Consider the following 56497-nt stretch of genomic DNA (forward strand, 5'->3'; position numbering starts at 1 on the left):
TAGGCCGCGATTCGAGGTGATTGAACTCGGCTTCGATCACAAGATGAAGGAAATTACAGGCGTCGGGCAACAGCAAAACAGGAGGCCCGGTGAACAGCATCGTGCCCGCGAGCGCCATAATGGCGCAAACGGCGCATCGGTCGCGGTCCTGATCGTCACCTGTCGGTCCAGCCGGACTCGTGACGAGCGTTTTGGCGGAATTGGTTAGAGCTGCATGTTGCGAGTCTACGGTCGCGCCGGGTGGGGCAGCGACCGGGTCGCTGGCTGGCACGGATGCGCTGGTTTGCACCGAGATGGTCGGTGCGGCGGCAGCCCCGTGATGATGCCCGAACGACAGAACAAACTGGATCGCAAGCGCGAACAGCGCGAGCCGCGATCCGTGTTTGATGTTCGACCGGAACCACTTCATTGCAACATGTCCACGCCTTCGCGGTATCTCAGACGTTACAATATAACATCCGGGTTCCGGCCGGATGTCAACGGCGACCTACTGAGACGGCCCAACGATGTGGTCGCCAATGCGAAACTGTGTGGTTTGTGCAACGGATCACAGGAGTGGATTGGAGGTCAGCGTCCTTCCCGAAGCCAGGTTGCGGCAAAGGCGCCGAGCAGCAACAGCAGGCCGATCACTCCGGCGAACACAGGCAGCACGCCGACGCCGCGGACCACGCTGGCGTCACGAATCCGCACGCCCAACCAGCCCTCGCCGCGAAACACGCTTGAGGCGCGCACCGGAACGATGCGCGGAATGTCGATGCTCGAGCCGTCCGCGATCCGCCGGGCGTCGCCACCGCTGGCTTGCGCGAGCGGTTTAATCTCGTCCACGGTTGACGTAACCGCCGAGAATTCCTTCGGATTGGCCGGGCCGACATTGACCAGAGCTTTCAGCGTGCCGTCGGTCGCCTGCCATAATCCGAGTTCGTCCGCCATCAATCCCGTTTCCCACAAGCCGGGTTCGGCGGCCTTCAGCAACAGTTCGCGAGTCTTGCCGGAGGGCGAGGTCACGGTGACCGGAGTGACGGTGTCGGCCATGGTCTGGCGCTGCACGACGAGATCCTTGCCGTGAACTTTAAGTTGCAGCGTCTCTTCCTCGAGTTCGGGCTGCTTCATCAGCCAGTGCGACATCCGCCGGAGCAGATCGAGATGCGGGCCGCCGCCCTCATAGCCCCGTGCCCACAGCCAGATATGATCCGACAAGAGCAGAGCCACCCGGCCTTCGTCATACCGCGACAGCAATAGTAAGGGCTGGCCGTCGGCACCGGTCATAACTGGCGGCACCGAAACGTTGCGGGTGTCGACTTCGCGGAAAAATCGGCTCCAATGCGGCGGATCACTCGCGGAGCCTTCGAGCCCCCGGGTGACAGGATGACGCTTGCCGGCGTCGCTCAGCCGAGCATGGAACGGCTTTTCAGTGACGCCGACCGGTTCGGCGGGCAGCACGGTGTCCAGCGGCGTCCGCCAGATGCTGGTGGTCGAGGCATAGTCGGGGCCGGCCGAAACCAGCACCGCGCCCCCCGCGCGCACGTAACGCGCGATGTTGTCGAAATAGGCGGTCGGCAGCACGCCCTGGCGCGCGTAGCGGTCGAAGATGATGAGCTGAAATTCGTTGATCTTCTCCTGAAACAGCTCGCGCGTCGGAAAGGCAATCAGGGACAGTTCGTGGATGGGCGTCCCGTCCTGCTTCTCGGGCGGACGCAAAATCGTGAAGTGAACCAGATCGACGCTGGGGTCCGACTTCAAGAGGTTGCGCCATGTGCGTTCGCCCGAATGCGGCTCGCCCGATACCAGCAGCACTCGCAGCTTGTCGCGGACGCCGTCGATCGGCACCACGGCGCGATTGTTAACCGGCGTCAGTTCGTCCGTTAGCGGCGAGACTTCGATCTCGACGATGTTCTGCCCGGCATGTTTGATGTCGACATCGACGTTGACGGTTTCCCCGCTCAGAACGGTACGCTCGCTGATGACTTCGCCGTCGCGGCGCACCACTGCTTTCGCGCGCTCGCCGCTGACGCCCTGGTCGTCGAGTCGATAGGTGACGGTCTGAGTCTGTCCGACAATGCCGAAACGCGGCGCGGCAACGATCGCGACGCGGCGGTCGCGTTCGTCCGTGTGGCCGGTGATCAGGGCATGGACCGGCGCCTTAAATCCCAGGGCAGAGACGTTGCCCGGAATGTCGTGAACGCGCCCGTCGGTGATCAGGAAGGCGCCGGCGACGCGGTCGGTGGGCACATCTGACAGGGTCGAGGAAAGTGCCGAGAACAGCTTGGTGCCGTCGGTCTCGCCGTCCGCCTGGCCTGCATCGACGACGCGGACTTCAAGCCCCTTGATCTGCTTGAGGCGATCGACCAGCGCTTCGCGCGCCTTCGCAGCCTGATCGGTGCGGTCGCCGAAATTCTGGCTCGGGCTTTTGTCGACGATGACGGCGGCCACCGAGGACAGCGGTTCGCGCTCCTCCCGAGTGAATGACGGATTGGCGAGCGCGAGCAGGATCAGCGCCAGCGCCGCCACCCGTACCGCCGCGCCGCGCGCGCGGCCAACCAGGAGCAGCACTGTGATCACGACAATCGCGGCGGAGGCGCTCCACAGCACGATCATGGGAACAAGGGGGGTGAAGGCGATGCCGTACTGCATGCTGCGGTCCTATTGCCCCAGCCGTTCGATTAGCGCGGGAGCATGAACCTGATCGGCCTTGTAGTTGCCGGTCAGCGTATACATCACGATGTTGACCCCGGCACGGAACGCGAATTCGCGCTGACGCGGCTCGCCCGGCGAGAGCGGCAGCATCGGTTGGCCGTCGGGACGCATGGCCCAGGCGCCCGCGAGATCGTTCGAGGTGATGATGATCGGCGAAACGCCGTCGCCGCCGCGTGCCGGCCGTGAGCCCGCTTCGTCATCCTCATTGCGCGGCAGGGCCTCGACCCAGGTCTGGCCGGTGGTGAAGCGGCCTGGAAAATCGTGCAGAAGATAGAACGTCTTGGCCAGCACATGCTCGTGCGGCACCGGCTCGAGCTCGGGGATGTCGAGCGACGTCAGGATGACGCGCAGTTGTTGCATCCCAGGCGTTCGGGATTCGCCATCCGGCCCCGGCAGCGCATCGATCGCGTCTCGGGTGTCGAATAGAATGGTGCCGCCCTGCTTCATGTAGGCGTCGATCTTATCGAGAGCGTTTTGCGGCGGCTTCGGCGCGCCCGGCACGATGGGCCAGTATATCAGCGGGAAGAATGCCAGTTCGTCGCGCGCCGGATCGACGCCGACCGGATCGCCGGCTTCAAGCGCTGTGCGTTGCGCCAGAAACAATGTAAGCCCGCTCATCCCGGCCTTGACGATGGAGTCGACCTCCGGGTTGCCGGTCACGACATAGGCGAGCCGGGTCTGGGAGGTGGCCTTCGTGGCAAACTCATCGCTGGCGCTGTCGGCGCGTGAAAGTGAAGGCGCCATCGCCATCGTCGTCAGAGCAAGCGCGACGACCCGCGCCGCTTGAGCCGCGCGGCGACGCAGCAGCATGGCCATGCCGCCGCCAAGCAGCGCCACGATGACGGCGTCGGCCAGAAACAGCGCGAGCGCCGAGGACAGCAGGATACCTCGCAGATCATGCGGTTCGGTGTTGGTGAAACTCGCCCGTCGCGCCGTCAGGTTCGAAGTGTCGAGCGGCACGATCCGGTCGGTTGCCGCCAGCGTGTTGACAGCAATCGGCCCGTCGGCGGGGCCGTAGAACCCCGGTGGATGCTCAATGGTGCCGCGGCCGCGATAGTCGGCCCGCAAGGGTTTGACGGAAGCGGGCGGGGGTCCGAACGTGCCGAAACCGTCGAGCGTCCGCAGCGGCGCGACGGTTTCCGCCTTGGCATCAGCGTTTGCGGTTCTGCCTGTGTTTGCGGTGTAGCCGGAAACATCCACGATACGCCGCAGCATCTCGACGAAAGTGCCGGACATCGGCAGATCGGACCAGCGCATGTCGGCGCTGATGTGGAATAGCGCCAGCAGGCCTTTGCCGCGGCGCTCGCCGGTCACCAGCGGCGTTCCGTCGACGAGGGAGGCCCAGCTCTTGGCCGCCAGCGTCGCATCCGGTTCGGCGAGCACCTGCCGGTTGACGGTTACGTCATTCGGCACCGGAAGCGCCGCGAACGGTCCGTCCGCGGCGAAGGCGGCGAGATGCTGCGGGTTTTCCCAGGTCATGCTGCCACCGAGGCTGCGGCCGCCGTGCCGCAATTTTACGGGGACCAGATCGTCGTCTGCCTGCGCCAGGCGCGGCCCCGCGAACCGCACCAGCACGCCGCCATGTTTGATCCAATCGTCGATCCGATGGCGCAGTTCCAGGGACAGCGCTCCAACGTCGGCCATTACGATCATTGACAGCTTCTGATCCAGAAATTGGGTGATGATCTGCTGCGGGGCTCCTTTGTCGCCGAGCCGGACATCGGCGAACGGCGCCAGCGCGCGGCTCAGGTAGAAAGTCGATGCAAGCAACGGCTGCGCCCTCTCGGTGCTCGATCCGCTGACCACGCCGATGGCGCGTCGGCGCCAGCGCTTGTCGAGCAATTGCACCGCGCCCGCTGATCGCTCCCCCGCGATCTCCAGCCGGGCGATATCGTTGCGCAACTCCAGCGGCAGGTCGAACGCAGCTTCCGTTTCGCGATCCTGAGGCGCAAACGCATATTGCGTCTCGCCGATCGGCGCCCCTTTCTGGTCGAGCGCACGGACAACCCCGGCGGCCGGGCCGTTCGCGTTAGCGCGCAGCACCTTCACGGTCATCCGGGCCGCGGCATTTTCCGCCGCGGTCAGCGCACGGGCGGGCAGCGTGCCGCCTTCGACGATGGTGAGGGAACGGTCGCCGATCACCTCGCGAAGTCCGTCGACGAATTCCGTCCCACGCCCGCTGTCGATGCCATCGGTCAGCCACGCGATATCGCTGTCACCCGTCGCGTTCAGGAAGCGTTTAAGCGCCGGCAGCGTTTCAACGCGGTCGACCGCGAACGGCTTCGGAGCAAGCTGCCGCAGCGTGACGCGCGCGGTTCCGGCAGGCGTCAGCGTGATGCCTTGCGCCGGGTCCGATAAGGGCACGATAGCAACGCCCCGCCGGTTGCTGTCGGCCTCAGTGATCAGTTGATCCGCCGCCTTGATCCGCATCTCCCAGCTCGATGCGGCGCTCCAGCCGTCGTCGAGCAGGATCGTCAACGGCCCGGTGCTGCGGGCCGGTCCGTTGTTGGGATTCCACACCGGGCTAGCGGCTGCGAAAATCACCAGCGCCGCCGCCGCAAGCCGCAATGCCGTCAGCCACCACGGCGTGCGCGAAGGCGTTTCTTCCTTCGGTGCGATATCGAACAGCAGTCGTGTCGGCGGAAAATCGATGCGCCGCGGGCGCGGCGGCATCACACGAAGCAGCCACCATAGAAGCGGCAGGCTGAGCAGGCCGAGCAGCATCAGCGGTTGCAGGAATGACAGCGGAAGCGCCGACATCATGCGGTGGGCCCCGCTTTGGCCGCGATGACGCCGCTTCCCCTACTCGCCATCATGCCGCCGTGGAGGAACAACAGCAGGTCCGCGGCGGACCGGTCGGTGGTGTGGGTAGAGAACAGCCAGTCGAGCGCTCTGGTTTCCGCGCGGATCTGGTCGCGATGCAGCGCCACGCGCGCGACGTAGTCTCTAGCCCATCGTTCGGCGCGGCCCGCAGTGATGGCCCGCCCATCCTCGGGTTCGACGAATTCGACGCGCCCCGAATAGGGGAATGTCTCCTCGGCGGGGTCGACGACCTGTAGCAGCGTGCCGTGCGCCCCGGAAGCCGACAATCCGGCCAGCATGGTCCGGATATCGGCGATCGGTGACCAGAAGTCCGACAGCACCACGATCTCCGACCGGGCCGATGGCACGAACGACGGCGGCAGACTGGCGCGCGCGAGATCGTCATGGAGCATCGCCTGGGCTATTCGGTCGATGACGTTGCGGTTCGCGGTCGGATTTATCAGCCCGGGAACGCCGACGCGTTCACCGCCGGCCACCAGCAATTCAGCCAGTGCGAAGGTGACGATCAAAGCGCGCTCGAGCTTGCTGTCGCGCGCATTTCGAGAGGCAAAGGCCATCGACGCCGAACGATCGGGCCACACCCACACGGTGTGCGCGGCCTCCCACTCGTGCTCGCGGACGTAGAGATGATCATCGCGCGCGGAGCGACGCCAGTCGACGTTCTGCGACGGCTCGCCAGAGACGAAACGGCGGTATTGCCAGAAGCTTTCACCCGAACCGGCGCGGCGGCGGCCGTGCAGGCCGTGAATCACATTGGCGGCGATGCGACGGGCTTCCAACACGAGACGCGGCAGCGACGCCGCCAGCGTGCGGCTTTCACCATCGGCACGTCTGACTGCTTCGATTTCCTGCCTGACGTGCCCGGCTGCTGCGACCATCAACCGATCCGCGTTTTAAGTTGTTTAATGACATCGGAAATCGTGCGACCTTCGGCACGGGCCGTGAAGGTCAGCGCCATGCGATGCTTGAGCACCGGCTCGGCGAGGTCGAGCACGTCGTCAATCGACGGCGCAAGACGTCCGTCGAGCAGCGCGCGGGCGCGCACGGCCAGCATCAGCGACTGGCTGGCGCGCGGCCCCGGTCCCCACGCGATCAGTTTTCCGATTTCGCCGCTCTCCGGTCCGGGGCGCGCCGAGCGCACCAGCGACAGGATGGCTTCGACCACGCTGTCGCCGACCGGCAGCCGCCGCACCAGCCGTTGCGCTGTGAGCAGGACATCGGCGTTCATCGCGGCTTTCGCCAGGGCCTCCTCGGCGCCGGTGGTCTCGAACAGGATGCGGCGTTCCGCGTCGCGATCCGGATAGTCGACATCGATCTCCATCAGGAAGCGGTCGAGTTGCGCTTCCGGCAGCGGATAGGTGCCTTCCTGCTCCAGCGGATTCTGCGTCGCCAGCACATGAAAGGGTTTGGGCAGGTCGTGGCGCACGCCGGCGACGGTGATGTGCTGCTCCTGCATGGCCTGCAACAGCGCTGATTGCGTGCGCGGGCTGGCGCGGTTGATTTCGTCCGCCATCAAAAGCTGTGCGAATACCGGTCCGGCAATGAAGCGGAACGAACGCTTGCCGATGCTGCTTTCGTCCAGCACCTCGGCGCCGAGGATGTCCGACGGCATCAGGTCCGGCGTGAACTGGACGCGATTGGCGTCGAGTCCGAGCGTCACGCCGAGCGTCTCCACGAGCTTGGTCTTGGCAAGGCCGGGAACGCCGATCAGAAGCGCATGCCCCCCGGAGAGGATGGTCACCAGCGTGTTTTCGATCACCCGGTCCTGACCGAAGATGACGGTGGAAATCGCATCCCGCGCCGCGCGAATTTGCCCGGCGACTTGCTCGGCCGAACGGACGATCACGTCTTCGAGTTTCTCGACACTCTTGTCCGAGTCCATAGCCATCCGTCACTCCTTGCGCGAGGCTACGCAATTTGCGTCGTCGCGCCATGAACTGTTAAACATACGCAAACGGCATGTATTCATTGAACTAAACTATTCCCACAATATCTGGTCTCTCGAGCTATGAGCGGCATCACGAAGCGGCGAATAATCGCGTCGATTTCGGTGCCCGATCCGCGCCCAGTGCCTCGATTCCGAAGTTCGTATGTTCTTGCAGCGACATCTAATCCGAACTTCGGAATCAAAGGGGCACTAGCAACCTTATGATTCTAGTGCGGTTTGGGTTCAGAAGTTCGCTCGACGGACTTGCCGGGAGAATGAAGCGAACTTCTGAACCACCACACGAGTGGTCCGATTCTAACGTTCGCATCCCGTTTCAGCAGGTGTTTTTGCGAACGTTAGAATCGCAGGACCACTAGCAACTATAGGTTTCTAGTGGAGTTTTGGATTTGACATTCGCATTTCGGTGCCCGCGGCAGATGGGTGGCGAATGTCAAATCCGCTCCACTAGTGGGTTGATGTTCCCCTTTGTGGCAGAAGAGGCGACCAGCGTCGGGGTAAACCATGGCGAAGCAAGGGCGGCCCGCTACTCGGACACTGGATGGCCTGACGGCCTCAGCGCGCGATGCCGCGGGCTCGCCCGGCAGTGGATTGCCGCCAGTCCATCTGTGGAATCCGCCGTTTTGCGGCGATCTGGACATGCGAATCGGCGGCGACGGCACATGGTATTACACGGGAACGCCAATCGGCCGGCCTGCGCTGGTGCGTCTGTTCTCCACGATCTTGAAACACGAGGATGGCAAATACTTTTTGGTGACTCCGGTAGAGAAAGTGGGCATCAGCGTCGATGACGCACCGTTTCTGGCCGTCGAAATGATCGGGAATCGGGACGAAAATGGTCGCCTGCTGAGATTCCGTACCAATGTCGGCGATTGGGTGCCATGCAATTTTGAGCACCGGCTGCGCTTCGAGTGCTCGGAGGGCGGCGGATTGAAGCCTTATCTGCACGTTCGGGCCGGTCTCTGGGCCAAAGTGACAAGGGCGTTGTATTACGATCTTGTTGACATGGGTGAGCAACGGATGGTCGATGGTCAAATGATGTTCGGGGTCGAATCGGGCGGTGAGTTCTTCGCGATGGCGGATGCGGAGCAGGTGAGGGACGCAGGTTGAACGTTCCGATGATGAAGACAGGCGTCGCGTTCCCCGATGTCGGCACTGAGGCGTTTTTCGACCGCGCACGGGCACGGTTGCGTTTCGATATCCCGCCGGGGCTGACAGACGCCGGCATCGTTCCTTTGACCGGTGACCATGACAATGATGCCGTGCTCCGGACGATCGCTCAGGAAAAGCCGATCCGGCCGGCGGCGGTGCTGATCCCGGTGGTCGCGCGCGAGCAGCCGACCGTGCTGCTGACGCAGCGCGCGGCTCATCTTAGCGAGCACGCTGGCCAGATCGCGTTTCCCGGCGGCAAGATCGACGCGACCGATGCCTCGCCGGTCGATGCGGCGCTGCGCGAGGCGTGGGAAGAAATCGGACTGACCCGCGACTTTGTGGAGCCGATTGGATATCTTGATCTTTACGGCACGAGTTTCGGGTTCCGTATCCTGCCGACGGTGGCGCGCGTGAAACCCGGATTTGATCTTCGCATCAATACGGATGAAGTGGCCGACGCATTCGAGGTGCCGCTGTCGTTTCTGATGAACCCTGTCAATCACAAACTCGGCCGGAAGCAATTCCGCGGCACAACGCGCTCGTTCTACGAGATGCCGTTCGCCGAACGAAATATCTGGGGCGCAACTGCCGGGATCCTGCGCGTACTGTACGAGCGAGTCTATCTGAAATGATCCGTCCAGTTTTAATGGAACTCGGAATCTTCCTGATTCCGTTCGCGATCTACGCGGCATATCTAATCGCCCACCGTGTGGACTTCATGATCGCCGCCTCATGGCCGCCGCACATCGTCGTGAGGCTCTCGCTAGCGGCGCTGGCGCTGGTTGTCGTCAGCTTCGTTCTGTTGGCGAATTTCTCGGGCTCGCCGCCGGATTCGACCTATGTTCCGGCGCATCTTGAGAACGGCAAACTTGTGCCCGGAGTCGAGAGGTGAACCCGGCCCGCTCGCTATGCGATGCGGGCTGGCTGAAATCAGGTCCGGCGGTACGCGTTCTGGCGCTGCTCAGTGGAAACGGCGAGGAAGCGCGGATCGTCGGCGGCGCGGTTCGCAACGCCTTGTTGGGTCTGCCCGTGGGCGAGATCGACGTGGCCACCACGGCGCTGCCCGAAGAAGTCATGCGCCGCGCGGCCGCGGCTCGCATCAAGAGTATTCCGACCGGCGTTGAGCATGGCACCGTCACGCTGGTGGTCGAGGGCCGGCCGTTCGAAGTCACGACGCTGCGTGAGGATATTGAAACCTTCGGTCGCAAGGCCAGGGTTGCATTCGGCCGGGATTGGGCGCGCGATGCCGAACGCCGCGATTTTACCATCAACGGTCTGTCCGTCGAGAGCGATGGCACAGTGCACGATCATGTCGGCGGACTCGACGACATCGCCGCTAAGCGGGTGCGCTTTATCGGCGATCCGGATCGGCGTATCGCGGAGGATTACCTGCGTATACTCCGCTTTTTCCGGATCCATGCCGCCTATGGTGGAGGCGGACCCGACCGGGACGGCTATCTGGCCTGCATCCGCGGCCGCGCCGGACTTGCCACGCTGTCGGCCGAACGCATGCGGGCGGAGATACTGAAGCTGCTGGTCGCGGAGGGCGCCGTGGAGGCGCTGGTGGCGATGGAGGACGGCGGCTTGCTGCTGACCATTCTCGGCGGCGTGGCGTATCGCGGTCCGCTCGCGGCGATGATCGTGGCAGAGCGTGCGCTGGAACTTGCGCCGGATCCGATCCGCCGGCTCGCGGCGCTTGCGGTATCGGTTACCGAAGACGCGCGGCGGGTTGCGCAGCGATTGCGGCTCTCCAATGCCGAGGCGAAACAACTGGATTCGATGGGCCATCGCTGGTGGCGGCTGGGCAGCATGGACGAAGCAACCGCGCGGCGGCGAATCTACCGGCTTGGGGCGCCGCGCTTCCGCGACCGGCTGATGCAGGCCTGGTCGCGGGCTGGCCTCGGCGCCGATCCGGCGCCGTGGCTAAACGTCGCAACCCTGCCGCAGCGCTGGCAGCCGCCGGCCTTCCCTTTGAAGGCCGAGGATTTCGTGGGACGCGGAATCGCGGAAGGTCCGGCGCTCGGACACGTTCTCGCGATCGCGGAAGATGCCTGGCTTGCAGAGGATTTCCCGCTCGACTCCGCGCGACTTTCGGCGATTGCCGATCAGACCGTCGCGCGGTTCACGCGCGATCACCGGCTGTGAGGGCGGCAATATTCCGCCAGAGCGGGATGGGGAAAAGTGGATAGCGGTTTTCCGCCCGCATCCGGCTTCTCGTTCGTGATTTTGAATTGGTTCGGTCCAACCGGATCTAAGGCCATTTCACCTCGGGAGGCATCGACGAGAGGATCGACTCGACGTTGCCTCCGGTCTTCAGCCCGAAAATGGTGCCGCGGTCGTAGAGAAGATTGAATTCAGCATAACGTCCGCGTCGGATCAACTGTTCCTCGCGATCGGCCGCGGTCCACGGCGTGCCGAAGTTGCGACGCACGATCTCGGGATAGACCTTGAGCAGCGCTCGCCCAACATCCTGCGTGAAGGCGAGGTCGGCATCCCAGTCGCCGCTGTCATGCCAATCATAGAAGATGCCGCCGATCCCGCGGGATTCCTTGCGGTGCGGTAGATAGAAATACTCATCGCACCAGGTCTTGTATTTGTCGTATGCGGCGATGTCGGCATGGGCGTCGCAGGCGGACTTCATCGCCGCGTGAAACGCGAGGCTGTCGGCATCCTCCTGCGTGCGCCGCCGCATCAGCACCGGCGTCAGGTCGCCGCCGCCGCCGAACCATGCTTTCGTGGTCACCACGAAGCGCGTGTTCATGTGAACGGCGGGAATATGCGGATTGCGCATGTGGGCGATCAACGAGATGCCCGACGCCCAGAATTTGGGGTCGGCCTCGGCCCCCGGAATCTGCGCACGAAACTCCGGCGCGAATTCGCCATGCACGGTCGAGCAGTGCACGCCGACCTTCTCGAATAGCCGCCCGTGCATCATCGACATGACGCCGCCGCCCCCGGGTTGGCCGGTGTGGTCGGTACGCTCCCACGGCGTGCGGACGAAACGTCCCACGTTACTGGGATAGAGCGAAGCGGGCGCGTCGTCTTCCAGCTTTTCAAAAGCCGAGCAGATATTGTCGCGCAACTGCTCAAACCAAGATCGCGCGCGGGCCTTGCGGGTCTCGAGCAGGGAGGCGTCCATCGGATATTCCTTGAGAGACTCTGTCATTGCGAGGAGCTTAAGCAACGAAGCAATCTAATTTCGCTGGTTTTAATTCTGGATTGCTTCGCTGCGCTCGAAATGACAAGTGAGGGTTTCAACTTTCGGGTCCGAAATAGGTGCAGCTTTCGCCGCAACTATCGCGATGTACGCTGACGCGTGTCACGTATCCTGCGTGCTGGACATGATCCCAGATGAAACGCGCCAGATTTTCCAGCGTCGGCGGACCGAGTCCTTCGACGTTGTTGAGGAGCTTATGATCGAGCTTGCTCTGGACCTCGCCCATACCGCGCTCGAGCAGGCCGAGATCGAGCACCATTCCGCTCGCGGAATCAGGCTTGCCGCGGACGCTCACCTCGGCGCGGAACGAATGGCCGTGGATTTCCATGCTCGCGGTGCCCAATGTTGTTCCCGGCAGCGAATGCGCGGCCTCGAAGCGGAATGATTTCGTCAACTCCCACATTCCTGAAAACTGCCTCTCATCCAAGTTTGCTCCGCCGGGCGCGATCCTTCAGTCCATCCGTTTTCGACGTGGATGGGCGGCCTGCAACGAACGCATTTATTCATTCTGTTAGGGATTCATCTACCTTATTCCGATCGTCTTGTGTGTCTGCAAGCTGAGCCGCCACTGCGGATGCCGCAGACAATAGTCGATGGCGCGCACCGTGTTGTCTGCCACATCCGGCCCATCCATCGGCTGCAAAGAAAACCGTTCGAAGGTGAGATCCTTGAAATCCTCGGGCCGGATATTGGTTTGTGGATAGACGAGCTTGAGTTCGTGCCCCTTGGTGACCAGCAAAACGGCGCCGGCCTTGGGGCTGACGCACAGCCAGTCGATGCCGTCGGGCGGCGCGATGGTGCCGTTGGTCTCGATTCCGATTTCGAAGCCGCGGGCGTGCAGCGCATCGACGAATGCCTTGTCAACCTGCAACAGCGGCTCGCCTCCGGTCAACACGGTGTAGCGATGGGCGGCCAGTCCGATCCATTGCGCGGCAATGGTTTCCGCCAGCGCATCAGCAGTATCGTAGCGGCCGCCTAGCGTTCCGTCGGTGCCCACAAAATCAGTGTCGCAAAACCGGCAGGTGGCCGACGCGCGGTCTTTTTCGCGGCCGCTCCAAAGGTTGCAGCCAGAGAAGCGACAGAATACCGCAGCCCTGCCGGCATGAGCACCTTCGCCCTGCAGCGTCAGAAAAATCTCCTTAACCGCGTAACTCACGAAGACCTTCCCGTTACGGCCGACCTCGTCTGCCGCAAGGCCTCGCCCACTGCCATAGCCGCCGCCATGGCGACGTTCAGCGAGCGCAGGCCGGGCCTGACCGGTATTACCAGGGTTGCATCCGCGGCCGCCGCAACAGCATCCGGAACCCCGGCGCTCTCACGTCCAAATAGCAAGATATCTGTATCGGCAAAGCGATGGTCCAGATAGGGGCGTGCACCCTTGGTCGTAAATAACACCAACCGGCCGCCGTCTTCGGCGCGCCATTGATTGAATTTTGGCCATGAATCGTGGCGCACAATGGTGACCTCGTCGAGGTAGTCCATGCCCGCACGACGGAAATGCCGGTCCGAGACCGGAAACCCGGCCGGTTCGATGATATGGGCTTCGACGTTGAGGCACGCACACAGACGGAGAATTGTCCCGGTGTTCTGCGGTATATCAGGTTGGAAGAGCGCGACCCGCATGAGCTCAATGCTTTCCGAGATGGCTTCGTGGCTATGGGCGGATTTGTGCACTGCACGAGTGACGGATAGCGCACTTGCGCTGATCCGGCGAGGGTGCCAATAAAACGGCCGCTCGAAAGACGTATCTCGCCTGGGAGTGGGGTACACCAATAGCAACAAGACGGGCAGCGGATAAGAAAGGGTTGAAATCGTGACGACATCGTCTTCGGCAGGACAAAGCCGCCGTGATTTCCTTTTCGTAGCAACCGGCGCCGTCGCCGCCGTCGGCGCGGCGGCCGTCGCCTGGCCGCTAGTGGCCCAACTTAACCCGGATGCGTCTACGGTCGCCGCCGGCGCCCCCATCGAGGTCGATCTCGCTCCGATCGCCGATGGGCAAGACATCAAGGTGTTCTGGCGCGGCAAGCCGATCTACATCATGCACCGCACCAAGAAACAGATCGAGGAAGCCCGCGACGTCAATGTCGCGAGCCTGCCTGATCCGCAGCCGGATTCCGCGCGCGTCAAGGAAGGCCATGACCAGTGGCTCGTCGTAATCGGCATCTGCACCCATCTCGGCTGCATTCCGATTGCGCATGAAGGGAACTACGACGGATTTTTCTGCCCGTGCCATGGTTCGCAGTACGATTCCTCAGGCCGTATCCGCCAGGGGCCGGCGCCGCTCAATCTTGCCATTCCGCCTTACGCCTTTATTTCCGACAGCAAGATCAAGATCGGATAAGGCCGAAAAGCCCCGAACCGAACGCGTCGCTTCATTCTTCAGGATCGCATCATGAGCGGACCATCCAGCTTCCAGCCGCAAAATTCCGTCCTCAAGTGGATCGAGCGGCGTTTGCCGATCTTCGGCCTCGTCCATTCCTCGTTCGTCGCCTATCCGACGCCGCGCAACCTGAACTACTGGTGGACGTTCGGCGGCATCCTCTCGTTCATGCTCGGGGTGCAGATCATCACCGGCGTCATCCTGGCGATGCACTATACGCCGCACGCCGACCTCGCTTTTAACTCGGTCGAAGCCATTGTGCGCGATGTCGACTACGGCTGGCTGCTGCGTTACCTTCATTCGAACGGCGCCTCGATGTTCTTCATCGCCGTTTATATTCACATGCTTCGCGGTCTGTATTACGGCTCCTACAAAGAACCGCGCGAGATCCTCTGGATCCTCGGCGTCATCATCTACCTCCTGATGATGGCGACCGGCTTCATGGGCTACGTGCTGCCGTGGGGCCAGATGAGCTTCTGGGGCGCGACCGTCATTACCAATCTATTTTCCGCCATTCCCTATTTCGGCGAAAGCATCGTGACGCTGCTATGGGGCGGCTACTCGGTCGGTAATCCGACGCTGAACCGCTTTTTCTCGCTGCACTACCTCCTGCCTTTCGTGATTGCCGGGGTGGTCGTGCTGCACGTCTGGGCGCTGCACGTCGCCGGTCAGAACAATCCGGCCGGGGTCGAGCCCAAGACCGCGAAGGATACGGTGCCGTTTACGCCTTACGCGACCATCAAGGACGGGTTCGGTCTTTCCTGCTTTATCCTGTTCTACTGCTGGTTCATCTTCTACATCCCGAATTATCTCGGCGATCCAGACAACTACATCCCGGCCAACCCGGGCGTGACGCCCGCGCATATCGTGCCGGAATGGTACTATCTGCCGTTCTACGCGATCCTGCGCTCGATCCCGAACAAGCTCGCAGGCGTGGTGGCGATGTTCAGCGCTATCCTGATCCTGGCCTTCCTGCCCTGGCTCGATTCCGCCAAAACCCGCTCGGTGCGTTATCGCCCTCTCGCCAAGCAGTTTTTCTGGATCTTCGTTGGTGTTTGTCTCGGCCTTGGTTATCTGGGCGCGAAGCCGCCGGAAGGCGTCTACGTCGTTGCCGGACGTATCCTTACGGTGTGCTATTTCGCTTATTTCCTGATCGTGCTGCCGATCCTGAGCCGTATCGAGAAGCCGCGAACTGTACCCAATTCGATCGCCGATGACGTGCTGGGAAAGAAAAAAGTCGTGGCTTCGGCCTTGGCGGTGTTCGGCGCTGTCGGGCTGCTGGCGCTGGATAGCGGCTCGAAGGTGAGGGCGGCCGACCATGGCTCGACTCCGCCGTCGTTGAGCTGGTCGTTCGCTGGCCCATTTGGAAAATTCGACCAAGGCCAGTTGCAGCGCGGCTACAAGGTCTACAAGGAAGTCTGCTCGGCCTGCCACTCCATGAATCTCGTGCACTATCGTAACCTGACGGACCCGGGCGGTCCGGGCTTCTCTGTTGCCCAGGCCGAGGCGCTGGCCTCCGAAATCAAGGTGAAGGACGGCCCCAACGATGCCGGCGACATGTTCGAGCGGCCAGGCCGGGTCGCCGACAAATTTCCGTCGCCGTTTCCCAATGAGAACGCCGCTCGCGCAGCCAATGGCGGCGCGGCTCCGCCCGATCTTTCCCTGATGGCCAAGGCGCGCGGCTATGAACGCGGCTTTCCTCAGTTCATCTTCGATGCCTTCACGCAGTTTCAGGAAAAAGGCCCGAACTATATCCATGCCATCCTGACCGGTTTCGAGGATAGCCCGCCGGAAGGGTTCACGATGCCGGAAGGGTCGACTTACAATAAGTACTTCCCCGGTCATGCTATGAAGATGCCGAACCCGCTGGCGGACGATCAGGTCACCTATGACGACGGGACGCCGCAGAAGGTCGATCAGTATGCGAAGGACGTGTCCGCTTTTCTGATGTGGGCCGCCGAGCCGAAGCTCGAGGAGCGCAAGCGGATCGGGTTTCAGGTCATGATTTTCATGGTCATCCTTGCCGGGCTGCTCTATTTCACCAAGAAGGCGGTCTGGGCCGACGCGCATTGAATGACGCGCAGACTCTTCGCATCAAAAAGGCTCCCTCGCGGGAGCCTTTTTGAGTTGATGCCGATGCAGGCGACGGCGGGACATTAAACGTTTGTATCGTCTCAGCGCTTGAACAGACCCATCACCGCCGATTTCGCCAGTGTGTTGAAATGAAGCTGGAAACCGATTACCGCCGCTGATGTGTCGGCATTGGCGTTGATGTTGCCTCCGACCGCGTACACGGTGAAGAAATAGCGATGCGGATGATCGCCTTCAGGGGGGCAAGGGCCGCCGTAACCGGCTGTGCCGAAATCGGTGCGGGTCTGTAGCGCGCCATTGGGAAGCTTGCCGCTCCCGGGATTGCCGGCGTCGAGCACAAGCTCCGTCACCGAGGCCGGAATATTGATGACGACCCAATGCCAGAAGCCACTGCCGGTCGGCGCATCCGGATCAAAGCAGGTTACGACGAAGCTCTTCGTGCCTGCCGGCGCGCCGCTCCAGCGCAAGTGCGGTGATCGGTTGCCGCCCGCGCAGCCGAAACCGAAATCCGCCGACAGGATATGATCCTTGTCGAGGTAGTCGCCATCCTTGAAACTATTGCTCACGACTTTGAACGTCATGATGTTCTCCCGGTGTCGAGTCAGGTCAATCTAGCGCGCGTTGTTGGGGGCGCAACCGCCATGGCGGCGGAGCTGATCGCGGCAATGCGGTCCGAGTCCGGCCGTGAACGCTCTTGACATCGCACCACCGGAATGATGATTTCGTGGCATGAATCCTGCCATCCGCCCGTTCCGTCTCTGGTGGGCCACCTTCTGAAGGTGGCCGGTGCGATTTTGCTTCAATTCTAATCGTCGAAGGCCGTCATGCAGAGCGACGGCCTTTTTTGTTTGTCCTGTGTGGCGCACTCTCCGCAAGTCTCGTAAGAGGACTGCATGAACAGGACCGTCTTTTCCCTCCCCGCGCAAAGCGAGTACCTGACCGCCGGCGGTCTCTCGATCAGCCGTTCGATCGAACACTTTACCGGCGGCAGCAGGCTCGACGACCTGATAGGTCTGCTCGACAGCCGTCGCGGCGTAGTGCTGTCGTCCGGTACGACGGTGCCGGGCCGTTATGAGAGTTTCGACCTTGGCTTTGCCGATCCGCCGCTCAAGATCGAAACCACGGGATTCAATTTTGTCATCGAAGCCACCAATGTTCGCGGCGAGGTGCTGATCGCTTTCCTTGGTGAAACCCTGAGCGTACCCTGTGCGGTCGTCACCGAAAAAACTGCCTGCCGGATCGCTGGCCATATTGTGCGCGGCGATGCTCCGGTGGAGGAAGATCAACGCACCCGGCGCGCAAGCGTGATGTCGCTGGTGCGGGCGCTGGTGGCGGCTTTCGCGTCGACGGCAGATCCCATGCTCGGGCTGTACGGCGCGTTCGCCTATGACCTCGTGTTCCAGATGGAAGATCTGGTGCAGAAACGCGAGCGTGAAGGCGATCAGCGCGACATCGTGCTATTTATCCCGGACCGCCTGCTCGCTTATGATCGCGCCACCGGCCGCGGCGTCGTACTGTCCTACGATTTCGCATGGAAGGGCCGCTCCACCGAAAAGCACCCGCACGATACGCCTGACAGCGTTTATGCGAAAACACCGCGCCAGGGTTTTACCGATCACGCCCCGGGTGAATATCAGGCCACGGTGGAAACCGCGCGCGCCGCGTTTGCGCGTGGCGACCTGTTCGAGGCGGTGCCCGGACAGTTGTTCGCCGAACCCTGCGAGCGCTCACCGGCCGAAGTGTTTCAGCGGCTGTGCCGGATCAATCCGTCGCCCTATGGCGGGTTGGTCAACCTCGGAGACGGCGAGTTTCTAGTCTCTGCCTCGCCGGAAATGTTCGTGCGCAGCGACGGTCGCCGCATCGAGACCTGCCCGATTTCCGGGACCATCGCGCGCGGCGCCGATGCCATCGGCGATGCCGAGCAGATCCGCGAGTTGCTCAACTCGGAGAAGGACGAGTTCGAGCTCAACATGTGCACCGACGTCGATCGCAACGACAAGGCGCGCATCTGCATGCCGGGAACGATCAAGGTGCTCGCGCGCCGCCAGATCGAGACCTATTCAAAGCTGTTTCATACTGTCGATCATGTCGAAGGCATTTTGCGGCCTGGCTTCGATGCGCTCGATGGGTTCCTCACCCACGCATGGGCGGTGACAGTGACGGGCGCGCCGAAGAAGTGGGCGATCCAGTTCGTTGAGGACAACGAACGCTCGCCGCGGCGCTGGTACGCCGGCGCATTCGGTGTCGTCGGCTTCGATGGCTCGATCAACACCGGCCTGACCATCCGCACCATCCGCATGAAAGACGGCCTCGCGGAAGTGCGCGTCGGCGCGACCTGCTTGTTCGACAGCAAGCCGGAACTTGAAGACCGCGAGTGCCATACCAAAGCCGCGGCGCTGTTCCAGGCGCTACGCGGCGACGCGCCAAAGTCGCTTTCGGCGGTGGCGCCGGACGCAACCGGCTCCGGAAAACGCGTGTTGCTGATCGACCATGACGACAGTTTCGTACACATGCTGGCGGATTACTTCCGGCAGGTCGGCGCGCGCGTCAGCGTCGTGCGCTATGTCCACGCGCAGGATATGCTCGACAAGCAAAGCTATGACCTGCTGGTACTGTCGCCCGGACCTGGTCGTCCTGAGGATTTCGGCATGGCCCGAACCATCGGCACGGCGCTAGAGAAGAACCTGCCGGTGTTCGGCGTCTGTCTTGGCTTGCAGGGGATTGGTGAATATTTTGGCGGCCGTCTCGGCCAGCTGGCGCAGCCGGCGCATGGGAGACCATCGCGCGTGCAGAGTCGTGGCGGACGGCTGATGTGCAACCTGCCAAATGAGATCGTGATCGGCCGCTATCATTCGCTCTATGTCGAGCGCGATGGCATGCCCGACGTGCTGGAGGTGACGGCGAGCACCGACGACGGGGTGCCGATGGCGATCGAGCACAAATCGCTACCGGTGGGCGGCGTGCAATTCCATCCCGAATCGCTGATGTCGCTTGGCGGCGAGGTCGGCTTGCGGATCGTGGAGAACGCGTTCCGGATGGGGAGGGCGCGAAGCGCAACGACGTGAAAGAGCCTCATGCGCGGGCTTGACCCCTGCAACCGTGATCCTCAAAAGGATGGATTGCCGGATCATAGGCGAGCGAAGCGCCGCCGTTCTTCGAACGGCTATGCTCGGCAATGACGAAGGCAAAGCGCCGCTCCAAATTTGTTCTCCGAAAGAGATTCGATGACCTTCGAAGATGACTTGCAGGCCTCCGTCCGCACCATTCCGAATTACCCCAAGCCAGGGGTCATGTTTCGGGACATCACCACGCTTCTCGGCGACGCACGCGCGTTCCGTCGCGCCGTCGATCAGCTCGTGCATCCGTGGGCCGGCTCGAAGATCGACAAGGTCGCCGGCATCGAGGCACGGGGCTTTATCCTCGGTGGCGCGGTGGCGCATCAGGTGTCCGCAGGCTTTGTGCCGATCCGCAAGAAGGGCAAGCTGCCGCACCAGACCGTACGCATGGCCTATACGCTTGAATACGGCACGGACGAAATGGAAATGCACGTCGACGCCATCGCCAGGGGCGAGCGCGTCATTTTGGTGGATGATCTGATCGCCACCGGCGGCACAGCCGAGGGCGCGGTGAAGCTGTTGCGCCAGATCGGCGCTGACGTCGTGGCGGCCTGCTTCATCATCGATCTGCCGGATCTCGGCGGCGCGGCCAAGCTACGCGCGATGGATGTCCCCGTGCGGACGCTGATGGCGTTCGGCGGACATTGAACTCAGCGAACGCAATGAATCGCTCACCGCTGTTGCGACAGTTGCCGTTCGATCTCACGAAGGCTGGAATAGTTGCAGCGGATCCACTGGTGCAGCTCGGTTGAAGAATCCGTCTCCGTTTGCAGATATTCGGTGAACGAGAAGGTCAGCCGTTCGATGTAGGTCGTGAGAAACGGAGGAAGCGCTGCGATGCGCATCACCCAATTCTGCATGAACGTTTCGGGCAGTTTTCCGCGCAGAACGAACTCATTATCGACCGTCACGATGGCGTTGTACGGTAGCGTTGCCCGCAGTGTCTGGTAGCCGCGCGCGGAAACACGGTCGCTGTCGGCGATGAACAGCACAACTGGCGTCACCCCGCTCCGCGCAGATTCCTTGACGAAGCCGATTTCCTCGATCATCCCGAAGAATTCGTCGAAGGAGGGGTAACCGAGGTCGACGACCTTGGCGAGACCGTCATTGACGATCAACTGGTCCATCAGCGCCATCTTGCCAAACATATCGTCGATCTCCGCGGTCTCCGTGAGACGCGGCAGATAGTCGACCAGAGACGTCTCCTTCAGGTTGACGTCAAAGGCGAGGACATCGCCCCGCTGCAAACGAAGAAATTCGCTGAGCTGCCGCGCGATCAGCGTCTTGCCGACCTGCGGACGTGGCGAACAGACAATGTAGACAGGAGTGCGAGGCATAGGAGCTACATCGGAGCGACGATCCCGATCTAGCAGGACGCCGACAAACTCTCCACCGACATTCTTGATGAGCCACTATCAACTGATAGGTTCCGGAATGACGGAAAATCAGTTACTTGTTCGATGCGCGGGAAGCGCTCTTCTCCTTTGAGGCGACAATGTCAGTGAGCTTGATGCGGTCGTATTCGCTCCACACATTGGCGAGCCAGTGGCGAACATAGCCGCGCAAAACGAACGAGTAGTTCGCGGCTTCGTTCTTCGGTCCCTTATTGGCCACGAACCTGAGGAAGGGCACCGATGACACCTCGACCTGCTCGTACGCCATCTCGTTGAGCTTCGGGATGGTGATTTCGGTCGCATCCTTGATCTTGCGGAAGTAGGCGTTGTAGGTCGCCTGGTCCCACTCGAAGAAGCTCGTGTTGTTGATGAAGTTCTTCACCAGAAAATATTTTGCGCCGGACATGAATCTGGCAGTTTCCGCGATCTCATCCAGGGAGGCGATGGAGGGGCCAAGAATGTGGAATACCGCGAAGGTAATCTGCCCCGTTTTCGCCGCGTCGAGAAAACCGATGTCGCGAAGCGAGGCCAGAGCCGAAGACATGAGTCCGGCACGGACGTCAATCACGGTGACGCTAGCCTTGGCCGTGTTGAGCGTATCGAAGATCTTCATCTGATCTGCGGTCGACGTCATGTCGACGATCTCAGTGACATCTGGATGAAAACGCCTCAGCGTGCCACGAGGCGATTCTGTGTCGAAGGCTCTGGTCGGTAGGTTGTTGGCGCTGAAATAGTCGAGAATGGTGCGGGAAACGGTCGTTTTGCCGACGCCGCCTTTGTCCGCGCCAACCACAATCACTGCCGGCTTCGCCATGAGACCCCTTTGAGCAAGCTGAAATCGGCGACCGCGTATGGTCGCGCGCCCGGGCTGTCCCCCCAGTCGTTGCTTGGAGCGGGACCATGGCAGAAACGAGGGAGAATTCAATTCGATATGTCAAATCTGGCAAAATTCGTTGAGCCGTTGAGCATTCGTGGCGGCTATATTTGCGTTTTCGAGCGAAGTGGATACCGGTTCGCGTGGAGAAAACGCGTCAAATCAAAATCATAGAGCTATGCGTCTGATTTTATCAGACGAGGAAAGCGCGGAGCGTGCCTGCAAGCCGGAAACGGTCCTGGAATCGGCAAAGATAAAGATCAGGAGCGATGGCTCCAGGGGCCGGGAACGGGCGGCGTCGCGGCGTCCGGCGGCGCCGGATTGCTCCAAGGTCCCGGCGGAAGCTCGGGCAATTTCTGATCGGTCGCGGCGCGCTCGGTATCCAACCGCATCGGTCCGGGATCGTGGCCGCCGGCATATGTCACCAGCGCGCGCACCCGCGTTTCGATGGAAGGATGGGTGGCAAAAAGGTCGGCGAAACCTTGACGCGGATTGTCGACACACATTTCCATCACGGCCGAGGTTGCGCCCGGTAGTTCGCCACGGTTCTCGATCTTGCGCAACGCCGAGATCATGGCGTCGGGATCCTTGGTCAGTTCAACCGAGCCCGCGTCAGCCATCAGTTCGCGCGAGCGTGACAGTGCCATCCGTATCGCTTGCGACAAAAACCAGGAGAGCGCGATCAGCACCATCGCCAGGATCACGGCGATGACGGCGCCGCCGCCCTTGCTGTCGCCGCTGCGGGAGGAGGATGAGCGCGACGAGCCGCCGCCGATCCGCACGCCACTGTTGAAGAAGATGCGGAAGCACAATTCCGCGACGAAGCCGACCACGCCCGCGATGATGACAGCGACCACCATCAACTGAACGTCGCCGTTGCGGATGTGGGTCAGTTCGTGACCGAGCACCGCTTCCATCTCCCGATCGTTAAGCTGGTTCATCAGGCCGGTGGTGACGGTGATCGCATATTGACGGCGATTGAGGCCGGTAGCGAAAGCGTTGATCGCGTCGGTATCGATCACCTTCAGCTTCGGCATCGGGATGCCGCGCGAGATGCAAAGGTTTTCCAGCAAGTTGTAGAGCTGCGGCTGCTCCTTGCGGGTGACATCATGGCCACCGGTGACCGCATCGATGATCGATTGATGGAAGAAATAGGCGATCACGATCCACAGCGCTGAACCTGCTGTTGCCCAGGGGAGGGCGGCGATCAGGTCATGCCAGGCGATCGTGATGTAGAACGCCGCCGGGTAGTCTGCGCCGCGCCGAAACACCTCGGCAATCAGCGCGCCGGCGAACACCATCACATAAATCAGGACGAACAGCCCGGCGAGCAAGAACATCGAACGAATCTTGTTCGACGCGATGTGGGTGTAGAGACCGTAGGCTGCCATTAGGCGAATCCGTTTGCAGCGCTTGTCGCGCAGACGATCCGTTTCCTTCCCTCAGGTGGCAGTGGGTGAAGGACGGAGAGGGGGATGCAACAAAATCGGAAAGGGATCGAGCCAACGACAAGATCGATCTCGGTGACTGGATAGCCGTCTCCACCTCCGAAGAACGGAAAGAGGAGTCCGTTCTGCCCGCTTCGATCCATGGCAAAAGCCTCAGAATTTCACCTGAGGCGTCTGTTCTACGGTCGCGCGGTTGGCACCGAGATCAAAAAACTCCTTGTGCGTGAAGCCGAACGTGCTCGCGAACAACGCTGCCGGCAGTTGCTGGATAGCGGTGTTGTATTCCTGAACAGCGTTGTTGAAGAAACGACGGCTTGCGGCGACCTTATTTTCGATGTCGGACAGTTCGCCGGCAAGCTGTTGGAAATTGGCATTGGCCTTGAGATCCGGATAAGCCTCCGACAACGCGATGAGCCGGCCAAGCGCGCCGCTCAACTGGTTTTCGGCGGCGCCGACCTGCGCCGGCCCCTGCGCCGACATCGCGACGTTGCGAGCCTTGATGACGTCATCCAGTGTCCCGCGCTCATGCGTAGCATAGCCCTTCACGGTTTCGACAAGGTTCGGGATCAGGTCGTGACGCTGCTTGAGCTGCACATCGATGTCGGCGAAAGCCTGGCCGACGCGCTGGCTGAGTGCGACCAGTCGGTTATAGGCGACAAGCGCAAACACAGCGACGGCGACGATGACGCCGAGAACAATCAAGCCGGTCGACATGAGAAAAGCTCCTGATGAGAGGACGCGAACGCGGTCACCGTAGACGATATTCCGCGCGAACGGCAGGTTCCGCCGGGAGACGGCGTCCTTTGGTCGGTAAAACTCTTAGAAAAGTTCAAGTTGTCCGGTATTTTGTTCTGTGTGAAGCAGATGTAGGGTGTGGATGTGGTGGATCAGGACGACGAGCGCATGATCGTGGACGAGCAATCTTTTGGCGCTGGCGTGGCCAGTGCCGTCGATCCGCGCACCAGCACGTCGCGAATGATGCGCGGCATTTTTCTGGTGCTGGGTATCTGTTTCGTCGCGCTCGGCTTTATCGGTGCGTTCCTGCCGGTGCTGCCGACGACGCCGTTTCTGATTTTGGCTGCCGCCTGTTTCGCCCGTTCCTCGCCCCGGCTTGAAAACTGGCTGTTGCAGCACCCACGTTTTGGCTCGCTGCTGCGTGGCTGGCGCGAGCGCGGCGCGATCCCCGTAAAGGCCAAGCTGATGGCGCTGGGCGGCATGGCGATCGGCTTTGCGGGATTCTGGTTTGGTAGTCATCCCGGCCCTTGGCTCACGGCGGCGGTGGTACTTCTGATGCTGACCGGGCTGGCTTACGTCTTTACGCGGCCGTCCTAGTTTTCAAAAAATTAAGTCTCGATCAGGTTGACGGCGTCGCCCCAGCCGACCCGGCGCACACGGGAATAGCTGGCCTTGTCACGACGGGGAAATGTCGCGACGCCGGCGCTCCCATCGGGCCGACACAGCTTGATCCGCATTGCGGCCTTGGTGACCAGCGGTGGCGCTAGCACCCGTGCCGGACGTTGTCGGGCGGGCGTTCGGGCCAACGCGACATAGCTGAATTTTTCGTCCTCGAAAGGAAGCTCCACGCCCTTGATCTGCTTATGCGCGCGGGACCGCGGCAGCCGCTGCACGAAATGGCACCAGTCCGGCACAGCTTTTTGTTTTGATGCATTGTCTTCACGCGAAATGCCTGCCTCGCTTGACAACAACATGAGCGGACATTCGCCATCATGCGGGCAGGGGGCGATGACATGCGCGCCGCGCGCGACCAGCCTGCGTCGCAGATCGAGGATTCGCCGGTAGCCGGCAGGCGTGCCGGGTTCGACGACCAGTAGCGTGTCGCGCGTCGCCGCCCACATCAAATCCGCGAGCGCGGCTTGCCGATCGGCGCTGAGTTCGCCGATGACATAGCTCGCGAGCACAAGATCGGCGCTCTCGGCTGCATTGTGAAGCCCAGCTGACGCGTCGTGTTGCACATAGCTGAGGCCGTTCAGTCGCACCTCATCGGCAGCGAGGTCCAGTGCGAGCGAACGCAGCGCCGGATTGGCGTCGATCGCCGAGAATGCGTCGAGGGATTCGAACGCCTGCGCAGCGGCCCAGGTCGCCGTTCCGGGTCCGGCTCCGACATCGAGCAGGCTGATCGGTATGAACTGTGGACGTATCTCGCGAAGCGCATTGAGGCTGGCTACCACGGCCGCATAGGTCGCAGGCATCCGCGCCAGCGCATAGGCTAGTGCGTCAGTTTCGTCTCGGATCGTGCTTGAACCGCCACCGCTCCGATACGTTTGCGATATCGCGGCCGCGCGAGCTGCGGCATCGCTGCGGGTCAGGCCCTGCGCTTTCCGCTGTAAGGCAGCCTTCAGTTCGGCAGGAAGATCGGGCGGGATCATGGCGGTCTTTGTTCCTTCTCCCGCGACGGGAGAAGGAAGAGGTCACGCGACGTGCTGGTCGAGAATTTTCACCGCGTTTTCGAGATCGACCGACACCAGTTGCGAGACGCCACGCTCGGCCATGGTGACGCCGAACAGCCTGTTCATCCGCGCCATGGTGATCGGATTGTGGGTGATGATGATGAAGCGCGTCTCCGTGGATGACGTCATCTCGTGCAGGAGATTGCAGAACCGTTCGACGTTGTGGTCGTCGAGCGGCGCGTCGACTTCGTCCAGCACACAGATCGGCGACGGATTGGTGAGGAACACTGCGAAGATCAGCGCCAGTGCTGTCAGCGCCTGTTCGCCGCCCGAGAGCAGCGACAACGTCTGCGGCTTCTTGCCCGGCGGCTTGGCGATGATCTCAAGGCCGGCTTCCAGCGGATCGTCGCTCTCGATCAGATGCAGTGCCGCCTCGCCGCCGCCGAACAGATCGGTGAACAGCCGCTTGAAATGGGTGTTGACGGTCTCGAACGAGGTCAGAAGCCGCTCCCGCGCCTCGCGGTTGAGGCTCTGGATGCCGGTGCGCAGCTTCTTGATGGCCTCGACGAGGTCGTCGCGCTCGGTGGCGAGCGAGGTATGCTGGGTTTCGACCTCGCGCAATTCCTCCTCGGCGCGCAAGTTGACAGCGCCGAGACGGTCGCGGTCGCGGCGCAGCTTTTCGAGATCCGCCTCGATCTCCGGCAGCGGCGGCAGGTCGACGCCGGACTGAATTTCGGCCAGTGAAGCCACCGCGTCGGGTTCGACCTCGAGCATGTCGCGGATTTCGCGTTCGGTATCTTCGAGCCGCCGCTTGCTTCCGTCCATCCGCTCTTCGGCGCGTGCCGTAGCCTCGCGCGCGCTTGACAGCGACTCAAGCGAGATTTTCGCGGCACGGTCGGTCTCTGCCATCACGGCTTCGGCGGCGGCGAGGGTATCGGCCGCGTCGCGGCGATCCTTTTGGGCGTGCTCGATCTCGCTGATGATTGCACTACGCTTTTCTGCAAACAGCGCAGGCGCGTTGTCGAGATCCGCGCGCTCGGCTCTGACCTCGGTCACGCGCGCTTCGATGGTCGCGATCTGCGAAGCCGCGCTTTGCTTACGGGTTTGCCATTCGTTACGTTCCGCCGATATCGCCTGCAGGCGGCGATCCGCGAGTTCGGCTTCGCGTGCGAGCGCTTGCGCCTCGGCGCGCACTTGCGCGGCGGCTCGCCGATGGCCGTCGATTTCTGTCCGTACCTCGCCGAGTTTGGTCTCGGTGTCGAGGCTCGGCGGCAATTCTCCGAGTGCGGCGGTCGCGGCTTCATGAGCGGCGGCGGCCTCAAGGCGATCGTTGGTCAGGCGGCTGTGGGCTTCGGTCAGCGCCGAGCGGCGCGCCGCGTGGCGATTGATCTCGCGCTCGGCACTTGCATGACGTTCGCGCGTGGCATCGACCTCGCGCTGTGCCGCGCGCCAGGCATTACGCGCCTCGCTCTCGGCCGACGCGGCGGCGGTGACGGCCTGGCTTGCTGTGGCGACGGCCTGCTGCGCCGTTTCCAGCGCCAGCCGCCGTTCGGAGACCTCGGTGCGTGCGCGCTCAATCTCGCTCTCGATATCGGCGAGCCGCGTGCGCTCGGCGAGGCGGCGCGCCGCGCCGGTCGGTGCATGGGCCGCGGTCACGAAGCCGTCCCAGCGCCAGACGTCGCCTTCGAGCGAGACCAGCCGCTGGCCGGTCTTCAGATGGGCAACCAGTTCCGCACCACGCTCTTTGGCGACGATGCCGATTTGCTTGAGACGCCGGGCCAATTCGGGCGGCGCCTGCACATGGGCTGCAAGCGATTCCACGCCTTCGGGTAGCGCTGGATCGTCCGCCGTGACGGCCACCCCGGTCCAGCGCATCGGCGCGGACTGATCCACCGGTGCGTCGAGGTCGTCACCGAGCACGGCGCCGATCGCCTTCTCGTAGCCTTTGTCGACATTGATGCCGTCGATGATCGGCGGCCACAGGTTTTTGCTTTCGCCGTTGAGAATCTTGGCGATGGTTTTGGCTTCGGTCTCGAGCCGCTGCGCGCGCTTGTCCGCGTCCTGCAGCGGTCCGCGCGCCGCTTCGACGCCGGAGCGGGCGGCCTCGAGCTGGCTGCGTGCGGCGGTATGTTCGGCCTCGCGCTCGCGGCTCAGGTTTTCCGATTGCGCCAGCGCTTCCTGCGCGCACTGGATCGCCGCGGTGAGGGCATCGAGATCGCCGAACCCGCTGGTCTGCTGCGCCAGCGCTTCGGTTTCGCGCTGCACGTCCGTGATCTGCTGATCGACGCGAGCGAGGCGATCGCGATGGGTCCGCACGTTCGATTCAAGCTGGGTGCGCCTGGCGGTGAGGTCGGCCAGTACCCGTGTCAAATCAGCAAACGTGGCCTCGGCCGCAGCAAGCGTCGTTTCCGCCTGTGCCGCCCGTTCGTCGACGCCGCTGCGCGTCTCGACACGCGATTTGATTTCGTCCTTCAGCTCGGTGTCCTCGACATCGAGCCGCTGCAAGGCGGCGTCGGCGTCGGATGACTGTCGCTGCTCGCGCTCGACATCGGAAGCAAACTGTATCAGCCGCCGATCGAGTTCGGCGACGCGCGCCTTCGCGCGTTCCTCTTCGCGGTCCAGCGTCTCGCGCGCGCTGGTAAGGCGCTGCAGACCGGCGGCGGCGCGGGCTTCCGCCTCGCGTAGCGCCGGAAGTTCGGCCGCGCGTTCCGCCTGGAGGCGGGCGGCTTCGGCCTGCTCGCGGGTGCGTTCGGCCAACTCGCGGACATTGAGGTCGTGGGTTCTGGCGGCTTCCGTCACCTCGGCCTGAGCTTCGAGCCAGCGCAGGTGGAACAGCATCGCTTCCGCCTTGCGCACTTTCGCGGCGACGTCCCGATAACGGATCGCCTGCCGCGCCTGCTTCTTGAGCCCCTCCATCTGGCCGGCGAGTTGGCCAATCACATCCTCGACGCGCGTGAGGTTGGTTTCGGCGGCCTTCAGCCGCAACTCGGCCTCGTGACGGCGAGCATGCAGGCCGGCCACGCCGGCGGCGTCTTCCAGAACGCGGCGGCGCTGTTCGGGTTTAGCCTGGATGATCTCGCCGATCTTGCCCTGGTGCACCAGTGCCGGAGAGCGCGCGCCTGTGGCTGCGTCGGCAAACAGAATCTGCACGTCGCGGGCGCGCACGTCCTTACCGTTGATACGGTAGACCGAGCCGGCCTCGCGCTCGATCCGGCGCGAAATCTCTAGCGCTTCGGAATCGTTGAGGGCGGAGGGCGCAGAGTGATCCGAATTGTCGATCGACATCACCACCTCGGCGTGGTTACGCGCCGGACGGTTGCCGCTGCCTGCGAAGATCACCGCGTCCATGTCGGCGGCGCGCAGCGATTTGTACGAGGTCTCGCCCATGGCCCAGCGCAGCGCCTCGACCAGATTGGACTTGCCGCAACCGTTCGGCCCGACCACGCCAGTGAGACCTGGCTCGATCACGAAATCGGTGGGTTCAACGAACGACTTGAAGCCGTGAAGGCGAAGGCGCGTGAGTTTCATGGACACTCTACTGTGCTTGCAAGACGCGAATCACCCCACAGCCACAATACCACACGTACTGTCAGCAGCCCTGAGTCGCGCGCCTCGCGAGGTTCGACAATGGCGATAGCGACGTACCAGAGCAACCGCGCAGACAAGCTTTTCCAAAGGCTTTTGCAGGGGTTATAGCGTTTTCGAGCGAAGCGGATATCAGTTCGCGTGAAGAAAACGCGTCAGATCAAACCATAAAGTTCCGCTTCTGATTCCCCGGAAGTGGAAAGACTCTGGAACCTCAGCCGGTGTCCGCCAACGTTTGTTTGCTACCCTCAGTTTTTCAACAAGGGATCGATCTTCTTCTGGAAGTCCTCGAATGCGATCTCGCCCTTCACCATGTCGCCGTTGATGAAGAACGTCGGTGTCGAATTCACCTTCAAAACCTCATTGGCGTATTTCTGGTCGGCCGCGATCTTGTCGAGCAAGGCCTGATCCTTCAGGCAGCTTTCAACCTCATCTCCCGTAAGTCCGGTCTGCTTGCCGATCAGTTTCAGCGATTCCGTGGTATTTGATCCGGTCCATGCGTCCTGCGACTTGAACAGCGTGTCGATCACGGCGAAATATTTTCCCGCATCGTCCTTGGCGATGCAGCGGGCCAGCATCGCGCCGGCGGCGGCCTTGATGTCGAGCGGAAACTCGCGGAACACATAGCGAATCTTGTTGGTGTCGATGTAGTCCACCTTGATCTTCGGAAATACGTCTTCCGCGAACCGCGAGCAATGCGGACACGTCATCGAGGCATATTCGGTGATGGTGACGACGGCGTCCTTGGGGCCGAGCGCCATGTCCGGCAGCGAAACGGGTTTGGCCACGTCCGTGGCGGTGGCGCTCTGGGCCATGGCCTCGCCGATCAGGCGCAATGGCGAAAGACCTACGAAGGCGGCGAGTCCGCCCAATGCGAGGGCGGCATTAACGGCGCGGCGCGTAATGATCAACGGTCTTCTCCCGAAAACGGCGCAAGCGCCCTGACGACAATTGTTCGCTAGCTTGAAACCAGAATTGTGGCAATGGCGCGCTGTCGGTGTGCTCCACCATCGCGTCAATTCCGCTTGATCGAGGCGCCGAGTCGCGCCAGCGCCGTACGCAGATCGTTGTCCTCGATCGAGGACAGCGTTTCCGCCACCTGTGCCACGTCCGTCGCGTCGGGCAGCCGTGAGGCATACCGCACGGAGTTGCGCGACAAAGGGGCCTGGCGCAAGGCCAGCCGGCCGACCGCGTTCCAGCCGAAGAACCGATTGACCCTTTGCAGAATGACATCGGAGGAATGCTGGATTTCCAGTGCGACAGGACCTTCGACCCGCAATACCAGCGTCGCCGGTTCCTGCTTCTGCCCCTCGATCGGACGAGGCCACTGGATCTTCATCGGTTCGGAATGCGCGGCGATCTCGGGGCCGGCGATTTCCGCCCAGCGGGTCACCAGTTCGCGTGAGGCGAATCCCTGCCGCGCATAGGCATCGGAGAAGACATCACCGAGCAATGCCGACAACGGCTTGGCTGAGATTGGGCCGGGCTTGGACATCACCGCTTTTATAGCATGTCGGTTCTCATTTGGGATGCGGTTGAAAAATATGCCGTCATGGCTAGGCTTGTTCCAGCCTTCCACGTACGGAACGAATAAAGACGTGGATGTCCGCGACAGGCGCGGGCATGACGGTAAGAGAATTTCGTCGAACGCCTCGAGTCGGTAAATGGCGCTATCCGTGGAAAACAACGAGCGAAGGGAAGCTCCTGCGCCAGCGGGCCGTCCCACGCGGCTGCTGGCCTGGTACGACCGCAACCGCCGCCGGCTGCCGTGGCGCGCGCTGCCCGGCGAGACTATCGATCCCTATCGGATCTGGCTGTCCGAGATCATGCTGCAGCAGACGACCGTGAAGGCGGTCGGGCCTTACTTCGAAAAGTTTCTGGCGCGCTGGCCGGACGTTGAGGCGATGGCGCGCGCGTCGCTCGACGATATCTTACGGATGTGGGCCGGGCTCGGTTACTATTCGCGCGCGCGCAATCTTCATGCCTGCGCTGTTGCGGTGCTGCGCGATCACGGCGGCCGGTTTCCCGATACGGAAGAGGACTTACGGGCGCTGCCGGGGATCGGTCCCTATACCGCGGCGGCGATCGCCGCCATCGCCTTCAATCGCCGCACCATGCCGGTCGACGGCAATATCGAACGGGTCGTGACACGGCTGTTCGCTGTGGACGAGCCGTTGCCGAAGGCGAAGCGGCGCATTCAAACGCTTGCCGCGACGTTGCTCGGACCCTCGCGAGTCGGGCGCGACGGCAACAGCCGCGCTGGTCGCGACGTGAAAACACGCGCTGGGGATATCGCGCAGGCGCTGATGGATCTTGGCGCCGCCATTTGCACGCCGAAGAAGCCTGCCTGCGTGCTGTGTCCGCTGAACGATGATTGTGCCGCACGAGCTCGCGGCGATCAGGAGACCTTCCCTCGCAAGATACCGAAGAAGGCGGGCGAGTTGCGGCGCGGCGCGGCCTTCGTTGTGAGGCGTGGCAACGACGTGCTGGTCCGCACGCGGCCGGCAAAAGGCCTGCTTGGCGGCATGACCGAAGTTCCGACATCGACGTGGCTCGCCGCGCAGGATGATGTGGCTGCTCTGAAGCAGGCGCCATGCCTTGAAAGCGCTCCGCGCTGGCAGCGCAAGGCTGGCACGGTCACGCATGTTTTTACGCATTTTCCGCTGGAGCTTGCGGTTTATACCGCAACCGTTACCGCGCGAACCGCGATGCCTGACGGCATGCGCTGGGTGCCGATCGCGCGACTGAAAGATGAGGCGTTGCCCAATCTGATGCGCAAGGTCATTGCGCATGGCCTGGGTGAGGATAAGGAATTCAGTGTCGCTGCAAAGCGCCGCAAGCAACAAAAAGACCCTCCTGCGTGAGCCGAAGGGTCTTTATTCCTCATGAAGCGACGGATCAGGCCACCTTCGTCTTCATGTGGCGATACAGGAAGCCCAAAGCGTCCTCATCGTTTTCGGTCTTGAAGGTAAACTTGTCCTTCAGCACGCTCGCTCTGGCCGCGGCCGGGCGCGCCGAGACCTCGTCGAGCAGCCGCTTGAAGTTCGGATATTTGGCGACGCTGCTCTCGCCGATAATGCGGGGCGCCATGCGCGCCCAGCCCCAGAACGCCATATCGACAATCGTATATGTGTTTCCGACCATGTAGCGGCTGCCCGCGAGATGATCGTCGAGAACCTTGTAGTGACGATGCGCCTCAAACAGGTAGCGGTTGACCGCATAGTCCATGCCCTTCGGCGCGTAGTCCTTAAAATGCACGGCCTGTCCGGAATACGGCCCGAGGCCGCTCGCGATGAACATCATCCACGACAGCAGTTGCGCGCGATTGGCCGGCGTGTTGTCCGGCATGAACTTGCCCGTCTTTTCGCCGAGGTAAAGAAGGATGGCATTGCTGTCGAATACGACCACGCCCTCGTCGTCGATGGCCGGTACTTTGCCGTTCGGATTCACTTTCAGGAATTCCGGCTTGAACTGGTCGCCCTTGCGGGTGTCGATCGGCACGAGTTCGAAAGGGAGACCGGCTTCTTCCAGAAATAGCGCAACCTTGTTGGGGTTCGGCGCGCCATTGAAATAGAACTTGAGCATCATAAGCCTCTTTGTTCTTGGCTTGAGTTGGGGACGCGGCTGGCTGTCCGCGAGCGGCCATTCCATGCTAGGATTTTTCGACCAAATGCAACCGAGGATTTGGCGCTTACCGCGCGGCTATCCGATGCGTGGACGGAACGCGTTCGGAACGCCTTAGCCTGCCGCCATCTGGTTGCGGATTTCGGCCCGTAGCTCGTCGATCAGCCGGAGACCTTTGCTGGTTTCGATGTGCCAGAAGGTCCAGCCGTTGCACGCGCCTGCGCCTTGCGCCATCGCTCCGATCCGATGAATCGAGCCGACCTTGTCACCGAGCATGATGGCCCCGTCGGCGCGTACCAGAGCGCCGTGGCGCTTCTTTGCATCGACGAGTTTCGCGCCGGGCGAGATCATGCCGCGCTCGATCAATTCGGAAAAAGCCACGCGCGGTGCCTCGCGCGCCGTCATAAAAGGAGCAAGGGTCGCTTCGGGAAGCGGTTCGATCGCCGCGATGCGTTTCTCGGCGGCGGCCGCGTAGGTTCGGTCGCGTTCGAAACCGATATAGTTGCGGCCGAGACGTCTGGCGACCGCGCCTGTGGTGCCGGTGCCGTTGAACGGATCGATGACGAGATCGCCAGGTTTCGACGACGAGAGCAGCACCCGCGCCAGCAGACCCTCGGGCTTCTGGGTCGGATGAACCTTGCGGCCGTCCTTGTCTTTCAATCGCTCGTTACCGGTGCACAGCGGAATCAGCCAATCCGAGCGCGCCTGCACATCCTCGTTGGCGGCTTTCAACGCCTCGTAGTTGAACGTGTAGCCTTTGGCGTTTTCATCGCGCGCAGCCCAGATCATGGTTTCATGGGCGTTGGTGAAGCGGCGGCCGCGGAAATTCGGCATCGGATTGGTCTTGCGCCAGACGATATCGTTCAGCACCCAGAAGCCGAGATCCTGCATGATCGCGCCGACGCGGAAGATGTTGTGATATGATCCGATCACCCAGATGGTGGCCGACGGTTTCATGGCGCGGCGGCATGCGAGCAACCAGGCGCGGGTGAAATCGTCGTAAGCAGCGAAAGACGAGAACTTGTCCCAGTCGTTGTTCACCGCATCGACATGCGATTCGTCGGGACGCTTGAGCTCGCCCTTGAGCTGCAGATTGTAGGGGGGGTCCGCAAATACCAGATCGACCGATCCGGATGGAAGCTTCGACATCTCGGCGACGCAGTCGCCAACGATGATGCGCGATGCGGGAGAGTCAAATTTGGTGCGGGGCGCCCTTGCAGACGCCCCGCGACGCGACACACCCATGACTCACATACTCTGACTCAGGCGACGCTGTCGGCGACGCGGGACCAAACAACCGACTGGCGCTACAGTGACTTGCCAAAGTAAAAATCGACTTAATTGTAGAGAGCTTTCGTTCGGCGAAATGCAAGTTTGGCAATGATGCGCAGGTTTCAAAAGCTGGTGCGCGCAACCATTATTTGGTCTGCCCGCGATGGCGGGTCGTGGTTTCATCGTCGGCGCTGATGGAAAGAATTTCGTTTGTGGTATTTTATAAGTTCGCCAAGTCCGTTTTTCTGAACTTGAACCACGCTTAAATTGTAGCACCATTGGTGCCCGCGTGGAATCCGAAGTCCGCCTCAGATTGTCGTCGCGAACTTCGGATTAGCGGTACTATCTTTTTGATTGGACGCGTTTTCTTCACGCGAACCGGATGCCACTTCGCTCGAAAACGCTATAGGCAATTCTTGCCGGGCAGGCTATTGAATAACGAGATCTATATTTGAGTTGGGCGCCGCCACTTGCGGCTAGGTTAGCGATCGATCGGACACGAGGACGGACCTCATGCGTGATGACGATTTTCGCCAGAGCGACAACATCGACGACCGTCGCGAGGATGGCGGATTCGGCGGCGGCGGCGGTGGATTTGGCCGACGTGGTGGCCTCGGCATCGGCACCATTATCATCCTCGGCCTGGTCGGCTATGCATTCGGCATCGATCCGCGCCTCCTCATCGGGGGGGCGGAGATCCTGACCGGTGGCGGCCAGTCGCCGAGCTATCAGACGGACGACCGCCCGTCACCGGGCAAGTCCGGTGCGCCGACCGACGATATGGGCAAGATGATCTCCGGCGTGTTGGGCGAGATCGACGATCGCTGGCACGAAATCTTTCAGGCCAGCGGGCAAAATTATTCCGGCCCCCGTATCGTGCTGTTCCGCAATGCCACAAATGGCGGTCGCTGCGGTATGGCGCAGTCCGCGATGGGACCGTTCTATTGCCCGCCGGACAAGCAGATCTTCCTCGACACCAATTTCTTCAAACAGGTGGAAACGCGCTTCCGTGGTTGCTCGGGCAGCGCCTGCAGGTTCACCGCTGCTTACATCATTGCGCACGAGGCCGGGCATCACATTCAGAACCTGCTCGGCATTCTCCCGAAGGTGACGCGATTGCAGCAGCAGGCCGGCAGCAAGGCAGAGGCGAACGAACTGCAGGTCAGAGTCGAACTTCAGGCGGATTGCCTTTCCGGCGTTTGGGTCAATCGTGAGGCGAAGAAGCGTCCGAACTTCCTCGAACCGGGCGATATCGACGCTGCGCTGACCACGGCAACGGCGATCGGCGACGATACGTTGCAGCGGCAGGCGACCGGCCATGTGGTGCCGGACTCGTTCACGCATGGTTCGGCGGCGCAGCGCAAGCGCTGGTTCATGATCGGCTACCAGCAGGGCAGCGTGCAAGCCTGCAACACCTTCGCGACGGACGATTTGTAATGGTGTTGGCAACGCTCGATTCCTTTTACCTCTCCCCGTTGTTACGGGGGGAGGTCGAACTTCTCGGCGGCGCAAATGCGCGCCTGAGCAGTTCGGGTGAGGGGATCTTTGCAACGTCGGCAGCCCCTCACCCTAACCCTCTTCCCGCGAGCGGGGAGAGGGAGCGCGCTGTGCCTTGATCACGGGACCGCCATGCCGTCCATCGATGAGACAAAGCCTTTCGTCCCCCTGAACATCGCGGTGCTGACCGTCTCTGACACGCGCTCGCTTGAAGAGGACAAGTCGGGTGCGACGCTGTCCGAACGGCTGACCGTCGCGGGTCACAAGCTCGGCGCGCGCGACATCGTCACCGACGACGTCGAGGCGATCCGCACCCTGATGAAAAGGTGGATCGCCGACCCGGGCATCGACGTCATCATTACCACCGGCGGCACCGGCTTCACGGGGCGGGACGTCACCCCGGAGGCGGTCGAGCCGCTATTCGACAAGCGGATGGACGGCTTCTCGATTGCTTTCCACATGCTGAGTCACGCCAAAATCGGCACCTCGACAATCCAGAGCCGCGCAACCGCCGGCACCGCAGGTTCCACCTTCATCTTCTGCTTGCCGGGATCCCCGGGTGCCTGCCGGGACGGCTGGGACGGCATCCTTGCGCACCAGCTTGATTACCGCACCCGTCCCTGCAATTTCGTCGAGATTATGCCGCGGTTGGATGAGCATCTTCGCCGGCCGAAGGCGAGGGGAGCGTCGGCCTGATAGCTTCCCGATTGGACAGAACATTATGTTCTTGATTTGTTCCGGTTGGGTGCTATGTTCTCATCATGAGCAGCGCTTCTCTCGCCCGCAGGAACCCGCCAGTCACGCCGCCCCCCGCACCGGCGTCCGCCTCGCCCTTTGCCGAGATTGAGGTCGCAATCGATCACGAGCGGCGGAGGGGGCGCGGCGCACAATCCAACCTCAGCGGTCGATACGAGACGGAGGCGCGAACGGCGTTCGACGATGGCTGGCAGAGCCTCGACGATCTGCCGCCGTTCAAAACCACGGTCGCTGTTGATGCCGCGCGGAAAGTCATCACCCGCAACGACTCGCCTGACATCAGTTTCGACCGCTCGATCAACCCTTATCGGGGTTGCGAGCACGGCTGCGTCTATTGTTTTGCAAGGCCGACCCACGCTTATCTTGGCCTGTCGCCGGGGTTGGATTTCGAATCGAAGCTGTTCGCGAAGCCGGACGCACCGGCATTGCTGGAGAAGGAACTGGCCGCGGAGGGCTACGAGCCGAAGATGATCGCGATCGGAACCAACACCGATCCCTATCAGCCGATCGAGCGTGACCGGAAAATCATGCGCGGCATTCTCGAAGTGCTCGAGCGCGCCTCGCATCCGGTCGGCATCGTCACGAAATCGGCGTTGGTGACACGCGACATCGATATCCTTGCGCGAATGGCGAAGCGCAATCTCGCCAAGGTGGCGATTTCCGTGACATCGCTCGATTCCCGGCTCGCGCGCTCGATGGAGCCGCGAGCATCGACGCCAATGAGGCGACTGGAAGCACTGCGCAAACTGTCGGAAGCAGGCATTCCGACCACGGTGATGGTGGCCCCCGTAATTCCGGCGTTGAATGACTGCGAGATCGAGCGGATTCTCGATGCTGCTACATATGCCGGCGTCAGGGAAGCCAACTATGTGCTGCTGCGCCTCCCGCTGGAAGTGCGCGATCTGTTCCGCGAATGGCTCATGGCGAACTATCCGGATCGCTACCGTCATGTGTTCACGCTGATCCGCGACATGCGCAATGGCCGCGATTACGATTCACAATGGGGTACACGGATGAAGGGCGCGGGACCGATCGCGTGGATGATCGGCCGCCGCTTCGAGATCGCTTGCGAGAAACTTGGGCTCAATAAGAAGCGCTCAAAGCTGACGACGGACCATTTCGCCAAGCCGAAATGCAGCAGCGGGCAGCAGTTGAGCCTGTTCTGAGCAGAGCTGAGGCCGTTGCGGGACGAGCAAACCGGTGGCCATTAGAAATACGCTTCAGGAGAGCGGGCATAAATCCGTTTCGGCATTGTCTCCGGGTTTCCCCACCCGCACTATCTCCGAATGATTCGGGGTCGATCCAGGGACAATTTGGGGAAATCGCCGGCCGTCGCGCAACCGAGCTTCCGGCGCGAGCGTGAGCTGATGCAGCGTGGCGTTTGGCCGGTCGCGGGTTGCGACGAGGTCGGGCGCGGGCCATTGGCAGGACCGGTGGTTGCCGCCGCGGTCGTGCTGGATCCGAAGCGTATTCCCAAAGGCATCGACGATTCCAAGCGACTGACCGCTGCGCGCCGCGAGGAGTTGTTCGAGGAAATTGTGGCGACCGCATCTTTCGGAGTGGCCTGCGCGCCGATCGCGCGGATCGACCGCGACAATATCCTGCGCGCGTCGCTGTGGGCGCTCGCACGCGCGGTCCATGCGCTGCCGGACACGCCGAAGCACGTGTTCGTCGACGGTCGCGACAGAATCGAGATCGCTTGCGAGTGCGAGCCGGTGATCGGTGGCGACGGGCTCGTGCTGTCGATTGCCGCCGCCTCGATCGTTGCCAAGGTCACGCGCGACCGGCTGATGTGCAAGCTAGCGCAGGACTGCCCCGGCTACGGCTTCGAGACACATAAGGGTTACGCGGTCCCCGGGCATCTCGAGGCGCTTGGCCGTCTCGGGCCAAGCCCTCATCATCGCAGCTTCTTTGCGCCGGTTGTTGCGGCGCGCGAACGTCACCGCGTGTCGCCCACCGGGGAAAGCGTCTCCGCGAGCGAAAAGTCGACCCGAGGAGCGGTCGAGGCGGCAATCTGACCTGGTAGATATGACCTGGCAGGCTGGTTGCTTCGCCAGTTCATGCGCCGTATCACTCGCAGCCGTCTTACTCCCGCGCACTTCGGAACTCCGCAAGACCCGCCGTCATCAGGTCCTTCATGCGCTTCACATCGCTGGTTGTCGAACTGATCCGCGCCAGACCGCTTTTGGTCTTCTGGATCGTGGTGCTGTTTCAGGCAGCGATGTGGCTGCTGGTGCCTTTGCTGCTGTATCCGGCTCCGCCAGGAGACCTTGCGACCGCGCTGGCGTTTGGCCGGGAATATCGGGTCGGAACGGATCTCGGGCCGCCTCTCGCGTTCTGGCTCGCGGACATCGCCTATCGCGCAGCCGGCAACCACATTTTCGGCGTCTATCTGCTGTCGCAGCTTTGCTTCATCGTTGCATTCCGGGTTCTGTTCGAACTGGCCCGGACTATCGTCGGCAGCCAGCAGGCTGTTCTGGCGGTTTTGCTGACCTTGACGGTCACCGCGTACGGGGCGCCCGGCCTGACGTTCGGCCCGTCGGTGCTCGCTTTGCCGTTGTGGTCGCTGCTGCTGCTGCATGGCTGGCGGATCGTCGGGCAGGGCCGCAATGCATGGTTCGCGCTATCGATCGAAGCCGGTCTGCTGCTGCTGACCACGCCGGCCGCCGCCGGGTTGTTGCTGGCCCTCACCCTGTTCGCCTTGGCGACGGAGCGTGGCCGAAATGCCCTGGGTTCGGTCGATCCGCTGTTTGCGTTGCTGGTGATCGCGGTGCTCGCGTTGCCTTACCTGATCTGGCTGGTGCGCGCGGACGTACTCGGCGCGCCGCCTTGGCCCGATATTTTCGAACTGCATTTGCGGCTGTTGCGCTGGAGCGAACTGCTCCTCGCGCTCGTGTTCGCGACGGCTGGCCTTTTGCTGCTGATTGTCCTCAATTCCAGTTTCGTCAATCGGAAGCCTGAGGACGCGCCGGTGATCGTGCGGCCGCCAGTGGATCCGTTGGCGCAGACATTCGTCTATGTCTTCGCCCTCGCGCCGGCCCTCGGCGGAAGTCTGGTGGGGGCTCTGTTCGGGGTCGATTACGTCATCGGAGGCGCACCGATTGCGCTGTCGATGTCCGGCCTGGCGGTCGTCCTGCTTTCCGGCGATCTCATCCATCTACGCCGCCTGCGTGTGCTTCGCGTGGCGTGGCTCGCCACGGTCGTGGCTCCGGCGCTGGCTGTGATTGCGACTGTCATGGTTCAGCCGTGGTTCGCCAACACCGAGGTTGCGACATCTATCCCGGCATCTGCCATCAGCGCTTTCTTTGGCGAGAATTTCGAGCGTCGCACCAATCGCCCGCTGCCGGCAGTCGCGGGCGATCCGCTGCTTGCGGCCCTCGTCGCGCTCGGTCCCTCGCGACCCCATCTCCTGCTCGATGCGAGTCCCGAGCGCACGCCATGGATAACGCTGGCAAAGTTCAACGAACTCGGGGGGGTCGTGGTCTGGCGCGCGTCCGACACCGCGGGTACACCGCCCGAAGCCATTGCCAAGCGGTTTCCGGGCATTGTGCCGGAGATTCCGCGCACGTTTGGGCGTCTCGTCAACGGTCGGCTGCCTTTATTGCGGATCGGTTGGGCCATCGTCCGGCCGAAAGCGCTGTGACGCCTTCCCTCAGGTGGATGCCGATTGCTCCAGCGTCTTATCTTCCAGTGCCTTGGCGATGGCGCGTAAGTCTAGCCACGCCATCCGCTTATAGGATGGGGAGCGCAGGAGGTACGCCGGATGGAACGTCGCCATCGCACGGATCGTTCGCGTGCCGGTGTCGTAGTCGAACCATTTGCCGCGGGTCTTCATGATCCCCTCACGGGTCTGCAGCAGCGTCTGCGTCGAGGGATTGCCGAGGGTCACCAGAACGTCAGGGTTCACCAGTTCGACCTGGCGTCGGATGAACGGCAGGCAAATCTGAGTTTCCTGCGGCGTCGGCGTCCGGTTGCCGGGCGGGCGCCATGGAATGACGTTGGCGATGTAGACGTCGCTGCGCTTGAGGCCGATCGCCCCTATCATCCGGTTGAGAAGTTGCCCTGAGCGGCCGACGAACGGCAGGCCCTCGATGTCCTCGTCACGTCCCGGCGCCTCGCCGACGAACATCAGCCGCGCCTGCGGGTTGCCGTCGGCGAAGACCAGCCGCGAAGCGGTGAATTTCAGCGCGCAGCCCTCGAAGCTCTCGAGCAGGGCCCGCAGGGCCTCGAGTGAGGGGGCGGTACGGGCGGCCTCGCGCGCGGATTCGATCGCAATGTCTGGCGGCGGGGCAATTCCGGCGCGAGATGCTGCCGTGGCGGTCTGGCGAGGCGGCTGCCGTGCCGCGACGGGAGCGGTTCCGGCCTCAGCTGCGGCCGGCCGGTCGGGGGGTGTCAGATCGGGCGTGGAGAGGCGGTCGATCGGCTCATCCCCCAGCGCACAGTCGACCCCCGCTTCGAGATAGAAGGTCAGGAGTTCCCGCACAGTGATCGCTTGATCTGATGTCATGTGGGATCCACGATTTGCCGGACACTAACCTGCAAGGGGGTCTGCGTGGAACGCAGGACAGGTGCTTCCTGGTTGTTCTCGAGTAAAAAATCGGAAACAACAAGCCGCAGAAGCATTACAAACGCGAAGGTCGCCGGTTGCGGAAGCAGAACATGAGCAGCGACGAATTGCCACCGCGCGAGTCGATGGATTTCGATGTCGTTATCGTCGGCGCGGGACCATCTGGCCTGTCGGCGGCGATCCGGCTCAAGCAGTTCGATTCCGATCTGAGTATCGTCATCGTTGAAAAAGGGTCGGAGGTCGGCGCCCATATCCTGTCCGGCGCGGTAATCGATCCTGCCGGGCTCGACAAGCTGGTGCCGGACTGGCGCAGCGATCCCGATTGCCCCCTCAAAACGCAGGTCAAAGACGACCGGTTTTACTGGATGACGCGGAGTGGCGCGATCCGGATTCCCGGCTTCCTCATGCCGCCGCTGATGAACAATCATCACTGCTACATCGGCTCGCTCGGCAACGTCTGCCGCTGGCTTGCGCGGAAAGCGGAAGCGCTCGGTATCGAAATCTATCCCGGCTTCGCGGCAACGGAAGTGCTCTACAACGACGATGGCGCGGTGCGCGGCATTGCGACCGGCGACATGGGCGTCGCGCGGGACGGCTCGCGAAAGAGTTCCTACACACGCGGCATGGAACTGCTCGGCAAATATACGCTGTTCGCGGAAGGCGCCCGGGGCAGCTTGTCGAAGCAGTTGATCGCGAGATTTGCTCTCGACAAGACCAGTGAACCGCCAGAATTCGGCATCGGCTTCAAGGAGGTCTGGCAGGTCGACCCCGCCCGGCACCGCAACGGGCTGATCCAGCATTCGTTCGGTTGGCCGCTGAACAATTCCACCGGCGGCGGCTCGTTTCTCTATCACTATGACGACGATCGCGTCGCCGTCGGTTTCGTGGTTCACCTCAACTATGACGATCCGTACCTGTCACCGTTCGATGAGTTCCAGCAGTTCAAGACCCATCCCGCGATCCGGAGCGTGTTCGAAGGCGGCAAACGGCTCGCCTACGGTGCGCGCGCCATCACCGAGGGCGGCTACCAGTCGGTGCCGCGCCTAACCTTCCCGGGCGGCGCGCTGATCGGCTGCGCGGCGGGATTCGTTAACGTTCCGCGCATCAAGGGCGTTCACAACGCAATGGGCAGCGGAATGCTGGCCGCGGAGCACGTCGCTGCGGCGCTCGGCAGCGGGCGCGCCAACGACGAGATCGCCGAGTACGAGAATGCCTGGCGCGGTTCCGCGGTCGGCAGGGATCTGTTCAAGGTCCGTAACGTCAAGCCGCTATGGTCGAAGTTCGGCACCCTCGCCGGGGTGGCGTTGGGTGGCCTTGACATGTGGACCAACACTTTGTTCGGTTTCTCGTTGTTGGGAACTTGGCCGCACGCAAAGCCGGACGGTCAGACGCTCGACCCAGCCAGATCCCATGTGCGGATCGTTTATCCGAAGCCGGACGGCAAACTGACCTTCGACAAACTTTCGTCGGTGTTCCTCTCCAACACCAATCACGAGGAGGATCAGCCGGTTCATTTGAAGGTCGCCGATATGACCCTGCAGAAGACCTCGGAACACGACGTGTATGCCGGTCCGTCGAACCGTTATTGTCCTGCCGGCGTTTATGAATGGGTGGAGGAAGGCTCGACCGTGCGTTATCAGATCAACGCGCAGAACTGCGTCCACTGCAAGACCTGTGATGTGAAAGACCCAAATGGCAACATCACCTGGGTGCCGCCCGAAGGGGGCGGTGGACCCAACTACGAGGCGATGTGAATCTGCGGGCGCCTGCGATTATGAGCGCGGCCCTGATAACGCCATACTTGGCGATGCAAGCGGTTGGGTCGCCGCCGATCCTTGCCGCGGGAGGTCAAACGCGGCATTGTCGCGCGGCTGGTTGAGAGGTCGGTGGTGAATACCCAAGACAACAAATGTCAATCCGGCCCCGATCCGGGCTTGCGAGCGTTCCTTGATTTCGCATTTGCAAAGACACTCGCTGAAACGCGGCGCGAATGTTAGAAGCGGATCATGCAATGGTGCCGGCCGGGTTGCATATTGAAAACCCTGATGGTCGTGCCGTGAAATCTGGAGCTACGCGAATCCCGATGTTGTCCAATCGTTTCAATCGCCTGGCGATGATTGTCGTTGCTACGACATTGTTGGCTCCGTCCGGTCCGGTGGCGGCTCAGACGCCGGACCATCCGACCGAAACCGCGCAATTTCCGAGTGCCAAGGATCTGCGCACCATGACGACGTCGGGCAGCTATCTCGCTGCGCGCCATGCCAGCGTTGAGCGCGACGCCATGTCTGCGGCGACGTTCTATCGTTCGGCGTTGCGTACCGATCCGAAAAACAACGAGCTTCTGGATCGAGCGTTCATTTCGTCGCTGGCCGAAGGCGATATCGCCATCGCCGTGAAGCTGGCCGACCGCATTCTCGCTATCGATAAATCCAACCGGGTCGCGCGGCTGGTTGTCGGCGTCCATAATCTGAAGTTGAAGAAGTACGCGGTCGCCCAAAAAAATATCAAACAGTCCATCCGTGGACCGATCACCGATCTCGTGGCGACGCTGCTGGCGGGCTGGGCCGACTATGGCGCGGACGACACTAAACAGGCCGTCGCCAACATTGACGCGCTGACCGGTCCGGAATGGTACCCGATCTTCAAGGATCTGCATTCGGGGATGTTGCTCGATCTTGCGGGCCGGAACAAAGAAGCCGGCGCTCGTCTTGAGCGCGCTTACAAACTCGACGATTCGGCGCTTCGCGTGGCCGATGCCTATGCGCGGTGGCTGTCACGCAACAAGGACGGCGCTGCGGCGTTGGCCGTGTATGAGGCGTTCGACAAAAAACTGGCGCGGCATCCGTTGATTCAGGAAGGCATCAAAGAGATCAAGGCCGGCAAGAAGCTGCCGCAACTTGTTAGCTCGCCGCAAACCGGCGCCGCCGAAGCCCTTTACGGCATTGGCGCGTCCCTGACCCGGCGCGGCGGCGAGGACCTGGCTCTGGTCTATTTGCAGCTCGCACTTTATCTCTCGCCCGATCATTCGATGGCGCTGTTGTCACTCGCCGATCTCTATGAATCAGTGAAGAAGCCGGAGATGGCGATCGGCGTCTATCAGCGTGTACCGGTCGATTCCCCGCTGAAGCGCAATGCCCAGATTCAACTTGCTACCAACCTCGATGCCGTTGATCGCAGCGACGAGGCGATCAAAATTCTCAGGGGTGTCATCGAGCAGGACTCGAGCGACCTGGAAGCCATCATGGCGCTCGGCAACGTCGAGCGAGGCCGCAAGAAGTTTGCCGATTGCGCAAAGACCTACGGCAAAGGCATCGACGTCATCGCCGAGACCAAGGGCAAGCCGAACTGGGTTTACTACTATTTCCGCGGTATCTGCGAAGAACGGTCAAAGAACTGGGACAAGGCGGAAGCCGACATGAAGAAGGCGCTTGAGATTCAGCCCGAGCAGCCACATGTGCTGAATTATCTCGGTTACTCCTGGATCGACCGTGGCCTCAATCTCGATGAAGCCATGAAGATGATCAAGCACGCCGTCGATCAGCGGCCGGACGACGGCTATATCGTCGACAGCCTCGGCTGGGCCTATTACCGCATCGGTAATTACGAGGAGGCGGTCAAGACGCTGGAGCGCGCCATCAACCTCAAGCCCGAGGATCCGACGGTGAACGATCACCTTGGCGACGCTTACTGGCGCGTCGGCCGGACGCTGGAAGCAAAATTTCAGTGGGCGCACGCGCGCGACCTGAAGCCGGAAGCCGAAGAGTTGCCGAAAATCGAGGCGAAGATCGAAAAAGGCTTGCCGGCGGACGAAACTCCGTCAGCCGCCTCGGCGGACAAAAAGAAGGATGACGGCAAGGGTGGGTAAGAAGGGCGGCTGATGGCACCGGCGCATTCCAGCCGTCGTGGCGGCGTCGCTTGCTAAATTTACACCTCCGTCGCGAACCACGCCCGCCTAACGCAATCGCAAAAATCATTTGATTCATGCGCCGTTTTTGGATTTGACATCCGCTATGATCGTCACCGGCGCTACGGATCTGGAAACGGCCACACCGGCGCTGAGCGAGACGGCGCGCGCCAAGGTCAATCTGACGCTGCGGGTCGTGGGCCGGCGCGCTGATGGTTTTCACGATCTCGAAAGCGTGGTGGCATTTGCCGACTGCGTCGATCGTCTCACTCTGACAGAGGGCGCGAATCTATCGCTGGTTGCTGGCGGCCCGCGGGCGCAGGAGTGCGGCCAGACAGCCGATAATCTCATTCTCAAGGCGGCGCGGCTATTCAGCGAACGGGTTGCAAATCTGAAGGCAGGCGCCTTCGCGCTGGACAAGCATTTGCCAGTCGCAGCCGGCATTGGCGGCGGATCAGCTGATGCGGCGGCGGCGTTGCGGCTTCTGGCGAGGGTCAACGGCATTGCGATGGGCGATCCGCGATTGCTGGAGACGGCGCGACTGACCGGCGCCGACGTGCCGGTTTGTGTCCGCTCGGCAAGCTGCGTCATGACGGGCGTCGGCGAATCGTTGCTGCCGCTGGATCTACCGGCGATGCCCGCTGTCCTGGTCAACCCTCGCGTTCCCGTCGCCACAAAGGAGGTCTTCGCCGCACTCGGCCTTCGCAAAGGTGAACTGAATGTCGGCGTCAACGATGTGATCGAGGCTATCGTGTGGCCAAAGGCCGGTGCTCCCATGGACGATTGGCTCACCATGCTGTCGGACGGCACCAATGATCTCGAAGCACCGGCGATCCGCATTCAGCCGGTGATCGGTGAGGTGCTGGCGAGGTTGCGGGCAACCGGCGCGCGGCTGTCACGGATGTCGGGCTCGGGCGCGACGTGCTTTGCGATCTTCAGCGACGAGGCGGATGCGCATCACGCCGCGCAGACGATCCGGCTCGATCGCCCGCAATGGTGGGTTCATGTGGGGATGTTGGGCGGAGGCTCGTGACGGAGCTTGACGGTTCTCATTCTGCGGCACGGGCGGACATCATCGCTCCGGATCGTCAGTGCGACCGTGCCAGGCAGAATGCGACGACTTGTTCCAGCGCGCTCTTCATCGGCGATGGCGGAAACAGCGCTAGCGCATCGACCGCCATCGCGCCGTAGTGCTGAGCACGGTTGAGGGTATCCTCCAGCGCGCGATGCTTGGTCATCAGCCCAATGGCGTAATTGAGGTCGTTGTCGCCGATCTTGCCTTCCTCGAGCGCCCGCACCCAGAATTCGCGCTCGACATCGTTGCCGCGTCGGAACGCCAGCACGACCGGCAAGGTGATCTTGCCTTCGCGGAAATCGTCGCCGACATTCTTGCCGAGCTTCGCTGACTTTCCTCCGTAATCAAGCACGTCATCGACAAGCTGGAAGGCGATCCCGAGGTTCATGCCGAAACTGGCGGCGGCCGTTTCCTCGGCCTTTGGACGGCCGCCGAGCACCGGACCGACCTCGCAGGCGGCGGCGAATAGCTCGGCTGTCTTGCCGCGAATGACCGCGAGGTATTCGTCCTCCGTTGTGGCGGTGTTCTTCGCCGCCGCAAGCTGCATGACTTCGCCCTCGGCGATGGTGGCCGCCGCCGAAGACAGGATGTCGAGCGCGCGTAGCGAGCCGACCTCGACCATCATTCGGAACGCCTGCCCAAGCAGAAAGTCGCCGACGAGAACGCTGGCCTCGTTGCCCCACACCATGCGGGCCGAGAGCTTGCCGCGGCGCAGCTCGCTTTCGTCGACCACGTCGTCGTGCAGCAGTGTTGCGGTGTGCATGAATTCCACCGAAGCCGCGAGCTTGATGTGACCTTCACCGGAATAACCGGCGAGATTGGCCATCGCCAGCGTCAGCATCGGGCGCAGCCGCTTGCCGCCGGACGAGATCAGGTGGGTGGCGACATCGGGGATCATCGTGACTTCGGACCCGGTCCGCGACAGGATGGTGGCGTTGACGCGCTCCATGTCGGTGGCGACGAGTTCGACGAGTTGGTCAATGGAGCCTGTCGAGTGACTTTCGAAGGGGACGATGACCGCCAAGCATGGATCTCCGGTTTGCGAAATTCGTCTCATTTCTATCGCTGCACCATAGAAAGTGCCGGTCGGCCCGGCAAGCGCAGGTAGTGGTTGACATGGAGGTGTTGACATGGGCCACAGGGGAGTGAAGCTGGTTACGCCGGAGAACGTGACGTTGCAGGAATTGGTTCGAACCAACGATCTGGTGTTGGTGTCGGCGATCGGCGCGTTGCTGGACGGTGCCGGGATTTTTCACCTGGTGCTGGATCAGAACATGAGCGTGATCGAGGGGTCGCTCGGGGTGCTGCCCCGCCGCATTCTGGTGAATGAGGATGACAATCGCGCGGCGCGACAGCTTCTCACCGAGGCCGGGCTTGCTCACGAGTTACGCCCCGATGACCGACAGTCGATCTGAAGTCGGAGAGGATGCGTTTCTCGGCGGACGGCTGCGGTTGTATCAGCCTTCGTCCGGCCATCGCGCCGGCCACGACGCCATGCTGCTCGCCGCCGCCACGCCGGGCAGGCCCGGCGATCGTATCGTCGATTTCGGAGCGGGCGTGGGCGCTGCCGGGCTCGCGGTGGCGACGCGGATCGACAACGTCGATCTGGTGCTGGTTGAGCGTGACGAAATCCTTGCCGTTCTGGCGCGCCGAAACGCGGTTCTCAACAGCCTCGCGGCGCGGGTGTGCATCCTCGATATCACAGCGGAGGCGGAGACGTTTGCAGGTGTCGGTCTTGGTCCCGACACCGCCGACGTGGTATTGATGAATCCTCCCTTCAACGATGGCGTACGGCACCGGCCGTCGCCGGACCAGGGTCGTCGCGCGGCACATGTCGCGGAACCATCGGGTCTGGGCATCTGGACTCACGCCGCGCGGCGCATGCTGAAATCCGGAGGCGTGCTCAGCCTGATCTGGCGCAGCGACGGTCTGGCCGAGGTGCTTAGCGCGCTCGATCGCGGCTTCGGGGATATCGCGATCCGGCCCGTGCATCCGGACCCCCGCAAACCGGCGATCCGGGTTCTGGTTCGCGCAGTCAAGGGGAGCCGGGCGCCGCTCAGACTTTGCCCGGATTTGATGCTCAGCGATGAGATGGGCCGTCCCACCAAAGAGGTTCAAGATGCTCTCGTGGGCGGTCAGGCTCTTGCCCCCACGGGGGCGCTCCGGTGAAGCGGCTGTGCTGAAGGCGCAGTGTCCCTCCGCCCGTCCATTGCAGAGGAGCGCTGGCTGCCTCGCGGACCTGACGCGAATTGTCGCAAGAAGGCTACCGGTGAGTGCCTCGGGTAGATAGATGCTATCTTCATCTTAATCAGGCGATTGGATGATGACGAATTGCCGAGGGAAACGCCATGAGCGGACGGATAAAAGCAGCGCTGATAAAACTGGTTCCCAAGCGATGGCAGCGCGGGGCGGTGGTGCCGGTGGTGCGGTTGTCCGGCGTGATCGGCGCGGTCACGCCGCTCAAGCCTGGCATGACGCTCGCCGGCGTCGCCAAAACGCTGGAGCGGGCGTTTGCGGTGGACAACGCCAAAGCGGTGGCGCTGGTGGTCAATTCGCCGGGCGGTTCGCCGGTTCAGTCGCGCCAGATTTACCTGCGTATCCGGCAGCTCGCGCAGGAGAAAGAGCTTCCGGTGCTGGTCTTCGTCGAGGACGTCGCCGCCTCGGGCGGTTACATGATCGCCTGTGCGGGGGACGAGATTTTTTGCGATCCCTCTTCGATCCTGGGCTCGATCGGCGTGGTCGGCAGCAGCTTCGGCTTCACCGAACTGATCAGGAAAATCGGGGTCGAGCGAAGGCTATATACGGCAGGCGAACACAAGGCGACGCTCGATCCCTTTCTTCCGGAAAACCCCGACGATGTGGGGCGGCTGAAGGCGATCCAGCGTGAGATCCACGCGACCTTCATCGAACTGGTGAAGGCAAGCCGCAGGGAGCGGCTGAAGGGAACGGACGACCTTTTGTTCACTGGAGAATACTGGGCCGGCGAGCGATCGGTTGCGCTCGGCCTTGCGGACGCGGTCGGCGATCTCCGCTCGACGCTGCGGGATCGGTTCGGCGATAAGGTCAGCACGCCGCTGATAGCGCCTTCGACCGGTCTGCTATCGGGGCTGTTTGGCCGCAAGGCGGGAGCTGGAACGACGACCTCGTTTGATGGCATCGCGGGACTGCCGGACGGGCTGATTTCCGCCCTCGAGACCCGGGCAATCTGGGCCAGGTTCGGATTTTAGGCCGCCGGAGGGCTGCCGAGCTCCGGTGTCATCAATTTGAAAACATCGATTGCGGGAACGATCAGGTTGCGCAAGAATATGGGCAATTGGGGGCCGACAACGAAGGAAGAGGATCGACCGATGCCGCCGCTGATTGCACTTGCAGCTACTCTGGGTGGACTAGTCGTGGTCCGCTGGTTCTACAACACCGCCAAGCGGGTCAATCAGGAGCTCGAGGAAGCACGGATGGCTCGCGTGGCCGAGCCCGTGCGCCGCGATATCCCGACGCTGCGGCGCGATCACACTGGCGCCTACCGGCCTGACTAGGATTGTGCGACTCGCCTTGAGGTCGCCGGACTCGGGCAGATCCCGTTAACCCTTAGCGGTAAGCGCTCGTCGTCGCCTTGATTTGAGGAACGCGCGCCGATACGGTCGCGTCGCGTCGACCCATTTCGCGAATTCCCAAAAGACGATGGATTCCTTGCCCCCGCATATGCGCCCGGAACGCTCGTTCCAGGGCCTGATCCTGACCTTGCAACGCTATTGGGCGGACCACGGTTGCGTCATCCTGCAGCCCTACGACATGGAAGTGGGGGCGGGCACCTTTCATCCGGCGACCACCCTTCGCGCGCTGGGTCCGAAGCGCTGGAACGCGGCCTATGTGCAGCCATCGCGCCGCCCCAAGGACGGCCGCTACGGCGAGAATCCCAACCGCCTGCAGCACTATTACCAGTTCCAGGTCATCCTAAAACCGTCGCCGTCTGACATCCAGGACCTCTACCTGAAATCGCTGGCCGCGATCGGCGTCGACAGCGCGCTGCACGACATTCGCTTTGTCGAGGACGACTGGGAAAGCCCGACGCTGGGGGCGTGGGGGCTCGGCTGGGAGTGCTGGTGCGACGGCATGGAAGTCAGCCAGTTCACCTATTTCCAGCAGGTGGCCGGCGTCGAATGCGCGCCGGTTGCGGGCGAACTCACCTACGGGCTTGAACGGCTGGCGATGTACGTGCAGGGCGTCGACCGCGTCTACGATCTCAATTTCAATGGCCGCGAGGGCGCGGAGAAAGTCACTTACGGCGACGTATTCCTTCAGGCCGAGCAGGAATATTCGCGGCACAATTTCGAGCATTCCGATGCCGAGATGTTGTTCAAGCAATTCTCGATGGCGGAAGAGGCTTGCAAGAAATATCTCGACGCGGGCTGGCAGGATGATCCAAAGCAGCCTGGCAAGCGCGAGGCGCATCTGATGGCGCTGCCCGCCTATGACCAGTGCATCAAGGCGAGCCACGTCTTCAATCTGCTCGACGCGCGCGGCGTGATCTCGGTGACCGAGCGGCAAAGCTATATCCTGCGCGTACGCGAACTGGCGAAAGCCTGCGGCGAAGCGTGGCTCCATACTGATGCGGGCGGTGTCTGAGCGATGCCCGATCTTCTGCTCGAAATTTTCTCCGAGGAAATCCCTGCGCGCATGCAGGCGAAGGCGGCGGACGATCTGCGCAGGATGGTCACCGACAAGCTCGTGGCCGAGGGCCTCGTCTATGAGGGTGCGAAAGCCTTCGTCACGCCGCGCCGCCTCGCGCTCACCGTGCACGGCATTCCGGCGCACCAGCCCGATCTCAAGGACGAGCGCAAGGGACCGAAGGTCGGCGCGCCCGACGCCGCTGTGCAGGGATTTCTAAAAGCCGCCGGTTTGAAATCGCTGGAGGAAGCCAAAATCCAGCGCGATCCGAAGAAGGGCGATTTCTACGTCGCGCTGATCGAGAAGCCGGGACGGCCTGCGATCGATGTGCTGGCGGAATTCCTTCCCGTGATCGTGCGCACCTTCCCGTGGCCGAAGCAGATGCGCTGGGGCGAGCGTTCGGCGAAGCCGGGCGCTCTGACGTGGGTGCGGCCGCTGCATTCCATCGTCGCGACCTTCGGCATGGAGACCGAAGAGCCCGACATTGTGCGCTTCGACGTCGCCGGCATCGAATCTGGACAGACCACGCGCGGTCACAGATTCATGGCACCGGGCGAATTCAGCGTGCGCCGCTTCGACGATTACGAAGCGAAGCTGCATGATGCGAAGGTCGTGCTCGATCCGCAGCGCCGCAAGGACATTATCCTCGCCGACGCGAAAGAACTGGCGTTCGCGCAAGGCTATGAGCTGGTCGAGGATCAGGTGCTGCTTGATGAGGTGTCCGGCCTCGTCGAATGGCCTGTGGTGCTGATGGGCTCCTTCGATAAGGAATTTCTGTCGATACCGGGCGAAGTGATCCGCGCCACCATCCGCAACAACCAGAAGTGCTTTGTCGTCAACGATCCCAAGACCAATAAGCTCGCCAACAAGTTCATTCTCGTCGCCAACATCGAGGCATCGGACGGCGGCAAGGCCATCGTCGCCGGCAACGAGCGCGTGATCCGCGCGCGGCTGTCGGACGCGAAGTTCTTCTACGAGACCGATCTGAAAACCAAACTCGAAGACCGGCTGCCGAAGTTCGATCAGATCGTGTTTCACGAAAAGCTCGGCACGCAGGCAGAGCGCATCGCGCGGATCGAGCGCTTGGCTGCCGAGATCGCGCCGCTGGTCGTGCCAACCGCGCAAGGCGCGGAAAAAGAAAAGCTCGTCGAGAAGGCAAAGCGCGCCGCGCGGCTGTGCAAGACCGATTTGTTGACCGAAGTCGTTGGCGAATTCCCCGAACTTCAGGGCCTGATAGGGAAATACTACGCGCTCGCGCAAAGCGAGGATGCTTCGGTCGCTGCCGCCTGCGAGGAGCACTACAAGCCGCAGGGTCCGAACGATCGCGTGCCGAGCGATCCCGTGAGCATCGCGGTGGCGCTGGCCGACAAGATCGACACGCTGGTCGGTTTCTGGGCGATCGATGAAAAGCCGACAGGCAGCAAGGACCCCTATGCGCTGAGGAGGGCAGCGCTGGGGGTGATTAGGCTGGTGCTTGAGAATCAGCTGCGGGTGAATCTCGCAGATGTGTTCTTGGAGCGCAGGATGCAAGGGCTCGATTTGGAGGAGAAGTCTGCGTTCGTGCGAATTCTGGATAGTGTCAAACATGACCATGAGGTTGCGAAGGAAGTTTTCGGGGATGTCGCTGCAATCGAAAAGTTAGCGCCTGATGAAACCGGTTTGAATTTTGACGCGTTTTTGGAGCTTGTATCCAATCCGGAGAAAAGGTTCGAAATTCCAGAGGAGTTTGCAAATAAGCTTGCATCCGCAATGGCCCAACGCAGCATGCGGATAGAGTATAAGACGGCTAAATATATTACCGACGACCTCCTCTCCTTTTTCGCCGACCGCCTAAAGGTGCAGCTCCGCGAGCAGGGCGCGCGGCACGATCTGGTCGATGCGGTGTTTGCGCTCGGCAATAGGGATACCGAAGGTAATCCCGTCTTGGAAAATGCTCAGGACGACCTCCTCATGGTCGTCCGCCGCGTCGAGGCGCTCGGAAAATTCCTCGACACCGACGACGGCAAGAACCTGCTCGCTGGCACCAAGCGCGCGTCCAACATCCTCACCATCGAGGAGAAGAAGGACAAGCGCAGCTTCGACGGTGCGCCGGATGCCTCGCTCTACAAGTTGGATGAAGAGAAGGCGCTTGCCGCGGCCATCGACGATGTGAAACGTGAGGCGAGCGCTGCTGTCGCGAACGAAGACTTCGCCGCCGCGATGTCCGCGATGGCGAAGCTGCGTCCCGCCGTCGATGCCTTCTTCGAGAAGGTGAAGGTCAACGACGACGACGCGAAGATCCGTGAGAACCGCCTCAAGCTGCTCAATGAAATTCGTGCGGCCACGCGCACGGTCGCGGATTTCTCGAAGATACAGGATTGACGCGCGGCATCCGGTCGTCACGATAAACCGAAGGCCGCGACATCGTCGTTGTCGCGCGGACCGATACCCGCGCGACGCACTTTTCGTTATCTGCTTAGCGGATTAGTCGATCACCTGCATGATGCGCCGCGTGCGCGGCTCGATCAGCACGGTTTCGCCGTTCACCACGGTGTAGCGATAAGGCGTCGCGTCGAAACGTTGCGGTACGTCGTAAAGGGTAACGCCTTCTTCGGCTAGGACGGTGCCGACGCCGATGTGTTGCGAAACCGTGTAAGAGGGCACGCGCTCGGTCACGACGTATTCGCGAAACGCGGGGCGTTGCTCGATTGTAATTCCCCCATCGGCGCTCACTTCGACCGGCTGGGTGACGACCACATCGGTCGAGGGCGCAGCGCCGATCGTGGTGCCTTGCGCATGAGCGCTGTATCCCGCGCCGAGCGCAGTTATCAGCGTGGCAAAAGCCAGAGCGGTATTCCGCATGGTAGCCTCCATTGAGGTCGGACGCGCTTTTTTTTACGCTGTCCGTTCGACGTCATGCCAATTCAATTCGCCAGCGATCGTTCCGCGCGCAAGTTTGGCATTTCGGGGGCGGGTTTGTGGCGCGGCAAAAGACGAAAGCGAGGTGAAACTCGCCGGAATCTCAGACCATGCTGTCAAGAAGCGCCAGCGGCGGATAGAGTTTCTGCGATTCGCAAACAGCATCGGTGGAGGTTTCTTAATGGTCATCACGGCAGCGCATATCCAACCTATCGTGGCGTTGGTCGCGGGCGTCTTGATCCTGCTGATGCCGCGTTTTCTCAATCTGCTCGTTGCCATCTATCTCATCTTCGTCGGCCTTTCCGGCCTTGGCGTGTTCAAGATGCTGCATTTCTAACTTCTTCGAATAACTGCCCGATCGATGGCCTTCGCGGCGGTCAGCGCGCGCAATCGTCGTCACGTCAGCGACGTTGAGGTCTGCAGGCTGCGAAGGTGAAAGGCTTTGAGGGGAGGCTGTACGGATGCCGATCGATGCGGCGCGCCACAGAGACTGCGTGCTCTCGTTATCGCCGAACAGAACCCAAAGCGATCGCGGTGCTGCCGAAAAAACCCAAGGAAGGGCTTACCGTGCAAAGCCGCTTGCCTTGCCTTCTGAATGGGTGTTCAGTTTTTCAGCGAGCATGTTCGCGGACTTCGTAGCGGTTTGAAGATGCTGATCTCGCGCCGCTCTTGATCGCGGGGCGAGGGACTTGGAACCCGCATGGTGTATCGGCGGACTCAGCAGGTCATGAAGCGTCTCGCGGCGCGCCGCCGCGCTATTCTGACGGCCGCACGGGATATGGCCAGCACTGGGGGCATGGCGGCGGTGCAGATCGCGCCGGTCGCGCTGCGTGCCGATGTCGCCGCCGGGACGGTCTATCGTTACTTTCCGTCGAAGGCCGATCTGATTTCCGAATTGATCGCGGAGATAGCGCGGGATGAACTGGCGGCAATACGCGGTGCCGCTGATGCCGCGCCGGGGCCATCCTCGGCGCTTGCGGCCGCCATCGCCACCGTCGCTGTGCATATGGTCTCACACAGGAAGCTCGCCTGGGGCATTCTGGCGGAACCGGTCGATGTAGATGTATCCGCGACCCAGTTGGCAAGCCGCCGCGAAATCGCTGGCGAGATTGAAGCGCGCATCATAGCTGCGGTGAGTGCCGGACATCTGCCGCAGCAAGATACGTCGCTCGCGGCGACCGCGCTGCTTGGCGCGCTGCATGAAGCCCTGGTGGGTCCGCTTGCGCCGGATAACTTCGATGATCAAGCGGCGTTGCGTGATGTGGTGCAGACCGCGACCTTGCTGGCGTTGCGTGCGGTTGGCGTGACGGATGCGCGCGCGCGTGGTCTTGTGGTGCAGGCGGCCCTGCCGGCAAGAATGCCGGCAGGGGAGTAAGGTGGACTGAAGTCTGCGTTACTTCGCCTTGACCTTGCCGTCCTTGTCGAACTGCGACACGTAGGCCCAGAGGTTGTCGAGTTCGCTCTGCTTGGCGATGCCGGCAAACACCATTTTGACGCCCGGTACCTTGGCCTTGGGATTCTTGATGTATTCTTCGAACTCCGCCTGGTTCCAGGTAATGCCGGAATTCTTCATGGCATCCGAATAGGCATAGCCTTCCAAGGTGCCGGCCTTGCGTCCGTCCAGGCCATTGAGTTCCGGTCCAGCCTTGTTCTTTGCGCCTTCGCCAATGGCATGACATGCCATGCACTTGTTGAAGGTGGCCTTTCCGGCCTCTGCGTCCCCCGCGGACGAGGTGCCCACGCTTGCAAGCGTCATGCCGAGAACAGTCAGTGCGGAGATGGCGAAGGTTTTCATGGAGACCTCTTGAGTCCTTGTGAGGGGCTTCAGGCTGAAGCTGATGGGGATTGGCCGCCTCCCCGGAAGGGAAGGGGTGTTGATGGCTCTGTGGCTTCGCAGATCACTAAACCTATGATTACGAGCCGCAGAATCGGAAAGATAACACCGATCTTAGAACGATTCGAGTATGATTTGGTTCCAAACGTGCTTCGTGTGCCACAGCCTGCCTACAACGCGATGGTACCATCTGCTTCGGTCCGGGTCCGAGTGGGCCTACACAACACGGACAAAATATGGTTGATTTAGAAGGTCTTGTGACGATCGGCGCAGTCTGGTCGCGACAGCGGAGCGCCTGCCGATGACCATCATGATGCCCGCCCCGGATCAGATGGTCCTCGATCGCCGCGACGCCATTGTCCGGGATTTTCGCGAAATCGTGCCGGGCGAGGGCGTCATTTCCAGCGCAGCGGAAATGTTGCCGTATGAATCGGATGCTTTGACCGCTTATCGTCAGCCGCCGATGGTGGTGGTATTGCCGGAAACCACCGAGCAGGTGTCGCGCGTTCTGAAATACTGCTTCGATCACGGCATCAAGGTGGTGCCGCGCGGCTCCGGCACCTCGCTGTCGGGTGGGGCGTTGCCGTTGGCCGACGCGGTGCTCCTCGGCCTCAGCAAGTTCAAGCGCATCCGTGAGATCGATTTCGACAACCGCGTTGTCGTCACCGAGCCCGGCGTCACCAACCTCGCGATCAGCCAAGCTGTGGCCCATGCCGGGTTCTACTACGCGCCGGATCCCTCGTCGCAGATCGCCTGCTCGATCGGCGGCAACATCGCGGAGAATTCCGGCGGTGTTCACTGCCTGAAATACGGCATGACGACCAACAACGTGCTCGGCTGCGAGCTTGTGCTGATGTCTGGCGAAGTCCTGCGCATCGGCGGCAAGACGCCCGAGCAGGCGGGTTATGACCTGATGGGTATCATCACGGGGTCCGAAGGTTTGCTCGGCGTCGTCACCGAGGTCACCGTCCGCATTCTGCGGAAGCCGGAAACCGCGCGGGCGCTGATGGTCGGATTCTCGCAGGTAGAAGCGGCGGGTGAATGCGTGGCGCGGATCATCGGCGCCGGCATCATTCCCGGCGGCATGGAGATGATGGACAGGCCGGCGATCCACGCCGCCGAAGCCTTCGTCAATGCCGGTTATCCGCTCGACGTTGAGGCGCTGCTGATTATCGAGCTAGACGGTTCTTCAATCGAGGTCGACGAACTCATCAAGCGGGTCGAGGCTATCGCGCTGAGTTGCGGATCGACAACCTGCCGGATTTCCGGTTCGGAAGC

The 56497-nt window shown here is 62.0% G+C and carries 51 protein-coding genes (2 of these 51 running past the window's edge); 27 read left to right on the top strand and 24 right to left on the bottom strand.

The annotated features are described in order from the left end of the window. From ACZ5IL_RS06045 to ACZ5IL_RS06065, 5 genes are all read right to left on the bottom strand, one after another. A protein-coding gene (locus ACZ5IL_RS06045) for a DUF2946 domain-containing protein (RefSeq protein ID WP_464595763.1) crosses the window boundary here: on the bottom strand, positions 1-409 show its 5' portion. Its footprint begins 35 nt before the window's first position; the window shows 409 of its 444 coding nt (coding positions 1-409); it begins with the start codon at positions 407-409; its stop codon lies beyond the left edge, outside the window. 158 nt (positions 410-567) lie between these two features. After that, positions 568-2631 carry a hypothetical protein gene (locus ACZ5IL_RS06050; RefSeq protein ID WP_464595764.1) on the bottom strand — a complete coding sequence of 688 codons (2064 nt, stop codon included), beginning with the start codon at positions 2629-2631 and terminating at the stop codon, positions 568-570. A 9-nt stretch (positions 2632-2640) separates the two neighbouring features. Then, entirely contained in the window at positions 2641-5454 is a 2814-nt protein-coding gene (locus ACZ5IL_RS06055) for a DUF4159 domain-containing protein (RefSeq protein WP_464596840.1), read from the bottom strand. Next, positions 5454-6395 (bottom strand): DUF58 domain-containing protein, encoded by a 942-nt coding sequence (locus ACZ5IL_RS06060; protein WP_464595766.1) that lies wholly within the window; start codon positions 6393-6395, stop codon positions 5454-5456. The genes ACZ5IL_RS06055 and ACZ5IL_RS06060 overlap by 1 nt, the downstream gene beginning before the upstream one ends. Next, complete coding sequence (locus ACZ5IL_RS06065) at positions 6395-7399, bottom strand: AAA family ATPase (RefSeq protein ID WP_464596841.1); 1005 nt, start codon at positions 7397-7399, stop codon at positions 6395-6397. The genes ACZ5IL_RS06060 and ACZ5IL_RS06065 overlap by 1 nt, the downstream gene beginning before the upstream one ends. A gap of 567 nt (positions 7400-7966) precedes the next feature. On the opposite strand from ACZ5IL_RS06065, the gene ACZ5IL_RS06070 reads away from it, so the two are divergent. From ACZ5IL_RS06070 to ACZ5IL_RS06085, 4 genes are read left to right on the top strand one after another with little or no spacing between them, the layout of a single operon-like run. After that, entirely contained in the window at positions 7967-8572 is a 606-nt protein-coding gene (locus tag ACZ5IL_RS06070; protein ID WP_464595768.1) for a DUF1285 domain-containing protein, read from the top strand. Positions 8573-8580: 8 nt separating this feature from the next. Beyond that, entirely contained in the window at positions 8581-9246 is a 666-nt protein-coding gene (locus ACZ5IL_RS06075) for a CoA pyrophosphatase (RefSeq protein WP_464596842.1), read from the top strand. Continuing rightward, positions 9243-9506 carry a DUF6111 family protein gene (locus tag ACZ5IL_RS06080; RefSeq protein WP_079447629.1) on the top strand — a complete coding sequence of 88 codons (264 nt, stop codon included), beginning with the start codon at positions 9243-9245 and terminating at the stop codon, positions 9504-9506. The genes ACZ5IL_RS06075 and ACZ5IL_RS06080 overlap by 4 nt, the downstream gene beginning before the upstream one ends. After that, positions 9503-10759, top strand: a complete 1257-nt coding sequence (locus ACZ5IL_RS06085) for a CCA tRNA nucleotidyltransferase (protein ID WP_464595770.1) — start codon at positions 9503-9505, stop codon at positions 10757-10759. The genes ACZ5IL_RS06080 and ACZ5IL_RS06085 overlap by 4 nt, the downstream gene beginning before the upstream one ends. A 106-nt stretch (positions 10760-10865) precedes the next feature. Here the strand turns inward: ACZ5IL_RS06085 and hemF are convergent, their stop codons facing one another. The 4 genes from hemF to ACZ5IL_RS06105 form a co-directional block, all read right to left on the bottom strand. After that, positions 10866-11753 carry an oxygen-dependent coproporphyrinogen oxidase gene (gene hemF / locus ACZ5IL_RS06090; protein WP_464596844.1) on the bottom strand — a complete coding sequence of 296 codons (888 nt, stop codon included), beginning with the start codon at positions 11751-11753 and terminating at the stop codon, positions 10866-10868. Positions 11754-11868: 115 nt separating this feature from the next. Beyond that, positions 11869-12234: a 6-pyruvoyl trahydropterin synthase family protein gene (locus ACZ5IL_RS06095; RefSeq protein WP_464595772.1), complete on the bottom strand. Its 366-nt coding sequence runs from the start codon at positions 12232-12234 to the stop codon at positions 11869-11871. Positions 12235-12354: 120 nt separating this feature from the next. Beyond that, positions 12355-12987 (bottom strand): 7-carboxy-7-deazaguanine synthase, encoded by a 633-nt coding sequence (gene queE / locus ACZ5IL_RS06100; RefSeq protein ID WP_464595773.1) that lies wholly within the window; start codon positions 12985-12987, stop codon positions 12355-12357. Beyond that, the gene (locus ACZ5IL_RS06105; protein WP_464595775.1) at positions 12984-13454 is read right to left on the bottom strand and encodes a tRNA (cytidine(34)-2'-O)-methyltransferase; all 471 of its coding nucleotides are present in this window, start codon (positions 13452-13454) and stop codon (positions 12984-12986) included. Before ACZ5IL_RS06105 ends, queE begins: the two co-directional genes overlap by 4 nt. Before the next feature lie 190 nt (positions 13455-13644). On the opposite strand from ACZ5IL_RS06105, the gene petA reads away from it, so the two are divergent. Together petA and ACZ5IL_RS06115 are read left to right on the top strand one after the other, a co-directional pair. Beyond that, entirely contained in the window at positions 13645-14172 is a 528-nt protein-coding gene (gene petA, locus ACZ5IL_RS06110; protein WP_079447625.1) for a ubiquinol-cytochrome c reductase iron-sulfur subunit, read from the top strand. A gap of 51 nt (positions 14173-14223) precedes the next feature. Further along, positions 14224-16284 carry a cytochrome c1 gene (locus tag ACZ5IL_RS06115; protein WP_464595776.1) on the top strand — a complete coding sequence of 687 codons (2061 nt, stop codon included), beginning with the start codon at positions 14224-14226 and terminating at the stop codon, positions 16282-16284. A 101-nt stretch (positions 16285-16385) separates the two neighbouring features. Here ACZ5IL_RS06115 and ACZ5IL_RS06120 read toward each other — a convergent pair whose 3' ends face one another. After that, positions 16386-16883, bottom strand: a complete 498-nt coding sequence (locus ACZ5IL_RS06120; protein ID WP_464595778.1) for a YbhB/YbcL family Raf kinase inhibitor-like protein — start codon at positions 16881-16883, stop codon at positions 16386-16388. A 312-nt stretch (positions 16884-17195) separates the two neighbouring features. On the opposite strand from ACZ5IL_RS06120, the gene ACZ5IL_RS06125 reads away from it, so the two are divergent. Together ACZ5IL_RS06125 and ACZ5IL_RS06130 are read left to right on the top strand one after the other, a co-directional pair. Next, positions 17196-19367 (top strand): anthranilate synthase component I, encoded by a 2172-nt coding sequence (locus tag ACZ5IL_RS06125; protein WP_464595780.1) that lies wholly within the window; start codon positions 17196-17198, stop codon positions 19365-19367. Positions 19368-19526: 159 nt separating this feature from the next. After that, on the top strand, positions 19527-20066 hold the full coding sequence (locus ACZ5IL_RS06130) for an adenine phosphoribosyltransferase (RefSeq protein ID WP_464595781.1): 540 nt from the start codon (positions 19527-19529) through the stop codon (positions 20064-20066). Positions 20067-20089: 23 nt separating this feature from the next. Here ACZ5IL_RS06130 and ACZ5IL_RS06135 read toward each other — a convergent pair whose 3' ends face one another. From ACZ5IL_RS06135 to ACZ5IL_RS06150, 4 genes are all read right to left on the bottom strand, one after another. Then, the gene (locus ACZ5IL_RS06135; RefSeq protein ID WP_464595783.1) at positions 20090-20755 is read right to left on the bottom strand and encodes a hypothetical protein; all 666 of its coding nucleotides are present in this window, start codon (positions 20753-20755) and stop codon (positions 20090-20092) included. Between the two features lie 112 nt (positions 20756-20867). Continuing rightward, entirely contained in the window at positions 20868-21626 is a 759-nt protein-coding gene (locus ACZ5IL_RS06140; protein ID WP_464595784.1) for a P-loop NTPase family protein, read from the bottom strand. A 320-nt stretch (positions 21627-21946) separates the two neighbouring features. Next, complete coding sequence (locus tag ACZ5IL_RS06145) at positions 21947-23077, bottom strand: M48 family metallopeptidase (protein ID WP_464595785.1); 1131 nt, start codon at positions 23075-23077, stop codon at positions 21947-21949. Positions 23078-23287: 210 nt separating this feature from the next. After that, positions 23288-23848, bottom strand: a complete 561-nt coding sequence (locus tag ACZ5IL_RS06150; protein ID WP_464595787.1) for a LemA family protein — start codon at positions 23846-23848, stop codon at positions 23288-23290. Positions 23849-24112: 264 nt separating this feature from the next. On the opposite strand from ACZ5IL_RS06150, the gene ACZ5IL_RS06155 reads away from it, so the two are divergent. After that, entirely contained in the window at positions 24113-24466 is a 354-nt protein-coding gene (locus tag ACZ5IL_RS06155) for a YbaN family protein (RefSeq protein ID WP_464596845.1), read from the top strand. Positions 24467-24477: 11 nt separating this feature from the next. Here ACZ5IL_RS06155 and ACZ5IL_RS06160 read toward each other — a convergent pair whose 3' ends face one another. From ACZ5IL_RS06160 to ACZ5IL_RS06175, 4 genes are all read right to left on the bottom strand, one after another. Next, on the bottom strand, positions 24478-25521 hold the full coding sequence (locus ACZ5IL_RS06160; RefSeq protein ID WP_464595788.1) for a small ribosomal subunit Rsm22 family protein: 1044 nt from the start codon (positions 25519-25521) through the stop codon (positions 24478-24480). 42 nt (positions 25522-25563) lie between these two features. Continuing rightward, entirely contained in the window at positions 25564-29070 is a 3507-nt protein-coding gene (gene smc / locus ACZ5IL_RS06165; RefSeq protein WP_464595790.1) for a chromosome segregation protein SMC, read from the bottom strand. Positions 29071-29375: 305 nt separating this feature from the next. Further along, positions 29376-30038, bottom strand: a complete 663-nt coding sequence (locus ACZ5IL_RS06170; protein ID WP_464595791.1) for a DsbA family protein — start codon at positions 30036-30038, stop codon at positions 29376-29378. A gap of 104 nt (positions 30039-30142) precedes the next feature. After that, positions 30143-30622, bottom strand: a complete 480-nt coding sequence (locus ACZ5IL_RS06175) for a DUF721 domain-containing protein (protein WP_464595792.1) — start codon at positions 30620-30622, stop codon at positions 30143-30145. 169 nt (positions 30623-30791) lie between these two features. Between ACZ5IL_RS06175 and mutY the strand changes: the two genes are divergently transcribed. Beyond that, positions 30792-31991 (top strand): A/G-specific adenine glycosylase, encoded by a 1200-nt coding sequence (gene mutY / locus ACZ5IL_RS06180; protein ID WP_464595794.1) that lies wholly within the window; start codon positions 30792-30794, stop codon positions 31989-31991. A 34-nt stretch (positions 31992-32025) separates the two neighbouring features. Here the strand turns inward: mutY and ACZ5IL_RS06185 are convergent, their stop codons facing one another. After that, entirely contained in the window at positions 32026-32712 is a 687-nt protein-coding gene (locus ACZ5IL_RS06185; protein WP_464595795.1) for a glutathione S-transferase family protein, read from the bottom strand. 153 nt (positions 32713-32865) lie between these two features. Then, positions 32866-33996 carry a DNA methyltransferase gene (locus ACZ5IL_RS06190; protein ID WP_464595796.1) on the bottom strand — a complete coding sequence of 377 codons (1131 nt, stop codon included), beginning with the start codon at positions 33994-33996 and terminating at the stop codon, positions 32866-32868. A gap of 540 nt (positions 33997-34536) precedes the next feature. Between ACZ5IL_RS06190 and ypfJ the strand changes: the two genes are divergently transcribed. The 5 genes from ypfJ (at position 34537) to ACZ5IL_RS06215 (ending at position 39919) form a co-directional block, all read left to right on the top strand. Further along, positions 34537-35460, top strand: a complete 924-nt coding sequence (ypfJ, locus tag ACZ5IL_RS06195; RefSeq protein ID WP_464595797.1) for a KPN_02809 family neutral zinc metallopeptidase — start codon at positions 34537-34539, stop codon at positions 35458-35460. A gap of 192 nt (positions 35461-35652) precedes the next feature. Then, on the top strand, positions 35653-36216 hold the full coding sequence (gene moaB / locus ACZ5IL_RS06200; protein WP_464595798.1) for a molybdenum cofactor biosynthesis protein B: 564 nt from the start codon (positions 35653-35655) through the stop codon (positions 36214-36216). A gap of 65 nt (positions 36217-36281) precedes the next feature. Further along, a complete protein-coding gene (locus tag ACZ5IL_RS06205) occupies positions 36282-37442 on the top strand; it encodes a PA0069 family radical SAM protein (protein WP_464595799.1) in 1161 nt (386 codons plus the stop codon). 120 nt (positions 37443-37562) lie between these two features. Further along, positions 37563-38294, top strand: coding sequence for a ribonuclease HII (locus tag ACZ5IL_RS06210; protein WP_464595800.1), 732 nt, complete (start codon positions 37563-37565; stop codon positions 38292-38294). Between the two features lie 119 nt (positions 38295-38413). Next, positions 38414-39919 (top strand): glycosyltransferase family 39 protein, encoded by a 1506-nt coding sequence (locus ACZ5IL_RS06215; protein ID WP_464595802.1) that lies wholly within the window; start codon positions 38414-38416, stop codon positions 39917-39919. A 9-nt stretch (positions 39920-39928) separates the two neighbouring features. Here the strand turns inward: ACZ5IL_RS06215 and ACZ5IL_RS06220 are convergent, their stop codons facing one another. Beyond that, on the bottom strand, positions 39929-40783 hold the full coding sequence (locus ACZ5IL_RS06220; RefSeq protein WP_464595804.1) for a uracil-DNA glycosylase: 855 nt from the start codon (positions 40781-40783) through the stop codon (positions 39929-39931). 152 nt (positions 40784-40935) lie between these two features. Here ACZ5IL_RS06220 and ACZ5IL_RS06225 point away from each other — a divergent pair, with 152 nt between their 5' ends. From ACZ5IL_RS06225 to ACZ5IL_RS06235, 3 genes are all read left to right on the top strand, one after another. Further along, positions 40936-42597: an electron transfer flavoprotein-ubiquinone oxidoreductase gene (locus tag ACZ5IL_RS06225; protein WP_464595805.1), complete on the top strand. Its 1662-nt coding sequence runs from the start codon at positions 40936-40938 to the stop codon at positions 42595-42597. Between the two features lie 329 nt (positions 42598-42926). Continuing rightward, positions 42927-44708 (top strand): tetratricopeptide repeat protein, encoded by a 1782-nt coding sequence (locus tag ACZ5IL_RS06230; protein WP_464595806.1) that lies wholly within the window; start codon positions 42927-42929, stop codon positions 44706-44708. 145 nt (positions 44709-44853) lie between these two features. Further along, the gene (locus ACZ5IL_RS06235; protein WP_464596847.1) at positions 44854-45780 is read left to right on the top strand and encodes a 4-(cytidine 5'-diphospho)-2-C-methyl-D-erythritol kinase; all 927 of its coding nucleotides are present in this window, start codon (positions 44854-44856) and stop codon (positions 45778-45780) included. Positions 45781-45835: 55 nt separating this feature from the next. Here the strand turns inward: ACZ5IL_RS06235 and ACZ5IL_RS06240 are convergent, their stop codons facing one another. Then, positions 45836-46846: a polyprenyl synthetase family protein gene (locus ACZ5IL_RS06240; protein ID WP_464595808.1), complete on the bottom strand. Its 1011-nt coding sequence runs from the start codon at positions 46844-46846 to the stop codon at positions 45836-45838. Positions 46847-46997: 151 nt separating this feature from the next. Here ACZ5IL_RS06240 and ACZ5IL_RS06245 point away from each other — a divergent pair, with 151 nt between their 5' ends. From ACZ5IL_RS06245 to glyS, 6 genes are all read left to right on the top strand, one after another. Then, complete coding sequence (locus ACZ5IL_RS06245; RefSeq protein ID WP_464596848.1) at positions 46998-47237, top strand: putative signal transducing protein; 240 nt, start codon at positions 46998-47000, stop codon at positions 47235-47237. After that, positions 47218-47991 (top strand): tRNA1(Val) (adenine(37)-N6)-methyltransferase, encoded by a 774-nt coding sequence (locus ACZ5IL_RS06250; RefSeq protein WP_464595809.1) that lies wholly within the window; start codon positions 47218-47220, stop codon positions 47989-47991. Before ACZ5IL_RS06245 ends, ACZ5IL_RS06250 begins: the two co-directional genes overlap by 20 nt. A gap of 179 nt (positions 47992-48170) precedes the next feature. Then, complete coding sequence (locus ACZ5IL_RS06255; protein WP_464595810.1) at positions 48171-49049, top strand: S49 family peptidase; 879 nt, start codon at positions 48171-48173, stop codon at positions 49047-49049. A gap of 120 nt (positions 49050-49169) precedes the next feature. Next, positions 49170-49355: a hypothetical protein gene (locus ACZ5IL_RS06260; RefSeq protein ID WP_425906122.1), complete on the top strand. Its 186-nt coding sequence runs from the start codon at positions 49170-49172 to the stop codon at positions 49353-49355. A 145-nt stretch (positions 49356-49500) separates the two neighbouring features. After that, positions 49501-50445: a glycine--tRNA ligase subunit alpha gene (locus ACZ5IL_RS06265; RefSeq protein WP_464595812.1), complete on the top strand. Its 945-nt coding sequence runs from the start codon at positions 49501-49503 to the stop codon at positions 50443-50445. Positions 50446-50448: 3 nt separating this feature from the next. Continuing rightward, positions 50449-52848 carry a glycine--tRNA ligase subunit beta gene (gene glyS, locus ACZ5IL_RS06270; protein ID WP_464595814.1) on the top strand — a complete coding sequence of 800 codons (2400 nt, stop codon included), beginning with the start codon at positions 50449-50451 and terminating at the stop codon, positions 52846-52848. A 102-nt stretch (positions 52849-52950) separates the two neighbouring features. On the opposite strand, the gene ACZ5IL_RS06275 is transcribed toward glyS, so the two are convergent. Further along, on the bottom strand, positions 52951-53328 hold the full coding sequence (locus tag ACZ5IL_RS06275; protein WP_464595816.1) for a DUF1236 domain-containing protein: 378 nt from the start codon (positions 53326-53328) through the stop codon (positions 52951-52953). Positions 53329-53566: 238 nt separating this feature from the next. Here ACZ5IL_RS06275 and ACZ5IL_RS06280 point away from each other — a divergent pair, with 238 nt between their 5' ends. Next, complete coding sequence (locus ACZ5IL_RS06280; RefSeq protein WP_079447701.1) at positions 53567-53722, top strand: DUF3096 domain-containing protein; 156 nt, start codon at positions 53567-53569, stop codon at positions 53720-53722. Between the two features lie 363 nt (positions 53723-54085). Then, on the top strand, positions 54086-54760 hold the full coding sequence (locus ACZ5IL_RS06285) for a TetR/AcrR family transcriptional regulator (protein WP_464595817.1): 675 nt from the start codon (positions 54086-54088) through the stop codon (positions 54758-54760). An 18-nt stretch (positions 54761-54778) separates the two neighbouring features. Here ACZ5IL_RS06285 and ACZ5IL_RS06290 read toward each other — a convergent pair whose 3' ends face one another. Continuing rightward, entirely contained in the window at positions 54779-55180 is a 402-nt protein-coding gene (locus tag ACZ5IL_RS06290; RefSeq protein WP_464595819.1) for a c-type cytochrome, read from the bottom strand. A gap of 340 nt (positions 55181-55520) precedes the next feature. Between ACZ5IL_RS06290 and ACZ5IL_RS06295 the strand changes: the two genes are divergently transcribed. Further along, positions 55521-56497: the 5' portion of an FAD-linked oxidase C-terminal domain-containing protein gene (locus ACZ5IL_RS06295; RefSeq protein ID WP_464595820.1), read on the top strand. 517 nt of this gene lie beyond the right edge of the window; the window shows 977 of its 1494 coding nt (coding positions 1-977); its start codon is at positions 55521-55523; the stop codon falls past the right edge of the window.

The organism is Nitrobacter sp. CN101 (genome assembly GCF_055390255.1).

Bases quoted from the DNA above. Each gene is read 5' to 3' on its own strand.
- ACZ5IL_RS06050 (WP_464595764.1), bottom strand. From the start codon at position 2,631: ATGCAGTACGGCATCGCCTTCACCCCCCTTGTTCCCATGATCGTGCTG.
- ACZ5IL_RS06055 (WP_464596840.1), bottom strand. From the start codon at position 5,454: ATGTCGGCGCTTCCGCTGTCATTCCTGCAACCGCTGATGCTGCTCGGC.
- ACZ5IL_RS06060 (WP_464595766.1), bottom strand. From the start codon at position 6,395: ATGGTCGCAGCAGCCGGGCACGTCAGGCAGGAAATCGAAGCAGTCAGA.
- ACZ5IL_RS06065 (WP_464596841.1), bottom strand. From the start codon at position 7,399: ATGGACTCGGACAAGAGTGTCGAGAAACTCGAAGACGTGATCGTCCGT.
- ACZ5IL_RS06070 (WP_464595768.1), top strand. From the start codon at position 7,967: ATGGCGAAGCAAGGGCGGCCCGCTACTCGGACACTGGATGGCCTGACG.
- ACZ5IL_RS06075 (WP_464596842.1), top strand. From the start codon at position 8,581: ATGATGAAGACAGGCGTCGCGTTCCCCGATGTCGGCACTGAGGCGTTT.
- ACZ5IL_RS06080 (WP_079447629.1), top strand. From the start codon at position 9,243: ATGATCCGTCCAGTTTTAATGGAACTCGGAATCTTCCTGATTCCGTTC.
- hemF (WP_464596844.1), bottom strand. From the start codon at position 11,753: ATGGACGCCTCCCTGCTCGAGACCCGCAAGGCCCGCGCGCGATCTTGG.
- ACZ5IL_RS06095 (WP_464595772.1), bottom strand. From the start codon at position 12,234: ATGTGGGAGTTGACGAAATCATTCCGCTTCGAGGCCGCGCATTCGCTG.
- ACZ5IL_RS06105 (WP_464595775.1), bottom strand. From the start codon at position 13,454: ATGCGGGTCGCGCTCTTCCAACCTGATATACCGCAGAACACCGGGACA.
- ACZ5IL_RS06115 (WP_464595776.1), top strand. From the start codon at position 14,224: ATGAGCGGACCATCCAGCTTCCAGCCGCAAAATTCCGTCCTCAAGTGG.
- ACZ5IL_RS06120 (WP_464595778.1), bottom strand. From the start codon at position 16,883: ATGACGTTCAAAGTCGTGAGCAATAGTTTCAAGGATGGCGACTACCTC.
- ACZ5IL_RS06125 (WP_464595780.1), top strand. From the start codon at position 17,196: ATGAACAGGACCGTCTTTTCCCTCCCCGCGCAAAGCGAGTACCTGACC.
- ACZ5IL_RS06130 (WP_464595781.1), top strand. From the start codon at position 19,527: ATGACCTTCGAAGATGACTTGCAGGCCTCCGTCCGCACCATTCCGAAT.
- ACZ5IL_RS06135 (WP_464595783.1), bottom strand. From the start codon at position 20,755: ATGCCTCGCACTCCTGTCTACATTGTCTGTTCGCCACGTCCGCAGGTC.
- ACZ5IL_RS06140 (WP_464595784.1), bottom strand. From the start codon at position 21,626: ATGGCGAAGCCGGCAGTGATTGTGGTTGGCGCGGACAAAGGCGGCGTC.
- ACZ5IL_RS06145 (WP_464595785.1), bottom strand. From the start codon at position 23,077: ATGGCAGCCTACGGTCTCTACACCCACATCGCGTCGAACAAGATTCGT.
- ACZ5IL_RS06150 (WP_464595787.1), bottom strand. From the start codon at position 23,848: ATGTCGACCGGCTTGATTGTTCTCGGCGTCATCGTCGCCGTCGCTGTG.
- ACZ5IL_RS06155 (WP_464596845.1), top strand. From the start codon at position 24,113: ATGCGCGGCATTTTTCTGGTGCTGGGTATCTGTTTCGTCGCGCTCGGC.
- ACZ5IL_RS06160 (WP_464595788.1), bottom strand. From the start codon at position 25,521: ATGATCCCGCCCGATCTTCCTGCCGAACTGAAGGCTGCCTTACAGCGG.
- smc (WP_464595790.1), bottom strand. From the start codon at position 29,070: ATGAAACTCACGCGCCTTCGCCTTCACGGCTTCAAGTCGTTCGTTGAA.
- ACZ5IL_RS06175 (WP_464595792.1), bottom strand. From the start codon at position 30,622: ATGTCCAAGCCCGGCCCAATCTCAGCCAAGCCGTTGTCGGCATTGCTC.
- mutY (WP_464595794.1), top strand. From the start codon at position 30,792: ATGGCGCTATCCGTGGAAAACAACGAGCGAAGGGAAGCTCCTGCGCCA.
- ACZ5IL_RS06185 (WP_464595795.1), bottom strand. From the start codon at position 32,712: ATGCTCAAGTTCTATTTCAATGGCGCGCCGAACCCCAACAAGGTTGCG.
- ACZ5IL_RS06190 (WP_464595796.1), bottom strand. From the start codon at position 33,996: ATGGGTGTGTCGCGTCGCGGGGCGTCTGCAAGGGCGCCCCGCACCAAA.
- ypfJ (WP_464595797.1), top strand. From the start codon at position 34,537: ATGCGTGATGACGATTTTCGCCAGAGCGACAACATCGACGACCGTCGC.
- moaB (WP_464595798.1), top strand. From the start codon at position 35,653: ATGCCGTCCATCGATGAGACAAAGCCTTTCGTCCCCCTGAACATCGCG.
- ACZ5IL_RS06205 (WP_464595799.1), top strand. From the start codon at position 36,282: ATGAGCAGCGCTTCTCTCGCCCGCAGGAACCCGCCAGTCACGCCGCCC.
- ACZ5IL_RS06210 (WP_464595800.1), top strand. From the start codon at position 37,563: ATGATTCGGGGTCGATCCAGGGACAATTTGGGGAAATCGCCGGCCGTC.
- ACZ5IL_RS06215 (WP_464595802.1), top strand. From the start codon at position 38,414: ATGCGCTTCACATCGCTGGTTGTCGAACTGATCCGCGCCAGACCGCTT.
- ACZ5IL_RS06220 (WP_464595804.1), bottom strand. From the start codon at position 40,783: ATGACATCAGATCAAGCGATCACTGTGCGGGAACTCCTGACCTTCTAT.
- ACZ5IL_RS06225 (WP_464595805.1), top strand. From the start codon at position 40,936: ATGAGCAGCGACGAATTGCCACCGCGCGAGTCGATGGATTTCGATGTC.
- ACZ5IL_RS06230 (WP_464595806.1), top strand. From the start codon at position 42,927: ATGTTGTCCAATCGTTTCAATCGCCTGGCGATGATTGTCGTTGCTACG.
- ACZ5IL_RS06235 (WP_464596847.1), top strand. From the start codon at position 44,854: ATGATCGTCACCGGCGCTACGGATCTGGAAACGGCCACACCGGCGCTG.
- ACZ5IL_RS06250 (WP_464595809.1), top strand. From the start codon at position 47,218: ATGACCGACAGTCGATCTGAAGTCGGAGAGGATGCGTTTCTCGGCGGA.
- ACZ5IL_RS06255 (WP_464595810.1), top strand. From the start codon at position 48,171: ATGAGCGGACGGATAAAAGCAGCGCTGATAAAACTGGTTCCCAAGCGA.
- ACZ5IL_RS06260 (WP_425906122.1), top strand. From the start codon at position 49,170: ATGCCGCCGCTGATTGCACTTGCAGCTACTCTGGGTGGACTAGTCGTG.
- ACZ5IL_RS06265 (WP_464595812.1), top strand. From the start codon at position 49,501: ATGGATTCCTTGCCCCCGCATATGCGCCCGGAACGCTCGTTCCAGGGC.
- glyS (WP_464595814.1), top strand. From the start codon at position 50,449: ATGCCCGATCTTCTGCTCGAAATTTTCTCCGAGGAAATCCCTGCGCGC.
- ACZ5IL_RS06275 (WP_464595816.1), bottom strand. From the start codon at position 53,328: ATGCGGAATACCGCTCTGGCTTTTGCCACGCTGATAACTGCGCTCGGC.
- ACZ5IL_RS06280 (WP_079447701.1), top strand. From the start codon at position 53,567: ATGGTCATCACGGCAGCGCATATCCAACCTATCGTGGCGTTGGTCGCG.
- ACZ5IL_RS06285 (WP_464595817.1), top strand. From the start codon at position 54,086: ATGGTGTATCGGCGGACTCAGCAGGTCATGAAGCGTCTCGCGGCGCGC.
- ACZ5IL_RS06290 (WP_464595819.1), bottom strand. From the start codon at position 55,180: ATGAAAACCTTCGCCATCTCCGCACTGACTGTTCTCGGCATGACGCTT.